Raw genomic sequence first — 56,750 nt, 5'->3', positions numbered from 1 at the left:
CCGACCGTGACGAGATCTGGGCCCACCTGCTCGTCACGCGAGCCTGGGTGGCGCGCCAGCGCGGCGACCACTGGCTGGGCCGGCGGCTGCTCGACATCGCGCACGACCTGGCGAGCAGGCTCGGCAGCGAGCTGCTCTTGGGCCGGGTGCTCGGTGGCCTGGCGGCGAACGCGCTCGTGACCGATCAGGCTCGGCGAGCGGTCGAGCTGACCGTGCAATCGGCCAGGATCGGCGCACGCCTGGACAACGGCGGCCTCCTGCGCGAGTCGGCGGTCACGCGGAGCCTCGCCCTGCTCGAGCTGGACGACCGGAGGGCAGCGGCCGAGGCTGCGGACATCGGCGCGCGGTACGCCACGACCCCCAGGGCGTTCGACGCTCTTTGCGCCCAGGGCCTGGTCGCCTATCGGCAACGGGACGATGCGAAGGCGGGGAACTGCTTCACCGAGGCGATGGATCTCCTGCCTCCCGGGGAAGAGCGGCCCCGCCGGGACTACCTCCTGCTCGACGCCAAGGGAGCCGTCCTCTGCGGGCTCGCGCTCCTGGGCCGCCGGCCGATCGCCGACGCGGTCGGCGCATTCCACCTGGCGCGCCGGATCACCGCCGAGCCCGGGGTGCTCGCCTACAACGACCTCGTCCTGCGCCAGTTCGGAGAACGGGCGGACAGCGAGATCCTGGCGCAGGCTCAGCTCGCCGCGTGCGGCGGCGGATACGGTGGTTTGGCCGCGTTGCGGCAGCTCAGACCTTGATCAACGCCCAGCGCGGCACCGTGCGGGTCTCTCCGCCGTCCCAGCGAAGGTCGGCGTGGATATCCCCGTCGACCACAAGGAACTGCTGGATACGCGCGATCGGCTGGCGGCTGAATGCGGCACGATCGCGGTAGTTGATGCGTACTACCTGCCCCACCTGCAGTTCTCCGGCATAGGGATTGTGTTCGCACCCGCTCCACTCGCGGTGGTCCCGCCACCGCGAATCCGGCATTCCCAGGCCTTCGTTGACCATTTCCACCACCCCTGCCGGACATTACGGCGGGCACCGCGCGCACGTCCATGACGACTTCACGGGCAGGAAGCTGCCGTTTCGGCGGCCCTGTCCGACACGTTCCCGACAACGAATCCGGCCCCTCCGGCGCTGGCATGTCGCGCTCGTGCTCACCGGTGGCCGGGCGGAAGATCTATGGCCCAGTACCCGCCCGGAAGGCCCGCCGACCCCATGAAGATCCGTGCCGCCGTGGTCGATCCCCTCCCGCTGTACCGGTACGGCGTCGCGGCCGGCCTGGAGGCAGCGGGCTGGCGGGTCGACCTGCCCGACGACTTGTGGGCGTGGATCACCGAGGGGCCGGGACAGGTGGTTCTGCTCGGCGTCTGCGGGACTGTCGACTGGCAGCTGCTCGCGGACCTGCGTGCCGCCGGGCCGGAGATCCGCTTGCTGGCGATGATCGACGAGCCGGACGTGCCCGCCTACCTCCGCGCCATCCGCGCCGGGGCCTCGGGCGTGGTCGAACGGGCCTGCTCGCCGGCCACGCTGCAAGCCTCCTTCAGGGCGGTCGCCAACGGCCAAGCCATCCTGCCTGCGGAAGTGGTGCAGGTGCTGGCGGCCGCGCACCGGACGGTCGACGGACCGGACCCGTCGGAAGAGGAACGCGGCTGGCTCCGGCAGCTCGCGGCCGGCACAACCGTCGCAGAACTGGCTACAAGTGCGGGCTATTCGGAGCGAATGATGTTCAGGCGGTTGCGGGCGCTCTACAGCCGGCTGTCGGTCAGCAACCGAACCGAGGCCCTCATCCACGCACACAGAAGCGGCTGGCTCTGAGAACGAGCGTCACGAGCGCCGGCCTGCTGCTGACCGGCGAGTCAGGTTCGCGTACCGGCGACGTTTCTGCGGCGTTGTGTTCCGTCCCGCGGTCGACGCAGCGACGCGTCCGGGGCGAAGGCGGGCTGTGCGGCGGTGCGGCTGAGGTGGACCTCCCATGGGCTGCGGCACAGTCACAAGACGTGGCTGATCGCGGGCGGCGCACCGGAGATCACGCAGGCTCGGTCATCGCTTGGACAACCGTGTTATCGATACCTATTTCCACGTCGCTCCGGTCGTCGAGCAGCGGCTGCTCGACGATCTTGAGTGCCGCTGGCACACCGCAGCACCACCACCGCCAACGCCGTCACCGGGTGTGGTCGACAGGGGGCGAGTGGCGCCGGTTGTCCCCCTCTCGCCACGGTGGGGGTCACCCGCCGGGCGAGCCGGGGAGCAGCGGGAACACCGCGCCGACGCCGGGCCGGGGCTGGGGCAGTGCTCCAGTTCTGCCCCACCAGGAGCACAAGATCTCGCGGAACAACGATCACCGAAGATCGAACCAGGAACGCAGAAAACCCCTCCGACCAGCCAATGAGGCTGAAACGAAGGGGTTCGTTGCGATGTGGAGCTAAGGGGACTCGAACCCCTGACCCCCTCACTGCCAGTGAGGTGCGCTACCAGCTGCGCCATAGCCCCGGAGCGAAGCTCTGCTCCGCATCTCGTGTGTCCATACATTACACCCCGCCCGACCACCCTCCACGCGGGGGTCCCCACAGTCACTCCATGCCACTGACCTGCGTCTTTACACCTTATTTTTAGTCGTGTATTGACTCCTAGATGTGGCCGCCGTTACATTTTGCGCGGTTGTGACGCCGAGGTCCCCGCCCGTTACGCCGCGTCTACCCAGACCGGGCACGCCTCTGCCGTTTCCTGCTCTACGAACGCCGCTCACGCGGCAGAGGAGGTTTCGCATGAAGAGGACGCTGGTGCTGCTGTCCGCGGCATTATCCCTGGTCGCGGGCGCCGCGGCCGTTCCGAGAGCCCAAGCCGCCGTCACCCCGGACGGCTGGTACACCGTCACCGCCGCCAACAGCGGGAAGTGCGTCGATGCCCGGGGCGCCGGGACCGCCGACGGCACCGTCGTTCAGCAGTACTCCTGCAACCAGACCGCTTCCCAGCAGTGGCAGTTCCAGTCCACCGGTGACGGCTACTTCCGGGTGAACGCGCGCGCCAACCCGGCCGCCGCCTGGGATGTCACGAACGTCTCGACCGCCGATGGTGGCCTCGTGCAGCTCTGGACCTACGGAGGCGGCGCCAACCAGCAGTGGCAGGCCGTCGACGAGGGGAACGGCCGCTACCACTTCGTCAGCCGCAACAGCGGGAAGTGCCTCGACGTGCCCGGTGCTTCCACCGGCGATGTGCAACTCCAGCAGTACGCCTGCAACGGCACCGCCGCCCAGTCCTTCACCCTGAACCCCGTGAACACGACCCAGCCCGGCCAGCCCGACTTCGGCCCGAACGTCGTCGTCTTCGACCCCTCCATGTCGAGCTCGGCCATCCAGAGCCGGCTGAACAGCATCTTCAGCCAGCAGGAGCGCAACCAGTTCGGCAGCCAGCGCTACGCCGTCATGTTCAAGCCGGGCACCTACGCCAACGACGTCAACGTCGGCTTCTACACACAGGTCCTCGGCCTCGGCCTGAGCCCGGACGCCGTCACGATCAACGGCGCCGTGCACGTCGAGGCCGACTGGTTCCCGCCGCAGAACGCCACGCAGAACTTCTGGCGCGGTGCCGAGAACCTGTCCGTGAACCCGAACGGGGGCGCCGACCGCTGGGCCGTCAGCCAGGCCGCGCCGTACCGCCGCATGCACGTCCGCGGCGACCTGCAGCTCGACGACGGCGGCTGGGCCAGCGGCGGCTGGATCTCCGACACCAAGATCGACGGCCAGGTCCGCTCCGGCTCGCAGCAGCAGTGGATCTCCCGCAACTCGCAGTTCGGCAGCTGGAACGGCTCGAACTGGAACATGGTCTTCGCGGGCGTCCAGGGCGCCCCGGCGAACACCTTCCCGAGCCCGCCCTACACCACCGTCGGCCAGACGCCGGTCGTGCGCGAAAAGCCGTTCCTCTACATCGACGGCGCCGGCAATTACCAGGTCTTCGTCCCGAGCGTGAAGACCAACGCGGCCGGCACGACCTGGGCGAACGGCACCGCGCCGGGCACCTCGCTGCCGATCGACCAGTTCTACATCGCCAAGCCCGGCGCCACCGCCGCCGACATGAACGCCGCGCTCGCCGCCGGGAAGAACCTGCTGGTCACGCCGGGTGTCTACCACCTGAACCAGGCGCTGCACGTCACCCGGCCGGACACCGTCGTGCTCGGCCTCGGCATCGCCACGCTGGTGCCGGACGGCGGCGTCACCGCGATGAACGTCGACGACGTCGACGGCGTCAAGGTCGCCGGCCTGCTGATCGACGCCGGCACGACCAGCTCGACCACCCTCATGCAGGTCGGCGCGGCCGGCTCGGCCGCAGACCACACGGCGAACCCGACGTCGCTGCACGACGTCTTCTTCCGGATCGGCGGCGCCGCCGTCGGTAAGGCGACGAACAGCCTGGTGGTCAACAGCAACAACGTCATCGGCGACCACATGTGGATCTGGCGCGCCGACCACGCCGACGACAACGCCTACGTCGGCTGGACCACGAACACCGCCGACAACGGCCTCACGGTCAACGGCAACAACGTGACGATGTACGGCCTGTTCGTCGAGCACTACCAGAAGACGCAGGTCGTCTGGAACGGCAACGGCGGCCGGACGTACTTCTTCCAGAACGAAATGCCCTACGACGTGCCGAACCAGGCCGGCTGGATGAACGGGTCGAGCAAGGGCTACTCCGCCTACAAGGTGGGCCCGAACGTCACCAGCCACGAGGCGTGGGGGCTGGGCAGCTACTGCTACTTCAGCACCAACCCGTCCGTGGCCAGCGCGCACGCGTTCGAGGCGCCGAACACCGCGGGTGTCCGGTTCCACGACATGGTGACCGTGTCGCTCAACTACCAGGGCACGATCACGCACGTCATCAACACCACGGGTGACACGACCCCGGCCGGCACCAAGCCGGTCAACCTGGTCGGCTACCCCTGAGCAACCGGCGTGCGCCGTGGTGGCGGCCGCGGCGCACGCCGGTCCTAAGTGTCCGGACACAGTGGACGCGTGGCCCAAACGGGTGGTGAACCGAGCCGGCCAGGCCTTTTGCCGCGATACTGGGTGCCCCGACACCCGAGGAGCGACTCATGACCTCCTTCGCAGCCTTCTCCGTCGTCGAACCCCGCCAAGCCTGGCCGATCGCCGCCGTCCGCGGCGTGTTCGCCCTGGTCTTCGGGCTCTTCGCGCTGATCTGGCCGGGCGAGACGGTGCTCGTCCTGGCGATCCTTTACGGCGTGTACGCGATCGTCGACGGCATCGGCGCCCTCATGCAGGCCTTCCGCGGAGGTGACACCGGGCACCGCGCCGCCTACGGAATCCTCGGCGCGCTCGGCATCATCGCCGGAATTCTCGTTCTCGTCTGGCCCGGAATCACGGTTCTGCTGCTGGCCCTGCTGGTCGGCGTGTGGGCGATCGTCACCGGCGTCGCGGAGATCGCCGCGGCGATCCGGCTGCGCAAGCAGATCCAGGGCGAGGCGTTCCTCATCGCCGCCGGTGCGCTCTCCGTGATCGCCGGCATCCTCATCGTGATCAACCCGATCGCCGGCGCGTTCGGCATCGCGCTGCTCGTCGGCATCTACGCGCTGATCTACGGCATCATGCTGCTGGTGCTGGCCTTCCGGCTGCGCAAACTGGGGGACACCACCCCCGCCGCGTGAGTAGCGTGCGGGGGTGTCGACCCGCGAACTGGTGGTGCTGGGCACCGCGAGCCAGGTGCCCACGCGCCACCGCAACCAGAACGGCTACCTCCTGCGCTGGGACGGCGAGGGCATCCTCTTCGACCCCGGCGAGGGCACCCAGCGCCAGATGCTGCGGGCGGGCGTGGCCGCCACGGACGTCACGCGCCTCTGCGTCACGCACTTCCACGGCGACCACAGCCTCGGCCTGCCCGGCGTGATCCAGCGGCTGTCCCTCGACAAGGTCCAGCACCCGGTCCACGCCCACTTCCCGGCGTCCGGCGCGCACTACTTCGAGCGGTTGCGGCACGCGACGTCGTTCTACGAGACGGCTGACCTGCGCGAACACCCGATCGCCGAGGACGGGCCGATCGCCGACGGGACCAAGTTCACCCTCGAAGCCCGGCGCCTGAGCCACCCCGTCGAGGCCTTCGGCTACCGGCTGACCGAGCCCGACGGCCGCACGATGCTGCCCGGCAAACTGACGGAACACGGCATCAGCGGCCCGGACGTCGGCAAGCTCCAGCGCGAAGGGCGGCTGGGGACCACCGAGCTGGAAGACGTCAGCACGCCCCGGCCGGGCCAGCGCTTCGCGTTCGTCATGGACACTCGCCTCTGCGACGCGGTGTACGCCCTCAGCGAAAACGCCGACATGCTCGTCATCGAGGCGACGTTCCTCGCCGACGACACCCGGCTGGCGAAGGACTTCGGCCACCTGACCGCGCGGCAGGCGGCCCGCGTCGCCGCCGAATGCGGTGTCCGGCAACTGGTCCTGACGCACTTCTCGCAGCGCTACCCCGACCCGGCGCGCTTCCTGGAGGAGGCGAAAGCCGAGTTCGACGGCGAAATCGTGGTGGCCGAGGACCTGGAGCGGGTCCAGGTGCCGAAACGCCGGTCCTCCCCAGCGGACCACCGGGCGCCGTAGGCTGCACCTCGTGAGCCAGCCGATCCTGATGACCGTCGACGACGATCCCGCCGTGTCCCGCTCGGTCGCCCGCGACCTGCGGCGCCGGTACGGGAAGGACTACCGCGTCATCCGTGCCGACTCCGGCATGGACGCGCTCGAAGCGCTGCGCGAGATCAAGCTGCGCGGCGACGCCGTCGCGGCCATCCTCGCCGACTACCGGATGCCGCAGATGGACGGCATCGCCTTCCTCGAGAAGGCGATGGACCTGTTCCCGCACGCCCGCCGCGCCCTGCTGACCGCCTACGCCGACACCGACGCCGCGATCCAGGCGATCAACGTCGTCGACGTCGACCACTACCTGCTCAAGCCGTGGGACCCGCCGGAGGAGAAGCTCTACCCGGTGATCGACGCGCTGGTCGAGACCTGGAAGGCGGTCGGCGACCGGCCGGTCGAGGAGGTCAAGCTCATCGGCCACCGGTACAACTCGCCGTCGTTCCAGATGCGCGACTTCCTCGCCCGCAACGCCGTGCCGTACCGCTGGTTCTCCGTCGACGACGACGAAGGCCGCCGGATCCTGCAGGCCGCCGACGCCACCGAGCAGGACATCCCGGTGGTCGTCACCCCGGACGGCACCGTCCTCAAGAACCCCAGCGGCGGCGAGATCGCGGACGCGGTCGGCCTGTCGACCCGCCCGGCGCAGGAGTTCTACGACCTCGTCGTGATCGGCGGCGGACCGGCCGGCCTCGGCGCGGCTGTCTACGGCGCGTCCGAGGGCCTGCGCACGGTGCTCGTCGAGAAGAAGGCCACCGGCGGCCAGGCCGGCACCAGCTCCCGCATCGAGAACTACCTCGGCTTCCCCGACGGCGTCTCCGGCGCGCAGCTGACCGACCGCGCGCGGCGCCAGGCGCAGAAGTTCGGCGCCGAGGTGCTGACCGCGCGCGACGTCGTGGGCCTCGAAGCGCGCGGCTCGTCCCGGGTCGTCACCTTCGGCGACGGCAGCGAGATCGCCGCGCACTCGGTGATCCTGGCCAGCGGCGTCACCTACCGCGCGCTGGACGCCGAGGGCATCGAGGAGCTCACCGGCCGCGGCGTCTACTACGGCTCGGCCGCGACCGAGGCGCCCGAGTGCAAGGGCGAGCACGTCTACATCGTCGGCGGCGCCAACTCCGCCGGCCAGGCCGCGGTGTTCTTCTCCCGGCACGCCAGCGACGTCACGATCCTCGTCCGCGGCGAGTCGCTCGAGTCGTCGATGTCGCACTACCTGATCGAGCAGATCGCCGGGATCGAGAACATCCACGTCCGTACGCACACCACGGTCAAGCAGGCCCACGGCGACGAGCACCTCGAGCGGCTCACGCTGTGCGAGAACGGCGTCACCGAGACGGTCGACAGCGGCCACCTGTTCATCTTCATCGGTGCCGCCCCGCGCACCGACTGGCTCGGCGAGGGTATCCACCGCGACGAGCACGGCTTCGTGTGCACGGGTCCGGACCTGACGGCGAACGCGCAGCGGCCGGCCGGCTGGCCGCTCGACCGTGATCCGTACTACCTCGAGTCGTCGATCCCCGGCGTGTTCGTGGCCGGTGACGTGCGGTCCCAGTCGGTCAAGCGGGTGGCGTCCGCGGTCGGCGAGGGCGCGATGGCCGTGACGCTGGTACACCGGTACCTGGAGGAACAATGAGCGCACTGCCGCGGGAAGAGCTTCGCGGGCTCTTCCTTTTCGAACACCTTTCCGAGGCGCAGCTCGACTGGGTCGCCGACAACGCCGTGCTCGAGGAGTACGAGGGCGACTCGACGATCATCAGCGAGGGCGGCGAGGCGACCTGCTTCTACGTCCTGCTCGGCGGCGCCATCCGGATGACGCGCCTGGTCAGCGGCACCGAGGTGGAGACCAACCGGTCCGACCAGCGCGGCGCCTACTTCGGCGCGACGCAGTTCTTCGTGCACCAGGACGACGACCACCGCTACGGCGCGACCGTGCGGGCGCTGTCCGACGTGACGCTGCTCGCGCTGCCGTCGAAGGAGTTCTCCGTCGAGTTCCGCAGGTGGTTCCCGATGGCGACGCACCTGCTGGAGGGCATGTACCTGGGGTGGCGCAACAGCGACACCGTGATCGGGTCGCGGCGCCGGCTGCTCGCCCTCGGTGAGCTCTCGGCCGGCCTGACCCACGAGCTTAACAACCCGGCTGCGGCCGCCGTCCGGGCGACGTCCGCCCTGCGCGAACGCGTCGCCGGCATGCGCCACAAGCTCGCCTTCCTGGCCAAGAAGGACATCGAGCCCGAGCTGCTCTACCAGCTCATCGACGTCCAGGAACGCCTGGTCAAGCAGGTCGCGCAGGCCGAGAAGCTGACCGCGATGCAGCAGGCCGACCGCGAAGACGAGATCGGCGACTGGTTCGACGACCGCGGCATCGACGGCGGCTGGGACCTCGCCGACATCTACGTCCGCGCCGGCCTGACCACGGTCGACCTGGACAACGTCCTCGAGCAGGTGGGCGACACCTTCATCGACGGCGCCGTCCGCTGGCTCGCCTACGCGCTCGAGACCGAGATGCTGATGGGCGAGATCGAGGACTCCACCACGCGCATCTCCGCGCTGGTCGGCAAGGCCAAGCAGTACTCGCAGATGGACCGGGCGCCGCACCAGTGGGTCGACGTCCACGACGGCCTCGACTCCACGCTCGTGATGCTGTCCGGCAAGATCGGCGGCGGGATCCGCGTCGTCAAGGAGTACGACCGCAGCCTGCCCAAGATCCCGGCGTACCCGGCCGAGCTGAACCAGGTCTGGACGAACATCATCGACAACGCCCTGGGCGCGATGAAGGGCGACGGCACGCTGACGTTGCGCACCTGGCGCGTCGACGACCAGATCCGCGTCGAGATCGGCGACACCGGCCCCGGCATCCCGGCGGACATCAAGCCGCGGATCTTCGAGCCGTTCTTCACGACGAAGCCGGTCGGCGAGGGCACCGGGCTCGGCCTGGACATCTCGTGGAAGATCGTCGTCGAACGCCACCAGGGCGACCTGCGCGTCGAGTCCGAGCCCGGGAACACCCGGTTCGAGGTCTGCCTGCCGACGGTCGAGCAGGCCTCGCTCTGATGGCATCCGTCCCGACGGTCACGACCGAACTCGGGGCGCTGGTGGGGCTGGCGGGTGACGGCGTCCGCGTCTGGCGCGGGATCCCGTACGCCCGGCCGCCGGTCGGTGAGCTGCGGTGGAAGGCACCGCAGCCGCCGTCGCTGTCCGGCGGTGTGCACGTCGCGACGGAGTATGGGCCGCACGCGATGCAGTCGCCGGACCCGATGAACCCGGCCGCCGTGTGCGACGAGGACTGCCTGTACCTCAACGTCTGCGCGCCCGAGGGGCCCGCGCCCGCCGGCGGGTGGCCGGTGCTGTTCTGGCTGCACGGCGGCGGCTACCGCGTCGGGCACGGCGAGCAGCTGGGCGACGGCGAAGAGTTCGCGCGCGCCGGGATCGTCGTCGTCACGATCAACTACCGGCTCGGCTCGCTCGGCTTCCTGCACCTCGCCGGGATCTTCGGCGAGTCCGAAGCGGACGCCGGGGTGTGCGGGTTCCTCGACCAGGTCGAGGCCCTGAAGTGGGTGCGGCGCAACATTTCCGCGTTCGGCGGCGACCCGGCGCGGATCACCGTCTACGGCGTCTCGGCGGGCGCGAAGAGCGTCGGGAACCTGATGGGCAGCCCGCTGGGCACGGGGTTGTTCGCGCAGGCGATCAGCAGTTCCGGCGGCGCGGACCACGTGGCGACGCCTGAAGCCGGGACCGCGCTGGCCCGGCGGCTGCTGGACGAAGTCGGCTGCCACGACGTGGCCGCGCTCAGGGCGTTGCCCGCCAAGGAGTTCGTCGAGGCGCAGGAGCGGATCCTGGCCGGACTGCAGGCGTTGTGGCTGTGGCGCCCGACGCTGCACCCGCGCGTGCTGCCGGAGGTGCCGATCGAGCCGATCCGCCGGGGGAGCGCGGCCGGGATCCCGTTGCTGGTCGGCTGCAACAGCAACGAGGGCAGCACGTACGCGCTGATGCTCGGCGACGACGTCGCGACGGCGCCGGCTTCCGGTGTGCTCGAAGGCATCCTCGGCCGCGAAGGCACTTCGCACCTTCTCGAGACGTACCTTCGCCGCGTCCCCGACCTGAAGTCCGCGAAGATCGCCGCGATGGGCGACGAGCGCTACGGCATCCCGACGCAGCGCCTGGCCGACGCGCAGTCCGCGCACGCGCCCGTCCACCGCTACCGCATCGACATCGCCGCGCCCGGCGTCCCCGAACAGCTCGACGGCGGCCACGGCACCGAGACGACGATGGCGTGGAAGACACCGCTGCCGTTGTTCGCGGAAGCGACGCAGGTGAACCCGAAGCGCGAGCGGGCGGCGCTGCTCATCCACCGCGCCTGGGTGCGGTTCATCCGCGACGGCGTCGCGGACGCCGACGGTCCCGAATGGCCGCCCTACGGCCCCGAACTCCGGCCGGTGCTGGTTTTCCGGGAAGACACCGATCTGGTGCTCGATCCACGCTTCGACGAGCGGAAAGCCTGGGGCGACACGGAATGGGCGTCCGGGACCTGGTTCCCGGTGACCTGAGACCGTTCCTTCACCCGCCGTTCACTTCGAACCGGCTCGCTCCCGCGTCCAATGAGCGAAAGCCCGTCGAGGGGAGTGGCTGAGTGAAACGCCGGGTGTCGATCGGACTGGCCGTGGTGCTGCTGCTGGCCGTCGTGGGGGTGATCATCTGGGGCCGCGGTGACGACAGCGCCGCGGGCTCCACGACCACGGTGCGCGGGGTGATCGGTTCGGAGAAGCAGGCCTTCTTCACCGACCAGCGCGTCGTCGACGCCTTCGCCCGCCACGGCCTGAAGGTCGAGGTCGACACGGCCGGGTCGCGGCAGATCGCGACGACCGTCGACCTCGGGAAGTACGCGTTCGCGTTCCCCTCGTCGTCGCCCGCGGCGCAGAAGATCCAGCGCGACCGCAAGGTGACCACGGTGTACACGCCGTTCCAGTCGCCGATGGCCGTCGCCTCCTTCGAGCCGATCGTTTCCTTGCTGCGGGCCAACGGGGTCGTGCACAAGGGCGCCGGCGACTACGACGTCCTCGACATCGCGAAGTACCTCGACCTGGCGAAGGCCGGCACGCGCTGGGACCAGCTGCCCGGCAACACCGCCTACCCGGCGCGCAAGAACGTCCTGGTCACGACGACCGACCCGCGCGAGTCGAACTCCGCGGCGATGTACCTGTCGATCGTTTCCTTCGTGGCCAACGGGAACGCCGTCGTGAGCACGCCGGAGCAAGAGGCGAAGGTGCTGCCGACGGTGGCGAAGCTGTTCCTCGACCAGGGGTACACGCAGAACAGCACCGAAGGGCCGTTCGAGGACTACCTCTCGGCCGGCATGGGCAACACGCCGCTGGCGCTGATCTACGAGTCGCAGTTCGTCGGCCGCGTGGTGAGCGGCGACGGCTCGATCCGGCCCGACATGCGGATGCTCTACACCGCGCCGACGGTCTACTCGAAGCACACGCTGGTGCCGTTGACCGGCGACGGCGACAAGGTCGGGCAGCTCCTCGCGACCGATCCCGAGCTGGGCAAGCTCGCCGCGACCTTCGGGTTCCGCACCACGAACCCGCAGCTGTTCGCCGAGGTCGCCGCGCCGGCGCATGCGCCCGCCGATCTGGTGGACGCCGTCGAACCGCCGTCGTTCGAAACGCTCGAGCGGCTGCTCGACGCCGTCGGCAAGCAGTACTGACATGGACTTCTCGCTCACCCCGCCCGAGCCGGTCGCGGCGATCCCCGCGGAGCGTGCGGCCGGACTGATCACGCTCAGCGAGGACACGCGGTCGGAAGTCACCGTTCGCGCTTCGGAGTTCGCGTCCCGGCTCGAAGCCCTCGACGTCCGTTCGCCGGAGTTCACCGACCTCCTCGACGAGCTGCTGACCGTCGGCGAGGCCGACATGCGCGCGGCGGCCGGCGTCGCGGGAACGATGCTCGACCGGTCGTTGCGCAGCGCGGCGTCGCCGCAGGACGGCGTCACGACGAGCCTCGCGAGCCTGCGCCGGACCGTCGCCGAGCTCGACCCGGCGAAGCTGCCGCTGACCGGCCGGAAGCTGCTGGGGGTGTTCCCGGCCGCGGCCGGCGCGAAGCGGGCGCTGGACCGCTACCGCGCGGCGAACGAGCCGGTCAACGCCCTGGTCGTCGACCTGCGCGGCCGCCAGGACGTCCTGCGCCGCGACAACGCCGCGATCAAGGGCGAGCGCGAGCGGCTGTGGAAGGTGATGGGGAAGCTCGCCGAAGCGGCCGCCCTCGCCGAGGCCGTCGACAGCGCGATCGAAGCGCAAGCCGGTGTCTTCGACCTGACGGATCCGGGGCGCGCCAACGCGTTGCGCGCGGACGTGCTGTACCCGATCCGGCAACGGCACCAGGACCTGCTGACGCAGCTGGCGGTCAGCGCGCAGGGCTACCTAGCGCTGGACCTGGTGCGCAAGAACAACGACGAGCTGATCCGCGGCGTCGAACGGGCGGTGTCGACGACGGTGTCCGCGCTGCGGGTCGCGTTGCTGGTCAGCGGGGCCCTGGCGAGCCAGCGGGACGTCCTCGACGAGGTCGCGGCGCTGCAGGCGACCACCGACGGGCTGATCCGCGCCAACACCGAACTGCTGGACCTGCAGTCCGCGGAGATCCGCAAGGCGAGCAGCGACCCGGCCGTCGCGACCGGGACGATCCGCGCGTCGTTCGACCGGATCTACGCCTCGATCGACGCGATCGACGGGTTCCGCGCCGACGCTGTCGCCGCGATGGCCGTGACCGTCGAGTCGCTGTCCGGCGAGATCCGCCGCGCCGAAGACCACTTGCGGCGTTCGCACGAGGGGGAAGCATGAGGAAGGTCTGGGCGCTCGCCTTGAGCGTTTTGTTGCTGGCGGGGTGTTCCGACTCGTCGTCCGCGCCGCTGGGCGAGCCCGAGCCGGGGACGTTGCGGGTCCTCGCGGGCAGCGAGCTGGCGGACATGCAGCCGGTGCTCGACGCGGCCGCGCAGGCCACCGGCGTCAAGGTGAAGTTCACCTTCACCGGTACGTTGGAAGGTGCCGAGGCGCTGGCGAACGGCAGCGTCGACGGCAAGTACGACGCCGTGTGGTTCTCCTCGAACCGTTATCTCGCAGGCATTCCCGAGGCGGCGAAGCGGCTCGGGAACCAGGTCAAGATCATGAGCTCGCCGGTGGTGCTCGGGCTGGCGTCGTCGGTGGTGCAGCGGCTGGGCTGGGCGGGCAAGCCGGTCAGCTGGGGCGAGATCGCCGCACAGGCCGGGAAGAAGGCGTTCAGCTACGGGATGACGGACCCGTCGGCGTCGAACTCCGGGTTCTCGGCGCTGGTCGGCGTCGCTTCGGCGCTGGCCGGCGCGGGTAACGCCATCGACGCCCAGCAGATCGCTTCGGTGACTCCGCAGCTGACGCAGTTCTTCAGCGCCCAGGCGCTTTCGGCCGGCTCGTCGGGCTGGCTGTCGGACGCGTACACGCGGCGCGCGACCGGCCAGGACCCGGGGCAGAAGGTCGACGGGCTGATCAACTACGAGTCCGTGCTGCTCTCGGCGAACGCGTCCGGGAAGCTGCCCGAGCCGTTGACGCTGGTCTACCCGAGCGACGGCGTCGTCACGGCGGACTACCCGCTGTCCCTGCTGGCTTCCGTCGGTGACGACGCGCGGTCGGCGCACCAGCGGCTTTCGGACTACCTGCGCACGCCCGACGTCCAGAAGCGGATCATGGACACGACGCAACGGCGCCCGGTCGTGCCGGGGGTCGCGCTGGGGCCCCAGTTCACCGCGCGCGACCTCGTCGAGCTGCCGTTCCCGGCGACGCAGCAGGCCGTGGACGCGCTGCTCCAGGCGTACTTCGACAAGATCCGGCGGCCGTCGCGGACGCTGTACTTGCTGGACACGTCCGGGTCGATGAAGGGCGACCGGATCGATTCGCTGCGGAGCGCGCTCGTCGGGCTGACGGGCGCGGACACGTCGTTGACCGGCCGGTACCGGCGGTTCCGCAGCCGGGAGGAGGTGACGATGCTGCCGTTCAACACGGTTCCTTCGCGGGCTTCGACGTTCACCGTGCCGGAGCAGAATCCCGCGGCCGAGCTGGCGCGCATCAAGGCGTTCGCCGAGGGGTTGACGGCCAACGGCGGGACGGCGATCTACGACAGCCTTTCCGAGGCCTACCGGGTGCTGGAACCCTTGGTGTCGCGCGATCCGGACCGGTTCACCTCGATCGTCCTGATGACCGACGGCGAGAACGCGAACGGCTCGTCACTGTCCGATTTCCAGGCGTCGTTCGGGTCGCTGCCGCCGGCGATGAAGCAGGTGCCGGTGTTCACCGTGCTGTTCGGGGAAGGCAGCGGCGACGAGCTGGCCCAGGTCGCCGGGGCCGCCGGCGGGAAGGTGTTCGACGCGCGCAAGGTCCAGCTGTCCGACGTGTTCCAGGAGATCCGCGGGTACCAATGATGCTGCGCTATCTGGGGTCGACGAAGAACCTGCTCGGCTGCGTCGGTGGCCTGGCCGGCGTCGTGCTGTACCTGACCGGGGTGGTCGGGTGGTTCTGGCCGTTCGTCGTCGTGGCGTTGTACTTGGCGGGGGCTTTGCTGGCGCCGTCGGAGAAGGTGCGGTTGGTTCCGGACACTTCGGCCGAGCTGCGTTCTTCGTTGGAAACCTTGCTTTCGCGGGTCTCTTCGCAGGCGCCGCGGATGCCTGTGTCTACTGTGGACACGGTGGGTCGGATCGCGGCGATCTTGCGGGACCTGCTGTCGGATCCCGCGCGGCTGGCCGCTGATCCCGATCTCCAGCACGCTGTCGTTCGTCTTGTGCGGACGGATTTGCCGCTGTCACTGGAGACTTACCTGAATCTGCCGTGGTGGTTCGCTTCCCGGCGAGCCGGTGCGGGCGAGGAACTGGTGGCCCAGCTGGGTTTGCTCGAGGCGGAGGCGCACCGGGTGGCCGAGCGGTTCTACGCCTCCGAAGTCGACCGGCAGGCCGATCACACGCGGTATCTGCGCGACCGGGACGTGTGAGTTTCCGGCCCTACCCTTGTGAGTGATGACGTTCGAACGCGCGTTCGAGTAGCTTCGAGTTCATGGACGCGAACCGAGTTTCGGCAAGGTCAGGGTCACCGCTGCGGTGGTCAACCAGCTCAGCAGATCGGCGAGAGGAATGCGGGAAAGCCGTTCCGGCCACTCTTCCGCGACGGCGTGCAGCACGAGTTCGTCGTGCCGGGGTTCCACCCTGGTCAGCTTTGTGCCGGGTGGGAGTTCCGGCAGGGGAAGCACGATGGGGTGAAAGCGCTTCGGTGGGCGGAGCTGTCGCTGTCCGATGTGGAGAGTTCTCGGTACGAGCACGACGGCGTCGTCTTCCACCTGGGCTTCCAGCGTCAGGTGGCCCCAGTGGGGCTTCTTGGCCCAGTGGATCTGGAGCAGGCCGCTGTCCGCCGGGGCGGCCACGATCCCGGGCCGGACCTTCGCCACCCTTTCGCGGAGCACGTCCGCGGAGACGGCGATCCGCAGGTCCACGCGGGCCGGCTTGGCGGCGGGCGTGGGAAGTGAGCGGAGGCGGACGTCTTCGGCGAGCACGGTGACCCGGCGCAGCGGAATGCTGCCCCCTTCGGGTTCGGGCCAGTCGACGTCTTCGGCGACGATGCGCACGTCGCCGACGCGTCCGGTGGCCAGCCGCAGGCTGTCGGCGGGGTAGTCGAGCTCGGCGAGGGTCAGGCCGACTTCGCGATCCCCGACCTTGGCGGTCAGCCGCCGCCCGACGAGCTGCTCGGTGACGGTCCGCACCAGCGCGGCGGGGGTGACGGGAACGTTCGGGAGCAGCGAACGCCCAGCGGCGGCCAGCCCGGCCAGCTCAGGCCAGGGCGACCAGCCATCGAACCACCTGCCGTCAGTCATCAGTCCAGTGTCGCTGACGGCGGGGAAGGGCGCCGAGGGCAGGTAACGCAAAAGGAGGTTTCTCACCCGGCGGTTATCCGCGGGGCAGGTGCGGTCCACGGCGGGCCGAGGGGGGCGCGGCCGTTCTTCCACAAGCGCGGCTCGCCCTCACGCGGCGCCCGGTGTTCCATGGCGGGCGGCCGGAGCGGGTGTCCCTGCGCGGCCCGTGGTGTCACAGCGGCGACCCCTTTGCGGCATGTGTGCCCGTACGGCGGCAGCTGCTCCCGGTTGCGGCCGGGAAGCGGGTGTGTCCGCACCAGCCGTTGTGCCACGCCAGCCGCGCGGTATCTCGCACCCGCGTCCCGCCTTCTGTGCCGCGTCAGGACAAGGTCAGCCGAGTCGCGTCAGGACATGGCCGACCGGCAGGTGGCAGATCGTGAGCCACCTGCCGCCACCGGAGGGGCAGTGACGGCAGGTGGCAGCTCGAAGGGCGACGTCGCTCGCCGGTCACCGGCCCGCGAAGCGGGCGATGATGCCGGTGACGACCAGCCAGAACACCGCGGCCAAGCCGAAGTCGAGGATGACCTGCAGGCTGCCGTTGTCCACGTTGAACAGCCCCGGCCAGAACAACGCGAGAGGGACAGCCAACGACTTGATGAAGATGAAGAAGGCGTTGCCGGCATTGGCACCGGCGAGCACCATGATCATGTAGAGAACTTCGATCCCCGCGAAGATCGCGCCGATCGCCGTGATGACCCGCACGGCCGTGTTCCGTCTGGTGGTGGTTCGCCAAGGAGACATGTCCGGAAAATTCCCGGAACGGGTGACCGATCAAACGCTCAATCCCCAAGATTGCGCCGTTCGGCCGCTCCCCGTCGCTCTCCGCCGCTCCATTCGGACGCTCCGTGAGCCCTCAGCGAGTCCCAGCGCGGCCCAGCAACCCAGTCTCGCCTCGCGAAGTGCGCGTCTGGTCGCCGGCGGTGTGCGCAGTGCGTCGCCGAGTTGGACTGGCTCGGCGTCCGTCACCGCGTCCGTGTGTCGCCCGGCAACGGCGCGGTGGCGCGGTCTTGCATCGTGAGGCGCGCGTCTGGTCGCCGGCGGTGTGCGCGGTGCGTCGCCGAGTTCGAGCGGGCCGGCGTCCGTCACAGCGTCCGGGCGTCACCGAGCAACCGCGCGATGGCCCAGTCCTGCACCGCGAGGCCCACCGACTTGAACACCGTCCGCCCACCCACCGCCGGCGGCCTACGCAACGCATCTCCGAGCTCGACCAACGAAGACCGCGCCACCAACCCGCTGTCCACCGCGTGGATCACCTCACCGGCCTCCTCGAGCACCGCCTCGACCTGATCCACCACCACGCACTCCGCACCCCCGAGCAACTCGGCCGGAAGCTCCCGCATGGAAGGCAGGTACGACCCGATCGCATTGACGTGAACCCGCGGCGGCAAGTCGTCCACATCGAACAAGGGAGTCGACGATGACGTAGCACAGCAAACGATCTCCGCGTCGGAGACGGCGTCCGCGGCCGACGAGGCCACTCGCGTCGTCACGGCCGGGAACTCGGCGCTCATCCGCTCCGCGAAGGCGTACGCGCGCGGCTGCGAGCGGCCGAACACCGCCAGCCGGCTCAGGGGGCGGACCGCGGCCACCGCGCGTACCTGGTCGGCGGCCTGTGCGCCCGTGCCCAGGAGTGCCAGACGGCCGGCGGACGGCGGGGCCAGCAGGTCCGTCGCCACACCCGACGCCGCGCCCGTGCGGAGCGTTGTCACCTCGATCGCGTCCGCGACCACCTGGCCCGCGGCCGTGTTCCACACGAGCGTTCCGAGGATCATCGGGGTTCGGCCGGCGACCAGGCTGAGCGTCTTCACCACCGTCGTCGACGTCGGTGTGTGGCACGCGCTCATCACCAGCGTCGTGCCGTCGCCGAAGGACAACCGTTGCGGTACCACGAAATGGCCGGCGGCGAGGTCGAGGAAGGCCTCGCGCACCGCGTCGATCGCTGCGGTCATCGGCACGGCGGCCCGGACGGCGTCGGCATCGAGCATGTGCGGACCCTTCGACATCGGCGACCCGGCTAGCCTGACGGGGTGTCCGATGCCGCGCAAGATCCGCCCGTGGAAGAACAGCGGTTCGTCCGCGACGACTGGTACGGAGAGGAGATCACCGGACGGCACTACGTGCGCTGCGAATTCCTCGAGGTCGACCTCTCGGAGGCGCAGACGCGGAACGCGGTCTTCACCGACTGCGTGTTCGGGAACGTACGGTTCAACGCGTCCCGGCACACGGACTCCGCCTTCACCGGCTGCGCCTTCAAGCGGTGCAACTTCTTCGACGCCGAGTTCACCGGGTGCAAGCTCGTCGGCGCGACGTTCAGCGAATGCGAGCTGCGGCCGCTGCGGGTCACCGGCGGCGACTGGTCGTTCGCCGGGCTGGCGGGGGCCGACCTGCGGTCGGTCGCCTTCCACGGGGTGCGGATGCGCGAGACCGACCTCACCGGGGCGAACTGCGGCGACGCCGTGTTCGCCGACGTCGACCTCTCGGGCGCGATGCTGCACGCCGTCAAGCTGCCGCGCGCGGAGCTGCGGGGCAGCGACCTCTCGGCGCTCGACCCGGTGAACGCCGAGCTGGCCGGGGCGATCGTGTCACCCGAACAGGCTGCGGTGCTCGTCACGTCGCTCGGGCTGCGCGTCCGGGCGTAGGCTCGGGCCGACCGCGAAGGGAGGGCCGCATGGGCGTCGTAACCCCGGGGTTCCATGGCCGGGCTCGCAGCGGCAACCCGCGCCTGCCACCCGGGCAGTACCTCGCCGAGGACTTCCCCGTGCTGTCGGCCGGGCCGACTCCGCGCGTGCGCACCGAGACGTGGGAATTCACCGTCACCACCGAGACCGGCGAGAAGCACGCCTGGAACTGGGCCGAACTGATGGCGCTCCCCAGCGAGAAGCCCACGGTCGACATCCACTGCGTCACCCAGTGGTCCAAACTGGACACCCGCTGGCGCGGCGTCGCGGTGGACACGCTCGTCGGCGGGCTCGACACGGCCGCCGACTACGTCATGGTGCACTCCTACGGTGGCTACACGACGAACCTGCCGCTGGCCGACCTGCTCGACGGCCAGGCCTGGATCGTCTACGAGTACGGCGGCCAGCCGCTGACCCCCGAGCACGGCGGCCCGGCGCGGCTGCTGGTGCCGCACCTGTACTTCTGGAAGTCCGCGAAGTGGGTGCGCGGCCTGGAGCTGAAGACCCGGGACGAGCCCGGCTTCTGGGAGAACGTCGGCTACCACGACTACGGGGATCCATGGCGCGAACAGCGGTATCAGGGCGACTAGCCTGGCGGGTCGCCCGCCTGGCCGAAATCCGCGACGAGACGCCGACGGCCCGCACGCTCGTCTTCGACCTGCCCGGCTGGCCGGGTCACCTGGCGGGGCAGCACGTCGACGTCCGGCTGACCGCCGCCGACGGCTACCGCGCGCAGCGCAGCTACTCGCTCGCCGCGCCCGCCGATGGTGACCGGGTCGAGCTGACGGTCCAGCGCGTCGCCGACGGCGAGGTGTCCGAGCACCTGACCGGGCCGTACGCGGTCGGCGACCCCGTCGAGATCCGCGGCCCCGTCGGCGGCTGGTTCGTCTGGCGGCCGACGGACCCCGAGCCGGTCCTGCTCGTCGCGGGCGGGTCGGGCATCGTGCCGCTGATGGCGATGGTCCGGGCGCGCCGGGCGGCCGGTGTGCGGACGCCGTTCAAGCTGATCTACTCACTGCGCACCCCGGCCGAGCAGTACTACGCCGACGAGCTGCGCACGCCGGTGGCGGGCCTGGACATCACCTACGTCTACACGCGGGAGTTGCCCGAGGGCCGCCCCGGCATCCCGCGGCGCATCGACGTCGCCACGCTCAACACGGCGGGCTGGCCCGCGGAATTCGGCGCGGCGTGCTTCGTCTGCGGCCCGACGGGCTTCGTCGAGACGGTCGCGGACATCTTGGTCGCCCTCGGCCACGACCCGCACCGCATCCGCACCGAGCGGTTCGGCCCCAGCCGTGACTAGCGGGCCACCCATCTGATGAATAGGTGACAAGACGCCCCGCTGAGCGGGAACTTGTCGACATCGGCCGTCAGAGATCCTATGTTTCGTCTCATGCTGACGAAGTGGGGCTCAATGCGGTGCCGCACCGTGGTGACCGTTCTCCTGGGGGCGGGCGCGCTGCTCGCCGCGACCGGCCCGGCCGCCGCCGCGGATCCGGACTCCGCCGATCTCGATGTCTACGTCTCGCCTGCCGGCTCCGACCACGCTCCGGGCACCGCGCAGCGGCCCGTGCGGACCGTCGGCAAGGCACGCGACCTCGTGCGCCAACGCGCGCCGCACCTGACGCGCGACCTCAACGTGCACCTCGCTCCCGGCGTCTTCCGGCTGACGGAGCCGCTGCGCCTGGACGCCCGGGACTCGGGCGGCAACGGCCACCGCGTCATCTGGCAGGGCAGCGGCGACACCGAGCTGAACGGCGGCGTGCGCGTCACCGGGTGGCGGCCGGTCCCGGGCCGTCCCGGGCTGTTCGCCGCGGCCGCGCCCGCGGGGCTCGACAACAGCCGGCAGCTCTACGTCGACGGCGTCCGCGAACAACGCGCCCGCGGCCCGCTGCCGGTGACCGTGAAGGCCACCGCCACCGGCTACACCGCGAGCGCCGACACCCTCGCGCACTGGCGCAACCCGAAGGACATCGAGTTCGTCTACACCGCCGGCGAGGCGCTCTGGAACATCCAGCGCGACGGCCTCGGCCAGTGGACCGAGCCGCGTTGCCCGCTCGCCGCGGCGGACGGCACGACCATCACCATGGCCCAGCCCTGCTGGGACAACTCGACCAAACGCGTGCTCTTCCCGGACATCCCCGGCCGCAGCGTCAACATGGTCGGCCCGGCCGACCTCACCAACGGCCGGCACCCGACCTACGCGGAAAACGCCTTCGAGCTGCTCGACACCCCGGGCGAGTGGTACCTCGACCGGTCCGCCCACGTCGTCTACTACCTGCCGAAGCCGGGTCAGGACCTGCGCCGCGCCGACGTCGAGGTGCCGGTGCTGGAAAAGCTCGTCGACGCGCGGGGAATCCACGACGTCGCGTTCCGCGGGCTGCGCTACTCCTACGCGACGTGGCTGACGCCGTCGTCGCCGGAAGGCTTCTCCGAAATCCAGGCGGGCTACACGATCACCGGCGCCGACGGCTGGGCCACCCAAGGGCTCTGCCAGTTCGTGCCCGGCGGCACCTGCCCGTACGCGTCGTGGACGCGCGAGCCCGCGAACGTCGCCGTGTCGCACGGGCAACGCGTCGAGTTCAGCGACAGCGTGTTCGCGCACCTCGGGGGCGCCGGGCTGGACCTCATCGACGGCACCAAGGAATCGCAGGTCCGCGGCGACGTCTTCACCGACATCTCGGGCAACGGCGTGCAGCTCGGCGGAGTCGACAAGCCGACCACGGACACCGACGCCGACGTCGTGCGCGACATCGCGGTGACCGACAACCACCTCTACGGCCTGCCGCGCGAATTCCACGGCGGCGTGCCGATCGTCAACGGCTACACCGTGCGGAACACCCTGTCCCACAACCAGATCGACCACGTCGGCTACTCGGCGATCTCCGTCGGGTGGGGTGGCTGGCCGGACAAGATCAAGCAGCCGGCGACGCCGAACCTGTCGCACGACAACGCCGTCTCCGACAACCTGATCTTCGACTACATGCTGATGCTCGACGACGGTGGCGGCGTCTACACCCAAGGCATCACGGGCACTTCCCTCGACGACGGCGAGAAGGTCACCGGCAACGTGATCCACGACCAATGGGGGCTGGGCAAGGGCGTCTACACCGACAACGGAAACACCTACGAGACGATCCGCGGCAACGTCCTGTACCGCACGGCGTACTTCAACGTCGGCACGGTGCACGTCGACTACCGCGACGGCCTCGGCAACAACGACCCGACGCTGACCGAGGGCAACTACTGGGAGCAGGGCGACGGCGACAAGGTCGACAAGGGCGCGATCACCCGCGGCAACACGATCCTCGGCAACCCGTCCGAGGCACCGCCGGCGATCGTGGCGAACGCGGGCCTGGAACCGGCGTACCGCGGCCTCCTCACCCGCCGGGTCGGCGGGCCGGCCCCGGCCGAAGCCCCGTCGCGAGTGGGCACGTTCGCGGCCGTGGGGAAGCTCTACGCCACCTGGAACCCGACCTTCGCGTTCAACAACGCCCCGGTGACGGACTACGTCGTCACCGCCACGGGCGGCGGCCGCACCTTCTCGGCAACGATCTCGGCGGCCGACTTCGCGAAGCGCGCATACGCGGAGGTGCCCGGCCTGACGGACGGGACGGCGTACACGGTCACGGTCGCGGCCCGCAACGCTTACGGCACAAGCGAACCCTCGCTCGCTGCGGCCCCGGTGACCCCGGGCCCGAAGGCGGGAACGTTACCGGGAGCCCCGACGAGCGCCCGGGCCTTGCCGAGCGCGACGGCGGCGTCGATCCGCTGGAACCCGCCGGCGGCCACGGGGGACACCCCGGTGCTGGGCTACGCGATCACGGTCTCCGACGGCCGCACGATCACTGTGGAGGGCCGCGACGCCCTGGTGACCCAGCCGACGATCAAGGGCATGACGAGGGTCGTGGACAACCTGAAGCCGGCGACGGCGTACACGTTCACGGTGGCCGCGGTGACGGCGACCGGAACCGGCCCCGCCGCCTCCTTCACCGCGACGACCGCGACCGCCTGACGGGAAGCTACGGGGCGTCGGGCCGGGAAAGCAGCTCTCGCAGGGTCGCGAGCAGCTCGCGCCGGTCCGATGCCCCCAGCTTGCCGCGGATGCGGGCCATGTGGTGCTCGACCGTCTTGCCCGAGATGAACAGCTTCGACCCGGCCTGCTTGTACGTCAGTCCTTCGACGACCAGCCGCGCCACTTCGAGCTCGCGCTCGCTCAGCGCCGCGAGCCCCGTCCCCGCCGCCGCGGGCTCGGTCGTCCCCGGCTCGCGGCGGGCCGCCGTGCCCTGGAACTGGCGGGCCGCCTCCAGCAGCTGGACCATCGCCTTGCGGTCGGACGTGCGGATCGCCGCCTGGCCCGCCAGGCGGGCCGCGTCCCAGCGCAGGCCCAGGTCGTGCATCTCCGCCGCCGCGGCCGCGATGCCGTCCGGGGCGAACTGGCCGCCCAGCACCGACAGCCAGCACTGGGCCGCCGTCGCCAGCGCGCTCGGGTAGCGGCCGCAGTGGGCGTGCGTCGTCAACGTCGCCAGGTGCGCCTTCGCCGCCTCCGCGTCCTCCAGCGTGATCGCGGCGTGGAGCTCGTGCCACACCAGCGAGACCGTCCACAGTGGAGGCTCACCGAGGCGGGCCAGCAGCGCGTGGGCGCGTTCGAGCTGGCCCGAGATCTTCGCGAAGGCTCCGGTGCGGGCGGCCGCGATCGCCAGCTCGCCCAGGGGCAGCAGGCCGAACAGGTCCGTCTGCTGCCGCATCGACGCCTGGTACGCGCGGTTCCACGACCGCTGCAGCCCGACGAGGTCGCTCGCGCGCCGCGCCAAGCCGAGCTCCAGCGTCGCGAAGAACAGCTCGTCGCGCGCTTCCAGGGTCCGGCCGGCCACGGCGTCGCGGTGCTCGGCCGCCGTCGCGAGGTCGCCCGCCGTCATCGCCACCCAGCCCAGCAGCAGCCGGTGGCGGACGGCCAGCAGGTCGCCGCCGATGCCGCCGTCGAGGGCTCGCGTCAGCACCGACTCCGCCAGCGCCAGCTCGCCCGTGTGCAGCGCAGCCAGCGCGGCCAGCGCCGCCGGGCTGTCCGGCAGCAGCGTGCCGCCCAGCGCCGGCTCCAGCATCGCCGCCGCGCCGAGCAGCGTCGACAACGTCTCCGTCGCGCAGCCGGCCACCGAATCGGCGATCCCGCGGGCCATCCGGGTGGCCGCGCCGGCGAACAACGTCGGGGCCACACCGGGGGCGGGGGAGTCGAGGAGCCGCTGGGCGCCGGCCAGGTCGCCGGTGCCGACGAGCGCGATCGCCGCGAACGCGTCGGCCCCGGCCCAGGCGCCCGCGCCGTCGGGGGAGGTGCGGGACGCCCAGTGGTACAGCTCCGCGCTGCGGGCCAGCTCGCCGCGGTGCGCCAGCACGGTCGCCGCGATCGCCGCGCCGGCCGCGCGGGTGCCGGCGTCCGGGTCGCCGAGCATGCCGTCGCCGAGGCGCAATGCCGTGTCGAGATCGCCCGACAACGCCGTCGCGCGCGCCCAGCCTGTCGTGACGGCGGACGAGCGGTCGCCCGCTTCGGCGGCCGCTTCGAACAACCGCGTCGCCAGCCGGGCGTCCGCGGGCAGGGCTTCGGCGGCCGCGGCGGCGAACGCGGCCGCGGCGGACGCGCCCGCGCTGCCCGTGCCGAGCAGCGACCGCGCCAGGTCGAGCACCGGCAGGCCGTTCGCCAGCTGCAGCTCGACCAGCCGCTGCACGGTCGTCAGGCGGCGCGCGGGCGGCCCGAAGTCGCGGACGGCGGCCGCGGCCAGCGGCGGCAGCGTGTCGTCCGGGCCGAGCAGCCCGGTCGCGCGGGCGGCGTCGACGATCGCGGGCAGCCGGTCGGGCTCGCGGTCCAGCAGCGCGCACAGCAGGTCGAGGTTGCGCCCCGCCCCGGCTTCGGCCGCGATCAGGTAGCGCAGGACGTCGTCGTCGAGCTCGTCCAGCTCCGGCCGGAAGTCCTCGAGCCGGCCGAGCAGCTCCCGCTCGGCCAGCCTCGGCACGCCGCCGCTGCGCGCGTGCAGCTCGGCCGCCGCGGCGGGGTCGGCGGCCGCACCGGTCACGGCCGTCATCAGCCGCGCGACGTCCTCGACGCCGAGCGGGCCGAGCTGCAGCAGCGTCCAGCCGGCCGCGACCGCGGCCGGCCGGTGCGCGACGACGATCGGCCCGTCGGCGCCGGTGAGCAGCTCCTCGAGCTGGTCGGGGGCCAGCCGGTCGGCGTCGTCGACGAGCAGGGCTTCGACGCCGGCTTCGCGGTAGCAGCGGTCGAGCGCGGCGAGCAGCACGCTCTTGCCGTAGCCGCCGGGCGCGACGACGGCGAGCCGCAGCGGCGTGGCCGGGGCGGCCGCGACCTGGTCGAGCAGCTGCCGGGCGGCCGGGTGCACGGGGACGAGCGGGGGGACCTGCGTGAGCAGAGTGTTCAACAGTGACCTTCACCGGAGGGGGCGCCGGGGCGGGCGCAGTGGCTCGGGGCGGGGGACGGGTCGGGGCCGGCGGTGGCTTCGCGGGCGGTGAGGGTGATGACGACGGCTGAGAGCGCCGCTGCGAGGACGAGGACCGCGGCGGCGAGGGGGCGCCGCCGCCGGAACAGGTTCAGCGGGGTGGCGCGCTCGGGCAGTTCGAACGGCGTGATGTCGACCGGCGGCCGGGGTGGCCGCTCGCCGAGGTCACCGAGCGTGTCCACCTGGGGGAGCAGGGTGGTCTCGACGGCTGGGGGTTCGTGCGGGGCACCCCGGTGGTCCGCGCGCAGCGCCGCGAGGGCGGCCGCGCCGAGCGCGGTGGCCGCCGGCGGAACCGGTCCCGCGAACACCGGGCACGGCGGCCGGGCGGGCAGCGCGTGCGGCGGGACGTCGCCACAGAACACCACGCCGGCCAGCCCCTTGGGGGACGTCGAAGCCGCACCGGCGAGGGCGAACAGCGTGCTGAGCGCCGCGGCCGGGGCCACGCCTTCGGCGCTGGACGCGGGCTGCCACCCGCTCGCGCCGGTGGCCGCGGCCAGCGTGACGTTCACGCCGTCCGCGCCGAACTCGCACACCCCGGCGAACTGCGCGCCGGGCCCGGGGAGGGGCAGGTGCGCGCCGAGCGCGGCGATCGAGCCGGGGACCAGCGTGACCGCGGTGAACCCGGCGTCGGCCAGGGCGCGGCGCAGCACGTCACGGCGGTAGCCGCCCCAGTCGCCGGGGTGGGTCAGCACCAGGTGCCGCGGGGGTCCGCCGAACAGGTTCGCGGCGTGCTCGGCGATGCCTTCGACGAGCACGGTGGTCAGCGTTTCGGGCGGGAACGGCTCGCCTTCGACGAGCATCGGCACGTCGTCGCCGATCCGCCGGTGGAAGCCGGTGAGCAGCCGGGACGGGACCCGGGCGCCCGCCTGCGCGGCCGCGTCGCCGGTGAGCAGGTACCCCTCGTCGTCCAGGAACAGCGCGGACGCGGCGGCGGGGGTCCGTTCACCCAGCCAGAGGGGTTCGGGCTCACCCCAGCCGGGGCCTTGACGTCGGCAGGTCGCAGCGTGGGTCCGCCCCTGTGCCACATCGATCCCGAGGACGTAGGGCAACGGCGCTTCCTCCTCACCTCGCGGGGGCCGATCGGGGGTGCGGAATCCCCCTAGGGCTCCGGGCATCCTCACCCAAACGGGTTAGTCAAGCAAGTGGTTGGAGGGATTAAACCCAACTGAGTGCGTCTCGGATGAGCCCCTAACTCCCTAACGATGACATATCGATCCCCTATCGGCTGACTGGCCCGCGACTCGGAGTGATCCCCGATGTGCGTGGGGGGACCGGCTCCCTAACTTGATGTCGGAGCACCGGTCCCTGCGGCCGATGCTGTCCCCCGAACCACCGGACCAGGAGAAATCCCCATGGACTCCGTGCAGACGTTGCACGACTTCGCTCTGAACCTGCTCAACGACCCGACCGCGCTCGCCGCCTTCGGGACGGACCCGCAGGGCGCCCTCGCCGCCGCTGGTCTCGGTGACGTCAGCGCCGCCGACGTGCACGAGGTCATCCCGCTGGTGCTCGACTTCGTGCCGGTCGACAGCCTCCCGGCCGTCGGTGGCCTCCCGGTCGTCGGCGACCTGGCCCCGGTCGGCACCGACGCCCCCGGCATCCAGGGCGCGATCGACCAGCTCACCGCCCTCACCGCGGGCCTCGGCCTGCCGGCCGCCCCGGAGCTGCCGGGTGTCGGCGACCTCGGCGTCGGCGAGCTTCCGGCCGTGGGCCAGCTGCCCGCCGTCGGCGCCCTCCCGGGCGTGAACAGCGTCACGAACGCCGCCAACGTGACCGCGCTCGCGGGCAACGTGACCGGCGCCGTCCTCGGTGGCGACCTGGCGAACGGCCTCGACTCGGCCGCGCTGACCAACCTCACCGCCGCGCCGGCGTACCTGACCGACGCCAACCAGATCGCGCCGCTGACCACGCTGGCCGAGCAGCCGGTCGTCGGGGCCGTCGGCACCGCGCACACGATCGGCACCGAGGTGCTGAGCACCGCGTCCGGCCCGGCCAACGAGGTCGCTTCGCACGCCGGTGACCTCACCGGCACCGTGGGCCACCTCACCGGCTCGGTGACCCACGTCGGTGACTTCACCGGCATCCTCAAGGGCACCAGCGACCTCGACGTGAAGCACGTCACCGGCGAGGTCAGCCACGCGGTGCACGGTGTCACCGACGTCACCGGCGTCGTGAGCAACGCCACCGGCATCAACGTCGACCACAACGCCGTCGGCGGGGTCGGCGAGCTCGCCAGCGGCAACGCCTCCGCGGTCCACGACGTGGTCTCCGACGTGGCGGACGTCAGCCACAACGCGCTGGGCAACCTGCACATCGGTGACGTGGGGTCGCACAACGACATCCACATCGGGCACTGATCCCCGAACCGGTCACCGGTGCCCGTCCCGCGGTCTGGGTGCAGCCGCGGGACGGGCACCCGGTGTGCGCACGGGGAGTAAACCGGGGACACTCTTCCGCTGTGACCGCACCGGCTTGGCTCGAAGTGCTCAACGAGACGCTGGACGCGTGCCGCACGCACGGCCGCGCAGATCTCGCCGAGCGCCTTCGCAGACGTCGAGACGCCCCCGAGGGGCAGATCCGCCTCGGCGTGCTCGGCTTCCCCAAACAGGGCAAGGGATACCTGCTCAACGCGGTGCTGAACGCGCCCGTGTGCGCCGTCGGCGACGCCGCGACCCCGGAAGTCCCCACCGAAATCGGCTACGCCCCCGAACCCGCCGCCACCCTGGTCAGCCGCTCCCGCGAACGGACTCCCGTCGCGGTCGAACGGCTCAGCGGTGAGCTCGGCGCCCGGCCGGCCGGCACGCTCAGCCGCGTCGAGGTCGGCGTGCCGCGGGAGCTGCTTTCCGCTGGGCTCGTCCTGGTGGACACCCCGTCGGTCGGCGACCCGCGGTCGCCGCGCACCGCCGCCGCGCTCGACCTGCTCGCCGAAGCGGACGCCGTGATCCTCGTCTCCGACGCGACCGCGCCGCTCAGCGCGGCCGAGCTCGCGCTCGCCCGGCACGTGCGCACCTGGTGCCCGCACGTCGTGCTGGCGCTCACCAAGATCGACGCCTCGCCCGGGTGGCGGGCGGTCGCCGAACGCAACCGGGGGATGCTGGCCGAGGCCGGCGTCGACGCGGCGGTCCTGCCGGTTTCGGCCGTCGTGCGCCAAGCCGCCGCGAAGGCGGGTGACGCCGAGCTCAACGCGCGTTCGGGCTTCCCCGAGCTGCTCACGTGGATCGCCGAACAGGCCGCGCGGCCGCCGGAGCAGTCCCGCGCGCTGCTCGCCGCCGTCGGGGTCCGCGCCGCCGCGGCGGAGCTCGTCGAGTCGCTGCGCGACCGCATCGAGGCCGCCGGGCAGGACGCCGGGCTCGGCCAGGCCGCGCTGTTGCAGCGCGCGCAACGCCGGGCCGACGACCTGCGGCGGCAGAACACCCGGTGGCAGAACCTGCTTTCCGACGAGATCACCGACCTCATGGGTGACGTCGAGTACGACCTGCGCGAACGCACGCGCAAGATCGTCAACACCATCGACCAGACCTTCGACGAGGGCGACCCGGCGAAGGTGTGGGACGAGTTCGCGCCGTGGCTGGACAACGCGCTGGCCGAGGCGATCGAGACGAACTACGCGTGGCTGACCGAGCGGGCGCAGTGGATCGCGCAGGCGGTCGCGGCGTGCTTCGGCGCGCAGTACGACCACGCGCTGCCCGACCTGCCGCTCGACGGCTCGGGCGTGGAAAGCCTCGACGACGTCCGGCGCCCGAAGATCGAGAAGTTCAAGATCGGCCAGCAGGCCTTCACCGGCCTGCGCGGCTCGTACGGTGGCGTGCTGATGTTCGGCCTCGTGACGAGCCTGCCGTGGCTGGGCCTGCCGCTGATCAACCCGGTCTCGATCAGCGCCGGCGCGGCGTTCGCGGTGAAGACGATCCGCGACGAGGGCGGGATGCGGCTGCAGCGGCGCCAAGCCGTCGCCAAGCAGGCCGCGCAACGGCACGTCGACGACGTCTTCCTGCGGTTCAGCAAGGAAAGCCGCGACGCGATCCGCGTCGTGCAGCGGCGGCTGCGCGACCACTTCACCGGCCTGGCCGAGGACCTCGCGGACGAGCTGACGCGCGAACGCGAGACGATCATGGCCGGTTCGGCCGAGCGCGAACGCAAGACCGGGCACATCCGCCGGGAGATCGACCGCCTGGCCGCGCTGCACCAGCGCGCGGGCGAGCTCGGCACGATCGCCGGGCGGACGCGGCGGGAGCTTTCGGCGTGACCCAGGACGTCCGCGACCTGCTGCACGCCGCGGCCGGGCTCTACCGCGAAGACCCGCGTGCTTCGGCGCTCCTGCGCGACTGCCTCGACCGGCTCGAGCAGCCGCTGCGCGTCGCGTTCACCGGGGCGCCGTCTTCGGGCAAGTCGACGCTCGCCGCCGCGCTCGGCGAATGGCCGACGCGGGCGCTGCGCGACCTCGTGCTGCTCGACGACCCCGGCCCGGCCGACGACTTCCCGGACGCGACCGTCCGGCTCGTGCGGCACCTCGAGCCGGACGAGCTCGCGGCGGCGCACCCGCCGGGCGGCTCGGCCTTCGCGCGGCAGACCGCGGTCAACTCGGTGCTGGTGCTGTCCCGCGCCGACGAGGTCGGCGCGGGCCGGATCGACGCGTTGCTGACCGCGAAGCAGCTCGCGCGTCGAGCGTGGCGCGAAGACCCGCTGTGCACGGGGTTCCTGGGCGTGATCGCCGTCGCGGGCCAGCTGGCCTACGGCGGGCGGTCCCTGCGCGACGACGAGTTCGACCTGCTCGCCGCGTTCGCCGCGGTGCCGCGCGAAGAGCTGGAACGGCACGTGCTCTCGGTGGACTCGTTCACCGACCCGGCGTTCCCCGGCCCGATCCCGGTCGAGACGCGGCGGTCGCTGGTGGTCCGGTTCGGCATGTTCGGCGTCCGGCTGGCGCTGACGCTGATCCGCACCGGCTGCGACGACCGCCTCAAGCTGTCGGCGGAGCTGGTCCGCCGCAGCGGTCTCGGCGAGCTGCGGGACACCCTCGCCGGGTGTTTCGTCGCGCGCGCCGAAGCGTTGAAGGCGCGCACGGCGGTCATCCGGCTGGAGGCGTTGCTGGCGGCCCAGCCCCGCCCGGGCGGCGACCGGCTGGTGTCCCGGGTGGAGCGCTTCGCGGCGGCCGCGCACGACTTCCGCGAGCTGCGCCTGATCGCGGACATCACCGGCGGCCGCACGGCGTTGTCCGGCGAGCCCGCGGAAGAGGCGATCCGCTTGCTGGGCGCGCAGGGCACGGCGCCGGCGGACCGGCTGGGCCTGGAGCCGGACGCGGACCCGGCCGACATCTACGACGCGGGCCTGGACGCGCTGCGGCGGTGGCGCCACGAGGCCGAACGCCCGGACCGACCGCATGCCGAGCGAACCGCGGCGCACGTCGTGGTGCGGTCGACCGAGGGGCTCTTGGCGTTGTTCGCTTAGAGGACCGCGGTGGCTTCGATCTCGACCAGGTGCTCGGGGACGTCGAGCGCGGCCACCCCGATCAGCGTGGCCGGCGGTTTCGCGGTGGTGCCCAGTTTCTCGGCCGCGCGCGCGATTCCGTCCAGCAGCTCCGGCATCTTGTCCGGCGTCCAGCCGACGACGTAGTACGTCAGCTTCGCGACGTCGTCGAACGAACCGCCGGCCGCGGCTAACGCCGTGGCGACGTTGAGCGAGCACTGCTCGACCTGCGCCGCGAGGTCGCTTCCGGCCGCCCAGTCGACCTGCCCGGCGACGAAGACGAGCTTCGTGCCCGACGCGATCGCCACCTGGTGGTACACGTCGATCTCGGGCAGCTCCGGCGGATTCACCAGGGTGACAGGCACTTTTCCTCCGTGGTCTCTTGTGGTTACCCAGGAACCGTAGGAGAGTGTTGGACGAAACGGAAGAAGGCACTTTTCGGTGACGGGGGAACCAGATGGTGACCAAGCAGGACGCGGACCTCTCCCGCGCGGATTCCCTCGCCCGCGAGATCTTCTCCGACGTCGCCAACAAGTGGGCGTTCCTGATCATCGAGACCCTCGGCGACCACACCCTGCGTTTCAGCGAACTGCGCGACGCCGTCGAGGGCATCAGCCACAAGATGCTCACCCAGAACCTGCGGATGCTGGAGCGCAACGGCCTCGTCGAGCGCGAGGTGCACCCGACCGTGCCGCCGCGGGTCGAGTACACCCTCACCGAACCGGGGCAGGGGCTGCGCGCGACCGTCGACGCCATGTGCGGGTGGACGCAGCGGTTCCTCGGCGACATCGAGGCGGCGCGGCACCGGTTCGAAGCCTGACGCGGCAAGAAGAAACCGATCGCGTGGCCGCCTCGGCGGTCACTGTCCGGTGTTGACTCCCGGCCGGTCGCGACGCACCATAGACCGGTCTATGGTCAGCGCCGGCCGAAGGAGCACCGCCATGCCCGAAGACGTTCGCCCCCGGGTCCGGTTGTTCGGCGAGCTCCTGGCGCACTGGGCGCGCGAACGCTCCGGAGACACGGCACTGATCTTCGGCGACCGGCAGTGGACCTGGGCGGAGTTCGACGAGCGCGTCCGGCGGCTTTCGGGCGCGCTGACCGCCGCCGGGGTCGGCAAGGGCGACCGCGTCGCCTTCGTCGACAAGAACCACCCCGCCTGCCTGGAAACGACTTTCGCGGCCGCCGGGGTCGGTGCCGCCGACGCCGTGGTCAACTGGCGGCTCTCCGGCGACGAACTCGCCTACGTCCTCAAGGACGCCGGCGCGAAGGTCGTCTTCGTCGGCGCCGAACTGGTACCCGCGCTCGACGCCATCCGCGACCGGCTGCCCGCCTTGGAACGCGTGATCGTCGTCGGCGGGGAGCACGACGAGTACGAAGCCTTCCTGACCAGCGCGGCGCCGCACACCGCGTCCGACCTGGACGAAGACGACGGCGTCCTGATCATGTACACCAGCGGCACCACCGGGTTCCCCAAGGGCGCGGTGCTGACCCACCGCAGCGTCATCGCGCACGGCCTCGCCGCCGGCACGGCGTTCCCGATCGGGCCCGGCGACGTCAACCTCGTCGCGATGCCGCTGTTCCACGTCGGCGGCAGCTGCTACGCCGTTTCCGGGTTCCTCTACGGCGAACCGTCCTACCTGACGCGCGAGCCCGACGCGGCGTCATTGTTCGCCGCGCTCCAGGCCGGGATCACGCACGCTTTCCTCGTGCCCGCGGTGGTCGCCGGGATCGCGCAAGCCGGCGAGGCCGCGCTCAACGCGTTCTCACGGCTGAAGTACCTCTGCTACGGCGCCTCACCGATGCCGCTCCCGTTGCTGCGTACCGTGCTCGCGGCCTGGCCGGACGTCCGGTTCGCGCAGGTCTACGGCATGACCGAGCTGTCCGGCGCGGTCACCGCACTGGACCCGGAAGCCCACCGGGACACCACGCGCCCCGAACGGCTGGCGTCGGCGGGCACCGCACTGTCCGGTGTGGACATCCGGATCGTCGACCCCGTCACTCAGGAAGACGGCGAAATCGGTGAAGTCTGGATCCGCACCGAGCAGCGGATGGCCGGCTACCTCGGCAAGCCGGAGGCCACGGCGGAGACCATTGTGGACGGCTGGGTGCGCACCGGCGACGTCGGGCGCCTCGACGACGGAGGCTTCTTGTTCCTCGAAGACCGTGTCAAGGACATGATCATCACCGGCGGCGAGAACGTCTACTCGCCCGAGGTCGAGCGCGTCGTCGCGGAGTTCCCCGGCGTCACCGAGGTGGCCGTGATCGGCGTGCCGGACGACCGGTGGGGCGAGCAGGTCAAGGCCGTCGTCGCCGGCGACCAGCTCGACGCCGACAAGCTGATGGAGTTCTGCCGCCAGCGGCTGGCCCACTACAAGTGCCCGCGCAGCGTCGACGTCGTGGAAGCGTTGCCGCGCAACGCGACCGGCAAGATCCTCAAGCGTTCACTGCGCGAGCCGTACTGGCGGGACCGGGACCGGAACGTCTGATGCCGGCGGTGACGCGGCAGGCGTACTTCGAGGCCGCGCTGGAGTTGCTGGCGGAGCACGGGTTCACCGAGCTGAACGTTGGCCGGCTGTGCCGCGCCCTCGGCGTCACGAGCGGGTCGTTCTACCACCACTTCGGCGGCTGGCCGGGGTTCGTGGAGCGGCTCCTCGAGCACTGGGAGAACCGTCAGGTGCTCATCCTGCGGGAGCGGAACTTCGGCACGGGCGGCCCATCGGCGGACTTTGCCGCGCTGATGGACCTGACGCTCGGGCTGCCGCACGAGGCCGAGGCCGCCATCCGCGCGTGGGCGGCTAACGACGAAACCGTGCGGGCGGCACAGAAACGCGTCGACTCCGCACGGCTGCGGACGGTCGGGACGGCAGTCAAGGGCATCGTCGGCGACGGCGACCTCGCGCGGACGCTGACGTCGCTGGGCATGGCGATGCTGGTGGGCCACCAGCAGCTCGCGTCGGCGGGGGAGCACAGCGAACTGGCGACGCTGCTGGCGGAGTACACGCGGCTGGTGCACGCCCGCGCGTGCTAGGCGTTGCCGAGAATCCGCGTCACCGTGATCTCCAGGACCACGCGCTGCGGGTTCGGCTTGGGCTGCCGGTAGCGGGCGGCGTAGCGGTTTTCCGCGTCCCGGACGGACTCCGGGTCGTCGCGCAGCACCGCGCGTCCCTCCAAAGTGGACCACTTCGGGCCTTCGAGCTGGCAGACCGCGACGGGCACGCCCTCGGCGCCGGCGGAGCGGATCATCCGGGCCTTGACGGACGTGCCGAAGGTGATCACGCGCGCGAGTCCGGTCTCGAAGTCCACGGTCACGCCGACCGCGACGACGTGGGGGGTGCCGTCCGGCCGGACCGTGGTGAGGGTGGCCAGCCGGCGCTCGGTCCAGAACGCGCGGAAGCCGGGGCCGCGGTCGTCGATCTTCATGGGGTCCACGCTAGTCCGTCCGGGTGCCTCGGCGGGGTGCGGGACCACTCACGGTCATAGTAAAGAAAGTTTCCTAACAGTCTTGACCTCGTCTTGAACCTTCTGTCACGCTCACATCGCCGTCGCCGCAGCCAACGATGTCTTTACGGAGGAGCGATGAAGAAGATCGTCCGGGCGGTGGTGGCTTCGGTCGCGCTGGCCGCCGGGCTGCTGAGCGTGCCCACGACCGCCTCCGCGGCCGGCACGCCGTACGTGCCGGGGACCCTGCGGCCGTCCGTCTCGCAGGCCACGCAGGACGCCGCGCTCCAGAAGTACTACGACTTCTGGAAGAAGAACTTCCTGACGACCAAGTGCGGCAGCGGCACCTACGCCGTGCTGTCCAAGGACGCCGACCACTCCTTCGTCGCCGAGGGCGAGGGGTACGGCATGACGATCTCGGCGATGATGGCCGAGAAGGACCCGCAGGCCCGCGCGATCGTCGACGGGATCCTGAAGTTCGTGAAGGCGCACCCGTCGGTCAACAACAAGGACCTGCACGCGGCCGAGCAGGATTCGAACTGCAAGAGCGTCAACGGCAGCGACTCCGCCACCGACGGCGACCTCGAAATCGCCTACGGACTGCTCATCGCGGACAAGAAGTGGGGCAGCACCGGCTCGGTCAACTACCAGGCCGAGGCCGTCCGGATCATCAACGCGATCAAGAAGAGCGAGGTCAACGGCACCACGAAGTTCACGCTGCTCGGCGACTGGGGCAACGACGCGCAGTACAAGAACAGCTCGCGTTCGTCGGACTGGATGCCGGGCCACCTGCGCGCGTTCGCCGCGGCGACCGGCGACAGCTTCTGGGACCAGGTGCGGACCCGCTCGGAGACGGCGGTGAGCCAGCTGCAGTCGTCTTACGCGCCGAACACGGCCCTGCTGCCGGACTTCGTGGTGAACACGAACTCGACGCCCAAGCCGGCGCCGTCGAACTTCCTCGAGGGGCCGAACGACGGCAAGTACAGCTGGAACGCGTGCCGCGACCCGTGGCGCCTGGGCGTGGACGCGATCTCCGTTTCCGGCAGCGCGGCGACGGCGCAGGTCCGCAAGATGAACACGTGGATCAAGTCGGCGACGGGCGGCGACCCGGCCAAGATCCAGAGCGGCTATTCGCTGTCGGGGTCGAAGACGGAGAGCGGCCAGCACCCGTGCTTCACGGCGCCGTTCGCGGTGGCGGCGATGACGGACGCGGGCAGCCAGGCGTGGCTGGACAAGCTGTGGACGGCGATCTCGACCTGGTCCCCGGACGCGACGGACTACTACGGGACGGGCATCACGATCCAGGTGTTGCTGATCCTGAGCGGCAACTACGTGGCCGCGTAGTTCGCGAACCGGCCGCCTCGCACGGTATTTCGGGTGCGTGGCGGCCGGTCCGTGCGTGAGACTGGCAGCATGACCGGTCACCCGCGCAGCGTCGAGGAGCTGACCCGCGCGCTCGACGCGGGAAAGCGGTTCCGGCGCATGGGCCGCTGATCTGCGGCACGGAGGCTGAGCGCGGCACGATCCGATCGGCAGCAGCCCCCGTTTCCACGCTAGCGGAGACCACCGACAGTTCTCGAAGTTGCCGGGCGAGGTGACCTGACTTGTCCACAACGCCGAGGCTGATGTCGGGGTTGCCGAGGTGCGGTCGAGTGCGGGTTCGGCCAAAGGGAGTGGATTTCCCCTGTGCGGGGCTCGCCGAGAGGTCGGGGCGCACCGCCGGCCCCGAAGCTTGCGCGCTCGGGCGACGCCGCAAAACTGTCGGTGTCCCGCGCTAGCGTGGAAATGGGGGCTGCTCGCCCGGATCCCCGGCCAGTCGACCGGGCGCGGCGAACGATCCGCGGGCCGACAAGCCCCGCGCGTGGCGGGGCCTCAACCTCCTCGGCTTCGCGCTCGCCGACGTCCGGGCTCAGCTCGGTTCGCGTACCGGCAGCCCGGCGGCCCGGTAGATCTCGTCGATCACCGTCATCGTCTCCACCGCGTCCGCCGCCGACGTCTTCACCGGTGCTCCTTCCAACACCGCCGCCGCGAACGCGTCCAGCTGGTACTCATACGTTGCCCGGCGGGGGAACTTCTCCGTGCGCCGCGCGCCTTCGGTCCGGACCGTGAACCGGTGGTACGCCTGCGGCATCAACGGGTTGACCACCCGGATCGACCCGCGTGAACCGGTCACCGCGGCGCTGATCCGGAGCACCGACGACGACCACATCGAGCACGTCACCCGGCCCGTGTGACCCGACGGGTACGCCAGCTCCGCCGTCATCGCGCGGTCGACCCGGGGCGACCGCAGCTTCGCGGACGCCGAGACCACCGAAGGCGTCTCGCCGCCGAACAGCCGGGCCATGTGGACCGCGTAGCACCCGGCGTCCATCGTCGCGCCGCCCGCCAGGGCGTAGTCGTACCTGATGTCGGAGAACTTCGGCAGCGGGAAGCACACTGCCGTCTCCACCCGCTCCAGCTTTCCCAGCTCGCCCGACGCCACGATCTCCTCGACCCGCAGCGCCAGCGGGTGGTAGCGGTAGTGGAACGCCTCCATCACGACGCGGTCCGACGCGGAAGCCAGCGCCGCGATCTCGCGGGCTTCCGAGGCGTTCGCCGTGAACGGCTTCTCGCACAGCACGTGCTTGCCCGCCTCCAGCGCCGCCCGCGTCCACTTGCCGTGGAGGCCGTTCGGCAGCGGGTTGTACACCGCGTCGATCTCCGGATCCGCCAGCAACTCTTCGTAAGACCCGTAAGCAGCGGCGATGCCGTGCTTGGTCGCAAACGCTTGCGCTCGCTCGAGGGAGCGCGCCGCGACCGCCGTCACCGCGACGGAAGAGTGCGAAGATGCGGGCTTGACCAGGGCAGCGGGGGCGATGCGAGCCGCCCCCAGGACGCCGATCCGCAGGCTCATGCCGCGAAGCTAGCACCGAATTGGATTTCAACAGCCAGTTGACCTCTTCAACAACGAGTTGTAGCGTTCCGGCCAGCCGAACAGTGGAGGTCCGTTATGTCCCGTTGTCGTGCTGCACAGGCAGTGCTGCTCGCGAGCCTGGCCGTCCTCGTGACGGCCTGCGGTGGTGGTCCGGACGGCGCGGGCGGGACGTCGCAGGCCGCCGGCGCGCCCGCCTCCGGCATCCCGGACACCGCCGCCATCGTCCAGGGCGTGCAGAAGGACGCCCAGCTCAACGCGGCTCTGCCGGACAACGTCAAGCAGGCGGGGCTGCACCTGGCGTCGAACCTGCAGTCCGCGCCCAACAACTTCTACGCCGCCGACGGCAAGACCCCGATCGGCTACGAGGTCGACCTCGCCAAGGCCATCGCCGCCAAGCTCGGCGTCCCCGTGACCCACCAGGACATGGCGTTCGGCTCGCTCATCACCAGCCTCCAGTCCGGCCGCATCGACCTGACCATGGCCGGCATGAACGACACCAAGGCCCGCCAGGCGCAGATCGACTTCGTCGACTACTTCACCTCGGGCATCACGATCATGATCCGCAAGGGCAACCCGGACGGCATCACCGGCCCCGACACCCTCTGCGGCAAGAACGTCGCCGTCGTGCAGGGCACCAGCCACCAGAAGTTCGCCGAAGCGCAGAGCACCAAGTGCACGCAGGCCGGCAAGCCCGCGCTCACCGTCACCGCGACCGACAGCGACAACCAGAACCAGAACCAGCTGCGCACCGGCCGGGTCGCCGCGATCCTCAATGACCTGCCCAGCGCCGTCTACATCTCGCGGACGGCAGGCGACGGCAAGTTCTTCGAGGTCGTCCCGGGCGAGCCGATCGAGGGCGGGCCGTACGGCATCGGCGTCAACAAGCAGAACACGCCGCTGCGCGACGCCGTCCAGAAGGCGCTGCAGGCCCTGATCGCCGACGGCACCTACGGCAAGATCCTGCAGGCCTGGGGCGTCGAGCAGGGCGCGATCAAGGAGGCCGCGGTCAATGGCGGGTCCTGAACCGCTCCCGATCGTCCGGCTCCGCCACTGGGGCCGGTGGGTCGCCGCGGTGATCATCCTGGCCCTGCTCGTGCTGCTGGGCATCGCCCTCGGCAACGCGCAGATCGCGTGGAACCAGGTCCCGGACTTCGTCTTCTACAAGGTGATGGCGACCGGCCTGCTCAACACCGTCGTGCTGGCGGTGCTGTCCCAGGCCGTCGCGATCGTGCTCGGCATCGTCATCGCCCTGCTGCGCCGCAGCGCCAACCCGGTCGCGCGGTGGTTCGCCGCCGGCTACATCTGGATCTTCCGCGGGCTTCCGGTGCTGCTGCAGATCCTCCTCTGGTACAACCTGGCGCTCGTCTTCCCGGTGATCGACATCCCGTTCCTGGTCCACGAGCAGACGAACGTGCTGATCAGCGCGTTCACCGCCGCGTTCCTCGGCCTGGCGCTCAACGAAAGCGCGTACATGGCCGAAATCGTCCGGGCCGGGCTGAACAGTGTGGACAGCGGCCAGACCGAGGCGGCGAAGTCGATCGGCATGACGCCGGCCGCGACGCTGCGCCGGGTCGTCCTGCCGCAGGCCATGCGCGTGATCATCCCGCCGACCGGCAACGACTTCATCAACATGCTCAAGGGGACGTCGATGGCGTCGGTGATCGGCGTGACCGAGCTGATCCACGCGGCCAACAACATCTCGTCCAACAACCTGCTGGTGATGGAGACGCTGCTGGCCGCGGCCGTCTGGTACATGGTCGTGGTGACCGTCGCCGGCGTCGGCCAGCACTACCTGGAACGCTCGTTCGGGCAGGCCGACCGCGGCCCGCTTGCCCGCGCGGGCAAGGCGTTGCGCGGGGTGCCGCTGGTGAGGAGTGCCCGTGTCTGAGCCCCTGTTGCGCGCGGTCGGTGTCAAGAAGTCCTACGGCCACACCGAAGTCCTCGGCGGCATCGACCTGGACGTCCACAAGGGACAGGTCGTCTGCCTGCTCGGCCCGTCCGGCGCCGGGAAGAGCACGTTCCTGCGCTGCATCAACCACCTGGAGACGATCGACGCCGGCCAGATCTGGGTCGACGGCGAGCCGATCGGCTTCCGGCAGCGCGGCGGGAAGCTGTACGAGCTGCGCGAACGCGAGGTGGCGCGGCAGCGCCGGGACATCGGCATGGTGTTCCAGCGGTTCAACCTGTTCGCGCACCGCACCGCGCTGGAGAACGTCGTCGAGGGGCCGATCCGGGTGCTCGGGGTCAAACCGGACGAAGCCCGCAAGCAGGGGCTCGCGCTGCTCGACCGCGTCGGGCTCGCGCACCGCGCCGACGCCTACCCGGCACAGCTGTCCGGTGGGCAACAGCAGCGCGTGGCGATCGCGCGGTCGCTGGCGATGAAACCCAAGCTGATGCTGTTCGACGAGCCGACGTCGGCGCTCGACCCGGAGCTGGTCGGGGAGGTGCTGGAAGTGATGAGTACGTTGGCGGGGGAGGGGATGACGATGGTCGTCGTGACGCACGAGATGAGCTTCGCCGCGGAGGCCGCCGACGAGGTGGTGTTCCTGGCCGACGGCGCGGTTGTCGAGACGGGACCGCCGTCGGAGGTGCTGAGCACGCCGAAGCACGAGCGCACCCGGCAGTTCCTGGCGAGGATCCTCGCGTGACGCGGATTTCGCCCCGGTACCTGCTCCAGTTCGACGAGCCCGCCGGCTACCTCGACTTCGCCCGGTTCGGCCCACCGTCGCACGCGGTGCTCGACACCACGGCCGCCCTGCTCGACCAGGCCACCACCGCCGGGCCGTCCACTGTGGACGAACTGATGCGGCAGGAGATCCGGGCCAAGGCCGCCGCCGCGCGGCTGTCCGGTTCGGACACCGACCACACCGTGCTGCTGCCCAACACCAGCCTCGGGCTGTTCCAAGCCGCGTTCCACAGCTCCGGCGAGGTGCTGGTGTCGGCCGCGGAGTTCCCCGCCAACACCTACCCGTGGGCGCGCGCCGAACAGGCCGGACGCCTGCGCGTCCGCCGGCTGACCAGCGGTTACGTGACGCCCGAGCGCGTCGCCGAAGCGCTGACGCCGGAGATCACGACGGTCAGCGTCAGCGCGGTCGACTTCCGCACCGGCTTCCGCGCCGACCTCGCGGCCCTGCGCGAAGTCGTGGGCGACCGGCTGCTGGTCGTCGACGGCATCCAGGGCTTCGGCGTGGTCGAGGAGCCGTGGGAGGTCGCCGACGTCCTGGTCGTCGGCGGGCAGAAGTGGCTGCGCGCGGGCTGGGGAACCGGCTTCGCGGTGCTGTCCGACCGCGCCTTGGAGCGGATGGACCCGGTGCTGTCGGGCTGGACCGGCGCGCGCGACCCCGGACTGTTCGACGACGAGATCCACCCGCCGGACGCGACCGCGCAGGCCTGGTCGATCTCCAACCTGAGCCCGATCACGTCCGGCGCGTTCGCCGAGGCCCTCGAACTGGTCGAGGACGCCGGGGTCGGTGCCATCGCGGCGCGGATCGCCGAGCGGCTGGGCGCGTTCGAAGAGGTGCTCGCGTCCTGCGGCGCCGAGGTCGTCTCGGCTCGTGAACGGCGGGCGGGAATCCTGGCGTTCACGCTGCCCGGCCACCCGGCCGAGCAGGTCGGGGCGGCGCTGGCGAACGCGGGGATCGCGGCGACCGTGCGGCCCGAGCACGTCCGGCTGTCGCCGCACGCCTCTACCCCGGCGGCCGCCGCGGACCTGCTGCGGTCCGCGTTGGAAACCCTGACCGAGCCGCGCGAGCCGCTGGTCGTCCCGGCCGCGGGCGCGACGACGCACGAGGTGCTGACGGCGCTGGTGCCGGCGATCCCGGGTCTCGCGGCGATGCTCGGGCCGGGCAACGAGGTGCTGCTGCACGACCTGAGCCGGCTGCCGGACTCGATCGTCGCGATCGCGGGCGACCTGACCGGCCGCAGCGTCGGCGGCCCGATGACCGACCTGCTGCTGGGCCTGGTCCGCCGCGGCACGACCCAGGACCTGACGAACTACCGCACGCACGGCCCGGACGGCCGCGCGATCCGGTCGTCGACGCTGTTCCTGCGCGACGCCGACGGGGTCGCGGTCGGCTGCCTGTGCGTGAACAGCGTCGACGCGTCGGCTTCGGCAAGCGGCAACGGCGAGCCGGAGACTTTCCCACCGGACGTCGACAGCCTGCAACGGTTCCTCGTCGACCGCGCGGTGACGAAGGCGGGGATCCCGGTGGACCTGATGAAGAAGCGGCACAAGGCGGCCGTGGTCCGGGAGCTCGACGAAGCCGGTTATTTCCTGATCAAGGACGCGGTCGACCACCTGGCCGGCCGCCTCGACGTCACGCGGTACACGATCTACAACTACCTCAACGAAATCCGTGCCTGATCGGGCCTTGCCCACGATCGCCGGAGGAGCGCACCATGGCGCGCATGACCGAACCGGACACTCGGTGCGCGGTGCTCAGCATCGAGGCGCCGGACGCCGACGAGGAGGAGCTGGACCGCCTCGCCCGCCGGTTGCGCGCGGAGCTGGGCGAGCTGGACGTCGACTTGCGCGCGCTGCCGGCGGAGGCCCCGGCGGGCGCGAAGGCGGCGGACCCGGTGACGGTGGGTTCGCTGCTGGTGGCGTTCAGCGCGGCGGGTGGCGTGTTCCCGGGCTTGGTGGAGACGCTGAAGGAGTGGCTGGGCCGCCAGGCGGGCAAGCACAAGATCAAGGTCACGATCGACGGCGACACGGTGGAACTGGAACGCGCGACGACAGCGGAGCGGCAGCAGCTGATCGAGGCGTTCGTCCAGCGGCACGCTCAGGGAGCCGGGTAGACACCGATCGGGCACCGCCAGCCGGTCTTGGCGTCGGTCCAGCAGGCCGCACCGTGAAAGCGCCTTCCTCGACCTGCTCGGACGTCCGGTGCATCCGGTTTCCGCCTTTCGTAGGGCATTCGCGGCCGCCAGCCCGTTTGCCCTGCCCCCACGACCGGGACCGGGTCTAGGGTTCACCAGCCCGAAGTCGCAGGGGAAAGGGATGAAACAGTGAGACGTACCGTTCTCGCCGCGGTCGCCGCCGCCGCGGTGGCGTCCGCGCTCGTGGCCGCGCCGGCCGCGACCGCCGCACCGGCGCCCGCGCCGGCCGCCGGGACGATCGCCTGGGGGCCGTGCACCAATCCCACGCTCGTCGCCGCCGGTGCCGAATGCGGGTTCCTGAGCGTGCCGCTCGACTACTCGAAGCCGCGTGGCGGGCAGATCCAGCTCGCCGTCGACCGCGTCAAGCACAAGGTCCCCGACGCGCAGTACCAGGGCGTCATGCTGACGAACCCCGGTGGCCCCGGCGGTTCCGGCCTGCTGCTGGCCACCCGCGGACCGCGCGTGCCCAACCACGCCGGGGACGCCTACGACTGGATCGGCTTCGACCCGCGCGGCGTCGGCTCGAGCAAGCCCGCGCTGAGCTGCGACCCGAACTACATGGACTACAACCGGCCGGTGTACGCGCCGTTCACCCCGCAGCTGGAGAAGACCTGGCTCGCCCGCTCGAAGGGCTACGCCGAGGCCTGCGCGAAGAACAACCCGAAGGCCCTGCTGGAGAACATGAAGACGACCGACACGGTCAAGGACATGGACTCCATCCGCCAGGCGCTCGGGCAGAAGCAGCTGAACTTCTACGGCTACTCCTACGGCACCTACCTCGGCCAGGTCTACGGCACGCTCTACCCGAAGAACGTGCGCCGGATGGTCCTCGACTCGACCGTCGACCCGCGCGGTGTCTGGTACGGCGACAACCTCAACCAGGACGTCGCCTTCGACAAGAACATCCTCATCTGGTTCGGCTGGCTCGCCCAGCACGACGACGTCTACCACCTCGGCAAGACCCAGGCCGCGGTGCAGCGCGTCGTGAACGAGCAGCTGCTGAAGACGTCCTTCAACCCCGCGGGCGGCGTGATCGGCCCGGACGAGATCCTCGACGTCATCCAGCAGGCGAGCTACTACCAGCTGCGGTGGACGCTGCTGGGTGACGCGCTGTCCCGGTTCGTCAACAAGGGCGACTGGCAGAACTGGAAGACGCTGTTCGAGGCCTTCGGCGGCCGCGGCGACGACAACGGGTACGCCGTCTACCTCGCCGTCCAGTGCACCGACGTCCAGTGGCCGCAGAGCTGGAACCAGTGGAAGCGCGACAACTGGCGGACCTTCGCCAAGGCGCCGTACTTCACCTGGCAGAACGCCTGGTTCAACGCGCCGTGCCTCTACTGGCCCGCCAAGGCCGGCAAGCCGACCGACGTCGACGGCAAGGGTGTGCAGAGCGTCCTGATGATCGACGAGACGCTCGACGCGGCGACGCCGTACCCGGGCAGCCTCGAGATCCGCAGCCGCTTCCCGGGCGCTTCGCTGATCGCGGAGCCGGGCGGCACCAGCCACGCGATCACTCCGCGCGGCAACGCGTGCGTCGACAACAAGATCGCCGACTACCTGGCGACGGGCGCGCTGCCTGCCCGCAAGCCGGGCCGCACGGCCGACGTCGAGTGCGCCCCGCTGCCGCAGCCGACGCCCCCGGCGCCGACCGCGGCCAAGTCCGACATCGCGGCCACGCAGGGTCTCGTGTCCGGGCGGTTCACCGGCTGACCTGCGAAAACCACTCCTGGACGGGGTGTCGGGCCCAGTGCCCGGCACCCCGTCTTTTTCGCTTTCCCACGCCGGGGGCTTTGAACCTGCGCGGACTTTGTGTTACAAAGTGCGAGTCGAGTTTGCGGTTCAAAGTTGGAGAAGGGAGGGACGCCATGACTGGGGGACCGGCGTTCGCACTGCGGGGCCTGACCAAACGGTTCGGTGGGGTCACCGCCGTCGACGGGGTGTCCGTCGAAGTCGCCCGCGGGGAGGTCGTCGCGCTGCTCGGGCCGAACGGCGCGGGCAAGTCGACCACCGTCGACATGCTGCTCGGGCTGACCAAGCCGGACGCGGGAGCCGTCACCGTCGAGGGCGGCAGCCCGCGCGAGGCCGTCGACCGGGGGCTCGTCGGCGCCATGATGCAGAACGGCGCGCTGCTGGGCGACGCCACGGTCGGCGAGATCGTCGACCTGATCGTCTCGACGCATGCGAACCCGCTGCCGGCAAGCGAGGTGATCGCCCGCGCGGGCCTGGAGCACCTCGTGAAACGCCGCTGCGGCAAGCTGTCCGGCGGCGAACGCCAGCGCGTCCGGTTCGCCCTCGCGCTGGCCGGCGACCCGAAGCTGCTCGTGCTCGACGAGCCCACCGCGGCGATGGACGTCGACGGCCGGCGCGCGTTCTGGGCGGCCATCCGCGAGTTCGCCGCCGGCGGCCGGACGGTGCTGTTCGCGACGCACTACCTCGCCGAGGCCGAGGACTACGCCGACCGCGTCGTGCTGATGCGCCACGGCGTGGTCGTCGCCGACGGGCCGGTCGCCGAGGTCCGGGCCGCGGTGTCCGGGCGGGTGCTCAAGGCCGCCGTCCCGGGCGCCACCGAAGCCGACCTGGCGCGGCTCGCCGGCGTCACGAGCGTCCAGCTGCGCGCCGGCCGCGCCGAGCTGGCCTGCGCCGACTCCGACGCCGCCATCCGGGCGCTGCTGGCGGAGTTCCCGCGGGCGTCCGACATCGAAATCACCGCGCTCGGGCTCGAAGAGGCCTTCCTGGCGCTGACCGCCGAGGAGGCCGCCGCGTGAACACCACCTACCTGAGCCTGGAGATCAAGCGGATCGTCCGCAGTCCCCAGTTCACGATCTTCACCATCGGCATGCCGCTCGCGATGTTCCTGCTCTTCGGCTCGATCTTCGGCAAGTTCGTCACGCCGAACGGGCTGGCGTCGAACGTCCAGACCATGATCAACCTCGCCGCGTACGGCGCGAGCGGCGGCGCGCTGTTCACCGGCACCCGGGTGGCGCAGGAACGCACCGACGGCTGGCAGCGCCAGCTGCGCCTGACGCCGATGCGCGGCCCAGGCTACCTGGTCGTCAAGGTCATCTCGGCGATGGCCGTGGCGCTGCCGGTGCTCGTGGTGCTGTTCGTCGCGGGCTTGGCGATGGGCGTCGAGATGACGGCGGCCCAGTGGGGCCTGGTGCTGGTGTCGCTGTGGCTGGGCGTGCTCCCGTTCGCCGTGCTCGGCCTGGCCATCGGCCTGTTCGGCAAGGGCGACACGGTCGGCGCGGTCACCGGCGCGCTGATGATGCCGCTGGGCATGCTCGGCGGCCTGTGGATCCCGCTGTGGGCCCTGCCGGACTGGATGGCCACCCTGGCGCACTTCTTCCCGACGTTCTGGCTCGGGAGGCTCGGGGTCGAACCGCTGGTGCACGCGGGCGGGATGGCCCTCGCGGTGGTGGTGCTGGCGGGCTGGCTGGTCGTGCCGGCACTGGTGGTCGTGCGCCGGTTCCGGCTGGACACGGCCAGGTTGTGAGTGCTTGTTAACCTCCGTGCAGTACTGAGGGGTCTGCGCGGACGAAGGGCGGAGAGGGTGGACGACGAGCCGTTGTCGGCGGAGGAGTCGCTGAACCTGATCGCCCAGCAGAACCGGCGCAACCGCCGGGAACTGGGCGGAGGCCCCGCGCGCATGCTCGCCGCGTGGGCCTTCGCCTGGCTGCTCGGCTGGGGCTTCACCTACTTCGCGACGCAGACCGCGAGCGTGCCCGGCTGGATCGGCGGGGTGCTCGTCGCGGTGCTGTTCGTCCTCGCGATCACCTACACCGCCTACGTGAGCGCGCGGGCCGGCCGGGGGATCCGAGGCCCGTCGAAGACCGTCGGCGCGATGTACGGCTACAGCTGGGCGCTCTCCACGATCGGGCTGACCGTCGTCGACATCCGGGTCACGCAGTTCGGCGCGCTGTCCTCCGACCAGGTGTCGCTGTTCTGGTCGGGCACCTGGCTGCTGCTCACCGGCGTCCAGTACCTCGCCGGCGGCATGCTCTGGCAGGACAAGCTGATGTACGGCCTGGGCGCGTGGATGATCGTGTCGGCCGCGCTGAGCGTGCTGGTCGGGTTTCCGGCGAACTTCCTGGTGCTCGCGATCTGCGGCGGCGGCGGGTTCCTGCTCGGCGCGATCGTCTACTTCGTGCGCGAGAAGTCCGGGCGCCGATGAGCGAACTGCCGCAGCTCGACCCGGTCATCCACGCCCAGGCGCGGCTGCGGGTCACGGTCGCGCTCGCCGGGCTGCACACTGGCGACCAGATCACCTTCCCGCGCCTGCAGCAGCTCCTGGACATGACGGCCGGCAACCTTTCGACGCACCTGCGCAAGCTCGAGGACGCCGAGTACGTCGAGATCACCAAGGCCTACGAGCACCGCACGCCGGTCACGCTGGTCAAGCTGACCGCGGCCGGCCGGGCGGCGTTCGAGAGCTACACCAAGGCGCTGCACCAGCTGCTGGACGCCACCGGCGGGGACTGACGTGGCCCGCTGGGTGATCCACCTCGACCTGGACGCCTTCTACGCGTCGGCCGAGCAGCTCACCCGCCCGACGCTGGCCGGGCGCCCGGTGCTCGTCGGCGGCACCGGACCCCGCGGCGTCGTCGCGGGCGCGAGCTACGAGTCACGCGCGTTCGGCATCAAGTCGGCGATGCCGATGGCCCAGGCCCGGCGGCTGCTCCCGGCGAACGGCGTCATCGTGCCGCCGCGGTTCCGCGTCTACGAGCGGCTCAGCCAGGAGGTCTTCGCCGTCGTCACGTCGGTGGCGCCGCTGCTGGAGAAGATCTCCCTCGACGAGGCCTTCGCCGAGCCACCTTCGCTGGCCGGGGCCTCCTTCGACGACGTCACGGCGTTCTGCGGATCACTGCGGGCCCGGATCCGGGCGGAGACGGGGCTGGTGGCGTCGATCGGCGCGGGCAACGGCAAGCAGATCGCCAAGATCGCCTCCGACGAGGCCAAACCGGACGGCCTGCTGGTGGTGCCGCAGGGCACCGAACGCGAGTTCCTCGCGCCGCTGCCGGTGCGCGCGCTGTGGGGGATCGGGCCGGTGGCCGAGGGGAAGCTGCGGTTCATCGGCGTCCAGACGCTCGGGCAGCTGGCGGCACTGTCCGAACAGGACGCCGTCGCGACGCTGGGCGGGGTGGTCGGCCGCGACCTGCGCCGCCTGGCGACGGGCTTCGACGACCGCCCGGTGGCCGACCGCGGCGAGACCAAGCAGGTCAGCGCGGAAACGACGTTCGACACGGACATCATCGACCTGGCGACGCTGCGTGCCGAGGTGCGGCGGATCGCGGTGGGTGCGCACAAGCGGCTGGTCAAAGCCGAGCGGGTGGCCCGCACGGTGGTGATCAAGCTGCGGCACACGGACATGCACACGGTGACCCGGTCGGAGACGATCTCGGCCCCGACCGATGACCTGGCGGAACTGTCGGCGGTGGCGGAACGGCTGCTGCTCGACCCGGCGGAGTTCGGCGGGATCCGCTTGGCCGGCGTCGCGTACAGCGGATTGTCGGTGCCGCACCAGGACGCGCTCTTCACCCTGGCGGCGCCTTCGGTGCCTTCGACGTCGACGGTGGTGTCGTCCGCCCCGGCGCCGGCGGGGGCCCCGCCTTCGGAGTGGCGCCAGGGCGACGACGTGGTCCACGCCGAACACGGAACGGGCTGGGTGCAAGGCGCGGGCCACGGCCGGGTGACGGTCCGCTTCGAGCACCGGACGAGCGGTCCCGGTGTCGCGCGCACCTTCCTCCAGTCGGACCCGGCCCTGACCCGCGGTGACCCCGGGGATTGCCTGAAGTAGGCCCTACTCCGCCGAGCAGCCCTGCAGCTTCGCCACTTCCTGGCCGGCGAGAAGGAACGCGCCGACGCCGAACGCCGACGTGTCGGTCGCGTGAGCCGTCGCCGGGCGGTCGCCCACCGGCTGGACGTAACCCACCAAGCCGTTGGCCTGCAACGCCTTCGTCGACAGCGCCGTCCACGCCTTGTCCACCACCGGGCGGTAGCGCGACGCGTCCAGGACGCCCGCCGTGATGCCCCAGCCGATGCCGAACGTGAAGAACGCCGTGCCGCTCGTCTCCGGGCCGCCGTGGTCCCACGGGTTCAGCAGGTCGGCGTTCCAGAAGCCGTCCCGGCGCTGGACCAGGGCCAGCGTGGCCGCCATCTTCTTGAACACCCGCAGGTACTCCGGCCGCCGCGGGTCGTCCGCCGGGAGCACCTGCAGCACCTTCGTCAGGGCCGCGAACGCCCAGCCGTTGCCGCGCGACCAGAACACGCCCGAGCCCTTGAACCGCTCGTCGCGGTACCACAGGCCGGTGAACTCGTTGAACAGCTTGTGTTCCGCCGTCCGGTACAGCTTGTCCATTGCGTCCAAATAGGACGGATCGTGGTCGATCAGGCTCATCCGCGCGAACGACGGCATCGCCATGTTCAGCGCATCCACGTAGTTCCAGTAGTCGCGGTGCCCCGCCTGCACCGACGCGACCTCGTCCTTGACGCGCGTGCGGATCGAGTCGAGCGAGATCTCCGGGTGGAAGTAGGTGTAGAGGTCCAGGTACGCCTCGCCGGCGGCCTGGTTGTCCGGGAAGAACGGCCGCTTCGGGTCGAGCGGCAGCTGGTAGCCGTTGGCCTGCGCCCACGGCAGCGTCTTGTGGTTCGACTGGCCGGTGGTCCGGACCAGCGCCAGGTTGCCGACGTGGAACGTCGCGTTCTGCCAGTCCGGCGCCGCTAGGTTCGTCCCGTTGGTCACCCAGTAGTTGCCGGCGGCGACCATCTGACCGGTGATCGGGCAGGCCGGGGTGGTCTCCGCGGTGGCCGCCGGAGCGGAGAGCAGGCTGCCTGCCACCGCGGCGGCCGCGAGCACGCCAAAGCCACGAATACCCGGGAAACGCATGGAAGCGTCCTCCTCAGCACGTCATGGCGGCGGTCATCCGCAGCGAGTGAAGCGCTTCCCGCTGGACGTGTCAAGGTGCCGGTGAGCGGTACGGCGCAACGGTTTCCAGCAGCCGGCGGGCCGCGGACTCGGCGCCGTCGGCGTTCTTCGCGAGCACCAGCGTCAGCACCCGGGAATGCGCGACGAGCTCCAGCGGCTCGCCGTGCGCCCGCAGCGCCGCCACGACCGGGACTTGCAGTTGCGCGATCAACGCGTTCCCGGACGCGCGGATCAGCGCCGCGTGGAACCGCGAATCGGCCTCCCGGAACGCGGCCGGGTCGGCCCGCTCGACGGCGTCCGCCATCAGCTCGTAGGCCGCGGCCATCGCCGAAAGCTCGTCGGGGCGCCGGTGCTGCGCGGCCATCCGCGCCGCCTGCGGTTCGATCGCCAGCCGCAGCTCCGCCAGCTCACGCAGGTGCCGGGGCCGGTCGGGCCCGTTGACGCGCCAGGCGATGACGTCCGGGTCGATCGCGTCCCACGCGTCGGGCGGCAGCGTCCACGTGCCGACCCGCGGCCGCGCGGTGACCATGCCCTTGGACTCCAGCACGCGCAGCGCTTCGCGCACCACCGTCCGGGACGCGGCGAAGCGCCGGCCGAGCTCCTCGGGGACGAGCGGCTGCCCGTCCCCGAGGACGCCTTCGACGATGAGCCTGCCCAGTTCGTCCACGATCCGGGCGTGGAGGTTCCGCGGCGCGCCCACCGCTACTCGGGCAGGCCGACGCGACGCTCCCCGCTGCGCAGCTGCTGCAGCACGACCGCGATCACGAGCAGGGCGCCGTGGGCGACGTTCTGCCAGAACGGGTTGATGCCCAGCCCGGACATGCCGTTGTCGAGCACGCCCAGGATGACCACCGCGAGCACCGTCGAAATGATCGATCCTCGGCCGCCCTTGAGCATCGTGCCGCCGAGCGCGGCGCCGGTGACGGCCTGCAGCTCCAGGCCCTCGGACCCGGACACCGGCTGACCCGAGCCGGTGCGCGCGGTGATCAGGATGCCCGCGACCGCGGCGACCACGCCGGCCAGCGCGTACACGCCGATGATGTACCGGTTGATGTTGATGCCGGCCAGCCGCGCGGCGGTGTCGTTGCCGCCGATGGCGTAGACGTTGCGGCCGATGTCGGTGTACTTCAGCAGGAAGTGCAGCAGCGCCGCGACGATCAGGAACACCCACACCAGCGACGGCAGGCCCAGCACGGATCCCTTGGCCAGGAAGATGAACAGGTCGTCGCCGCCGGTGTAGCCCTGCGACTTGCCGTCCGAGATGACCTGCGCGACGCCCTTGTAGGTGGCGAGCATGGCCAGCGTCGCGACCACCGGGTTGACCCGGCCGAAGATGATGATCATGCCGTTGATCAGGCCGCAGACGATGCCGATGCCGATCGCGGCGAGGATGCCGACCTCGGCGTTGCCGGTCGAGGTGAACACCATCGCGGAGATGACCGAGGCGAGCCCGGCCATCGAGCCGACCGAGATGTCGAGCGCGCCCAGGATGATCACCAGCGTCTGGACCAGGGCGAGCAGCCCCATGATGGTGATCGCGCTGCCGATGAGCAGCAGGTTGTTGGTGCGCAGGAAGTTGTCGTTCAGGATGCTCAGCAGGACGATCAACGCGATCAGCGTGATGATCAGGCTGGAGTTCTGCACGCCGATGCCGGTCAGCACCCGGCGCGCGGCCGACGGCTGGGGCGGCGCGGCGGGGGCCGACGTTTCCTTGGTGGGGGTGCTCATGCGCCGATCTCCTGGGCTTCTTCCACGGCTGGTTCGGTTTCGGGGATGGCGAGGGTCAGCACGGCTTCCTCGGTCGCGTCCTCGCGGCCGAGCTCGCCGGCCAGCCGCCCGGCTCGCATGACGAGGATGCGGTCGGCGAGCGTCAGCACCTCGGGCAGGTCGGACGAGATGACCAGCAGCGCGATGCCTTCCGAGGCGAGGCCGTCGATGATCCGGTAGATCTCGGCCTTCGCGCCGACGTCGACCCCGCGGGTCGGTTCGTCGAGGATCAGCAGCTTCGGCCGCCGCGCGAGCCAGCGCGCGAGGACCGCCTTCTGCTGGTTGCCGCCGGACAGCTTGCGGACTTCCTGCTCCATCGACGGCGTCCGCACGCGAAGCTCGTTGATGTACTCCTGGACGAGCGCGCGTTCCTTCGCCCGCTTCACCACGCGGAAGCGGCGAAGGCGGTCGAGGACGGCGATGGAGACGTTGTCGCGTACGGACCGCTGCATGAGCAACGCGTCCGTCTTGCGCTCTTCGGGCGCGAAGCCGATGCCCGCCTTCACGGCGTCACCGGGGTTGTGCGCGCGCAGGCGCTTCCCGTCGAGCGTGACGGTCCCGGACCGGATCGGCAGGTCGCCGACGATCGCGCGGGCCAGCTCGGAGCGTCCCGCGCCGACCAGCCCGGCCACGCAGACGACCTCGCCCGCTCGGACCTGCAGCGAGATGCCGGTGACGTCGTCGGTCGTGACGTCGTCGAGCTTCAGCACGACGTCACCGGTGTCCTGCGTGACGCGGCGCTCGAGAGCCGAGAGGTCGCGGCCGATCATCATCCGGACCAGGCCGGGCTCGTCGGTCTCCGCGACCTGCTGGACGCCGACGAGCTTGCCGTCGCGCAGCACGGCGACGCGGTCCGCGAGCTGGAAGATCTCCTTCATCCGGTGCGAGACGTAGACGACCGCGACGCCGCTGTCGCGCAGCCGCCCGATCAGCCGGAACAGCGCCTCGACCTCGTGCTCCGACAGCGACGACGTCGGCTCGTCGAAGGCGATCACCTTCGGCGGGGTGGCCGCGGTGAGCACGCGCAGGATCTCGACGAGCTGGCGTTGCGCGGGGGAGAGGGCGACGCCGAGCGTGGCCGGGTTGAGGACGCCTTCGAAGCCGTACTCGACGAGCGCGTCGTGCGTGGCCTTCATGAGCGTGCGGCGGTTGAACACCCGCCCCTTCGCGGGGAGCTCGCCGACGAAGACGTTCTCCGCCACCGAAACGTGCGGGATGATCTCGGGTTCCTGGTAGATCACGCGGACCCCGGCGGCCATCGCCGCGCGCGGGGTTTCGAACGCGACTTCGGTGCCGTCCAGGAGGAGCCGGCCGTCGTCGGGGCCCTGGTCGCCGGAGAGGACGCGCAGCAGCGTCGACTTCCCGGCGCCGTTCTCGCCCATCAGCGCGAGCACCTCGCCGGAGCGGAACTCCAGCGAGACGTCGTCGAGGGCGGTGACGCCGGAGAAGCGCTTGCCGATGCCCTCGACGGCGAGCGCGGCAGGAGAGCTGGACATGATCGCCCTTCGAGCGGTGGAGCCCGCGGGCGGTGCGCTCGGCACCGCCCGCGGGAGTTCGGTCAGGTGCAGTTGACGCCGGCCTGCTTGTAGTTGTCCTTGTTGACGATCGTGGTCTTCGCAATCGTCTCCGCGGGCAGCGCCTTGCCGTTCTTCACCTTGTCGACCAGCACCTGGATCGCCGAGCGGCCGACCTCGGCGCCGGAGATGTAGAGCGCGGACTTGTTGCCGGTGTCCTTGCCCGCGGCCCAGTCCTTGCAGTCGAGGTACGCGCCGAGCCCGACACCGATGATGTTGTTCGCCTGCACGCCGGAGTTGGCCAGCGCGGTGACGACGCCGGTCTCGTTCTCGTCGTTGCAGCCCCAGACGACCCAGTGCTTGACGCCGGGGTTCGAGCCGATCACCGCGCCGGACTTGTTCTGCGCGTCGACCGGGGAGTTGTCGGTACCGACCTCGATGACCGGGACGTCGGCGCCCGCGGCCTTGGCGAAGGCCGACTTCGCGGCGGTGACGCGGTCGGTGCAGACGCTCAGGTCCTGCTTGTAGGCGCTGATGATCTTGGTGTCGGCGGCGGTCCAGCCGGCGGCCTTGAACAGCTTCCCGGCCTCGGTGCCGACCGAGTCGCCCATCTGGCTGCCGTTGAAGCCGACGAACGGGGCCTTCGCGCCGGTGCCGTCCTTGATGACGTCGTCGGAGGCGATCAGCGGGATGCCGGCGCTCTTGGCCTTGTCGATGACCTGCGGGCCGATGGCCTGGTCGGGGACGACGATGGCGACGCCGTTCGCGCCCTGCGCGACCGCGGCGTCCAGCTCGGTGATCGCCTTGTTGGCGTCCTGGCCGAGGTTGACGACCTTGAGCTCGACGCCGAGTTCCTTCGCCTTCTCCTGGGCCCCTTGCGCCTGCTCCACGAAGTACTGCTGGTCACCCTGTTTCTGCAGGTAGTAGAGGGTGATCTTGCCGTTGGCGGGCGCCGACTGCTGCGGGGCCGCGGTGTCTTTGCCCGAGGAGCACGAGGTCATCAGGACACCGGAAATCAAACAACAACCAACAGCGCTCCAGGCGCGCAGCCTGTGCGAGTGTGGGGACATCGTTGCTCCCAAGGAGGCCGGGGGTCGAGTGGCGCGCGCGGGCGCCGCGAGTGACTGGTATTACAAAACACCCGTTCGTGGAGCGTCAAGCCGCAGTTAGCGGAGCGATACCTACTCTGTGTAGTTGCATCGTGGCATGAACAAGGGCCATTTATCGTATTTTTTCCGCGCTGTCCTGCGCGTTGTCCGGTTTTGTCCTGTGCGAATGTTCTGATCGGTGTTGTCGACTGTGGTGGAAGTTTTTGGTGACCGGGATGCCGTCTCTGTCGGTTTCGCCTGGCTGGCAGGATGGCCGGACACCGTCCGCGAGGGGGACTGATGACCAAGCTCCGCGTCGCCGCGCTCGCCGGCGTCGCCGTCCTGATGGCCGGGTGCAGCAGCCCGGCGCAGTCCGGTCCGGCGCCGACGCCCTTCCCGGAAACGCCGTCGTCTTCGGCTGCTCCGGACGGCTCCTTCAGCGTCGTCGCGACCGGCGACGTCCTGATCCACCCGGCGCTGACCGAGCAGGCCGAGGCCGACGGCGGCGGCAAGATCGACTACCGGCCGCTGCTGGCGGGGATCAAGCCGCTGATCTCCGGCGCCGACCTCGGGATCTGCCACCTCGAGACGCCGTTGGCGCCGGAAGGCGGCCCGTACAGCGGGTACCCGTCGTTCAGCGCGCCGCCGGAGATCGCCGACGCGCTCAAGGAAACCGGCTACGACACCTGCTCAACGTCGTCCAACCACACGATCGACCAAGGTGCGGAAGGCGTTAAGCGGACCCTGGACAAGCTGGACGAGACCGGCGTCAAGCACACAGGTTCGGCGCGGTCGGCCGCGGAGGCGGCGAAACCGCTGGTGCTGGACGTCCACGGCGTGAAGGTCGCGCAGGTGTCGTACGCGTTCGGGTTCAACGGCATCAAGGTCCCGGCGGGCAAGCCGTGGCTGGCCAACCAGATCGACGTCGACGACATCCTGACGGCGGCCCGCAAGGCGCGCGAGGCGGGGGCGCAGGTGGTGATCGCGAGCCTGCACTGGGGCGTGGAGTACCAGCACGACCCGACGGCGGAGCAGCGGTCGCAGGCCAAGAAGATCCTGGCGTCGGAAGACATCGACCTGATCGTCGGCCACCACGCGCACGTGGTCCAGCCGTTCGAGAAGATCGGCGACAAGTGGGTGGCGTACGGGCTCGGCAACAGCGTGGCCCGCCATTCGGACCCACGCGGCGACACGGAAGAGGGCGCGGCGGCGCGGTTCCGGTTCGTGCGTGAGGGGGATCGGTGGAAGGTCGACAAGGCGGAGTACGTGCCGACGCTGATCAAGCTGGACGCGCCGATCCGTTTGGTGGACTTGTCGACATCGCCACCGTCGGCGCAGGTGACGAAGGCGCTGGGTGACACGGACAGGAACATTTTGAGCTTGAAGGCGGACAAGGACGGCTTGACCCGACCGGGGAAGTGAGGGACCGGCGGGGAAGCAGGCGCTGCCCCGCCGGCCCGGCGCGGTCGGGCGGGTTGCGACAACCCCGCCCGCCGGCCCGCCGATCCGGCGGAGTGGGTGGCGCTGCCCCGCCGACCCGCCCCGGCCGACCCCGCCCACGCACCCTCCCCGGTGCGAGAGTCGGGATCGGCCAAGCCAACGCGGCCGCTCCGCCGGCCCGCCCCGCCCAACCCGCCCGCCCGCCAACCCTCCCTAGTGCGTGCGGGTCGTGATCAGCCGCGCCAACGACGCCAGCTCCGCCGCCGGCCGGGCCACCGGGTTGACCGCCGCCAACTCTCGCAACCCCTTCGCCACCAAAGCCGCTGCCTGAGCCTGGCTCCACTGGCGGCCGCCCGCCTCGTCGACCAGCTCCGCCGCGCGGGACAGCTCCGCGTCGGTGAACGGGTCCGTCCCCACGTACAACTCCGCCAGCCCCGCGCCCGCCGCTGTTCCCGATGACAGCGCCGTCACCACCGGCAGCGACTTCTTGCGGTTCTGCAAATCCGAAAACACCGGCTTGCCCGTCTCCGCGGGGTCGCCCCAGATGCCGAGCAGGTCGTCCACGTGCTGGAACGCCAGTCCGACCGCGCGGCCGAACTCCCCGAACCGCGCCACCGCCTCCGGCCGCCCCGCGAGCAGCGCGCCCAGCTGGCACGCCGCTCCGATCAACGCCGCCGTCTTGCCGTTCGCCATCCGGATGCACTCCGCCGGCGTCACGTCGTCGCGCTGCTCGAAGTCCACGTCGGCCGCCTGGCCTTCCAGCAGGTCCAGCACCCCCTGCGACAACAGCTTCGCGCCCTCCGGCGAAAGCTGCTCGAACGCGACGCTCAGCAACGCGTCGCCGGCGAGCACCGCGGGTCCGGTGCCGAACACCGTCCAGGCCGTCGGCCGGTGGCGGCGGGTCGTGTCGCCGTCCATGACGTCGTCGTGCAGCAACGAAAAGTTGTGCACCAGCTCGACCGCGACGGCGGCGGGCACGGCGGCCGCGGGGTCGCCGCCCGCCGCTTCCGCGCACAGCAACACGAGCGCCGGCCGCAGCGCCTTGCCGCCGTCCGCGGCCGACGGCTCGCCGCGCGCGTCCTCCCACCCGAAGTGGTAGCCCGCGATCCGCCGCATCGCGTCGGGCAGCCGGTCGGCCGCCGTGCGCAACGCGGGATCGACCAGGCTCTTGCTCCACGCGAGGACGTCGGCGAGCGGCCGGGCGGCGGTCCGGGAGTCCATGGTCGTCATGAGCGGCCGACCTCGACGTCGTCCAGGACGCCGAGCGCGTCCGGCACCAGCACGGCGGCCGAGTGGTAGGCACTGACCAAATAGGACGTCACCGCGCGGTCGTTGATGCCCAGGAACCGGACGTTGAGCCCGGGCTGGTACTCGTCCGGCAGGGACTTCGGCCTGAGCCCGATCACGCCGGCGTCGTCCTCGCCCGTCCGCATCGCCAGGATCGACGTGGTGCCGGTGTCGGTGATCGGGATCTTGTCGCACGGCAGGATCGGCACGCCACGCCAGGCCAGGACGCGTTTGCCGTCGAGGAGGGTGGTGTCGGGGTAGACGCGGGTGCGGGTGCATTCGCGGCCGAACGCGGCGATCGCGCGGGGGTGGGCGAGGAA

The 56,750-nt window shown here is 71.0% G+C and carries 50 protein-coding genes, 1 tRNA gene and 1 pseudogene (1 of these 52 running past the window's edge); 35 read left to right on the top strand and 17 right to left on the bottom strand.

Features of this window, described 5'->3' with window-relative positions; translation table 11 throughout:
* A protein-coding gene (locus ACZ7OH_RS48230; protein ID WP_470287099.1) for a glycosyltransferase crosses the window boundary here: on the top strand, window positions 1-746 show its end. The gene continues 3,433 nt to the left of window position 1, outside the view; only the last 746 of its 4,179 coding nucleotides appear in the window; its start codon lies beyond the left edge, outside the window; its stop codon occupies window positions 744-746.
* On the opposite strand, the gene ACZ7OH_RS48225 is transcribed toward ACZ7OH_RS48230, so the two are convergent.
* Entirely contained in the window at window positions 736-999 is a 264-nt protein-coding gene (locus ACZ7OH_RS48225) for a hypothetical protein (protein ID WP_470287098.1), read from the bottom strand. The two genes, ACZ7OH_RS48230 and ACZ7OH_RS48225, sit on opposite strands and share 11 nt — an antisense overlap.
* 210 nt (window positions 1,000-1,209) lie before the next feature.
* On the opposite strand from ACZ7OH_RS48225, the gene ACZ7OH_RS48220 reads away from it, so the two are divergent.
* Window positions 1,210-1,809: a DNA-binding response regulator gene (locus ACZ7OH_RS48220; RefSeq protein ID WP_470287097.1), complete on the top strand. Its 600-nt coding sequence runs from the start codon at window positions 1,210-1,212 to the stop codon at window positions 1,807-1,809.
* A gap of 602 nt (window positions 1,810-2,411) precedes the next feature.
* Here the strand turns inward: ACZ7OH_RS48220 and ACZ7OH_RS48215 are convergent.
* Window positions 2,412-2,484 (bottom strand) — tRNA-Ala (locus ACZ7OH_RS48215).
* A gap of 275 nt (window positions 2,485-2,759) precedes the next feature.
* Between ACZ7OH_RS48215 and ACZ7OH_RS48210 the strand changes: the two genes are divergently transcribed.
* From ACZ7OH_RS48210 to ACZ7OH_RS48165, 10 genes are all read left to right on the top strand, one after another.
* Window positions 2,760-4,934 carry an RICIN domain-containing protein gene (locus tag ACZ7OH_RS48210; RefSeq protein ID WP_470287096.1) on the top strand — a complete coding sequence of 725 codons (2,175 nt, stop codon included), beginning with the start codon at window positions 2,760-2,762 and terminating at the stop codon, window positions 4,932-4,934.
* Between the two features lie 149 nt (window positions 4,935-5,083).
* Window positions 5,084-5,653, top strand: a complete 570-nt coding sequence (locus ACZ7OH_RS48205; RefSeq protein ID WP_470287095.1) for an HdeD family acid-resistance protein — start codon at window positions 5,084-5,086, stop codon at window positions 5,651-5,653.
* A 13-nt stretch (window positions 5,654-5,666) separates the two neighbouring features.
* The gene (locus ACZ7OH_RS48200; protein ID WP_470287094.1) at window positions 5,667-6,596 is read left to right on the top strand and encodes a ribonuclease Z; all 930 of its coding nucleotides are present in this window, start codon (window positions 5,667-5,669) and stop codon (window positions 6,594-6,596) included.
* 10 nt (window positions 6,597-6,606) lie between these two features.
* Window positions 6,607-8,259, top strand: a complete 1,653-nt coding sequence (locus ACZ7OH_RS48195; RefSeq protein ID WP_470287093.1) for an FAD-dependent oxidoreductase — start codon at window positions 6,607-6,609, stop codon at window positions 8,257-8,259.
* Window positions 8,256-9,677 (top strand): ATP-binding protein, encoded by a 1,422-nt coding sequence (locus ACZ7OH_RS48190; RefSeq protein WP_470287092.1) that lies wholly within the window; start codon window positions 8,256-8,258, stop codon window positions 9,675-9,677. Before ACZ7OH_RS48195 ends, ACZ7OH_RS48190 begins: the two co-directional genes overlap by 4 nt.
* The gene (locus ACZ7OH_RS48185) at window positions 9,677-11,170 is read left to right on the top strand and encodes a carboxylesterase/lipase family protein (protein WP_470287091.1); all 1,494 of its coding nucleotides are present in this window, start codon (window positions 9,677-9,679) and stop codon (window positions 11,168-11,170) included. Before ACZ7OH_RS48190 ends, ACZ7OH_RS48185 begins: the two co-directional genes overlap by 1 nt.
* A gap of 83 nt (window positions 11,171-11,253) precedes the next feature.
* Window positions 11,254-12,330 carry a hypothetical protein gene (locus ACZ7OH_RS48180; RefSeq protein WP_470287090.1) on the top strand — a complete coding sequence of 359 codons (1,077 nt, stop codon included), beginning with the start codon at window positions 11,254-11,256 and terminating at the stop codon, window positions 12,328-12,330.
* Window position 12,331: 1 nt separating this feature from the next.
* Entirely contained in the window at window positions 12,332-13,459 is a 1,128-nt protein-coding gene (locus ACZ7OH_RS48175; RefSeq protein WP_470287089.1) for a toxic anion resistance protein, read from the top strand.
* On the top strand, window positions 13,456-15,066 hold the full coding sequence (locus ACZ7OH_RS48170; protein ID WP_470287088.1) for a substrate-binding domain-containing protein: 1,611 nt from the start codon (window positions 13,456-13,458) through the stop codon (window positions 15,064-15,066). The genes ACZ7OH_RS48175 and ACZ7OH_RS48170 overlap by 4 nt, the downstream gene beginning before the upstream one ends.
* Complete coding sequence (locus ACZ7OH_RS48165) at window positions 15,063-15,629, top strand: hypothetical protein (RefSeq protein WP_470287087.1); 567 nt, start codon at window positions 15,063-15,065, stop codon at window positions 15,627-15,629. The genes ACZ7OH_RS48170 and ACZ7OH_RS48165 overlap by 4 nt, the downstream gene beginning before the upstream one ends.
* Before the next feature lie 60 nt (window positions 15,630-15,689).
* On the opposite strand, the gene ACZ7OH_RS48160 is transcribed toward ACZ7OH_RS48165, so the two are convergent.
* The 3 genes from ACZ7OH_RS48160 to ACZ7OH_RS48150 form a co-directional block, all read right to left on the bottom strand.
* Entirely contained in the window at window positions 15,690-16,502 is an 813-nt protein-coding gene (locus ACZ7OH_RS48160; RefSeq protein WP_470287086.1) for an LmeA family phospholipid-binding protein, read from the bottom strand.
* Between the two features lie 486 nt (window positions 16,503-16,988).
* On the bottom strand, window positions 16,989-17,243 hold the full coding sequence (locus tag ACZ7OH_RS48155) for a hypothetical protein (RefSeq protein ID WP_086675346.1): 255 nt from the start codon (window positions 17,241-17,243) through the stop codon (window positions 16,989-16,991).
* Window positions 17,244-17,623: 380 nt separating this feature from the next.
* The gene (locus ACZ7OH_RS48150; RefSeq protein WP_470287085.1) at window positions 17,624-18,526 is read right to left on the bottom strand and encodes an ornithine cyclodeaminase family protein; all 903 of its coding nucleotides are present in this window, start codon (window positions 18,524-18,526) and stop codon (window positions 17,624-17,626) included.
* A gap of 42 nt (window positions 18,527-18,568) precedes the next feature.
* Here ACZ7OH_RS48150 and ACZ7OH_RS48145 point away from each other — a divergent pair, with 42 nt between their 5' ends.
* From ACZ7OH_RS48145 to ACZ7OH_RS48130, 4 genes are all read left to right on the top strand, one after another.
* A complete protein-coding gene (locus tag ACZ7OH_RS48145) occupies window positions 18,569-19,180 on the top strand; it encodes a pentapeptide repeat-containing protein (protein WP_470287084.1) in 612 nt (203 codons plus the stop codon).
* Window positions 19,181-19,209: 29 nt separating this feature from the next.
* Complete coding sequence (locus ACZ7OH_RS48140; RefSeq protein WP_470287083.1) at window positions 19,210-19,809, top strand: sulfite oxidase-like oxidoreductase; 600 nt, start codon at window positions 19,210-19,212, stop codon at window positions 19,807-19,809.
* On the top strand, window positions 19,779-20,522 hold the full coding sequence (locus ACZ7OH_RS48135; protein WP_400902679.1) for a ferredoxin reductase: 744 nt from the start codon (window positions 19,779-19,781) through the stop codon (window positions 20,520-20,522). Before ACZ7OH_RS48140 ends, ACZ7OH_RS48135 begins: the two co-directional genes overlap by 31 nt.
* 90 nt (window positions 20,523-20,612) lie before the next feature.
* Window positions 20,613-23,234 (top strand): fibronectin type III domain-containing protein, encoded by a 2,622-nt coding sequence (locus ACZ7OH_RS48130; protein WP_470287082.1) that lies wholly within the window; start codon window positions 20,613-20,615, stop codon window positions 23,232-23,234.
* A gap of 7 nt (window positions 23,235-23,241) precedes the next feature.
* Here the strand turns inward: ACZ7OH_RS48130 and ACZ7OH_RS48125 are convergent, their stop codons facing one another.
* Together ACZ7OH_RS48125 and ACZ7OH_RS48120 are read right to left on the bottom strand one after the other, a co-directional pair.
* Window positions 23,242-25,644 carry a helix-turn-helix transcriptional regulator gene (locus ACZ7OH_RS48125; protein WP_470287081.1) on the bottom strand — a complete coding sequence of 801 codons (2,403 nt, stop codon included), beginning with the start codon at window positions 25,642-25,644 and terminating at the stop codon, window positions 23,242-23,244.
* On the bottom strand, window positions 25,641-26,771 hold the full coding sequence (locus ACZ7OH_RS48120) for an Hsp70 family protein (RefSeq protein WP_470287080.1): 1,131 nt from the start codon (window positions 26,769-26,771) through the stop codon (window positions 25,641-25,643). The genes ACZ7OH_RS48125 and ACZ7OH_RS48120 overlap by 4 nt, the downstream gene beginning before the upstream one ends.
* Window positions 26,772-27,074: 303 nt before the next feature.
* Between ACZ7OH_RS48120 and ACZ7OH_RS48115 the strand changes: the two genes are divergently transcribed.
* From ACZ7OH_RS48115 to ACZ7OH_RS48105, 3 genes are all read left to right on the top strand, one after another.
* The gene (locus tag ACZ7OH_RS48115) at window positions 27,075-28,079 is read left to right on the top strand and encodes an IniB N-terminal domain-containing protein (protein WP_470287079.1); all 1,005 of its coding nucleotides are present in this window, start codon (window positions 27,075-27,077) and stop codon (window positions 28,077-28,079) included.
* A gap of 101 nt (window positions 28,080-28,180) precedes the next feature.
* A complete protein-coding gene (locus ACZ7OH_RS48110; RefSeq protein WP_470287078.1) occupies window positions 28,181-29,965 on the top strand; it encodes a P-loop NTPase family protein in 1,785 nt (594 codons plus the stop codon).
* Window positions 29,962-31,164, top strand: a complete 1,203-nt coding sequence (locus ACZ7OH_RS48105) for a GTPase (RefSeq protein WP_470287077.1) — start codon at window positions 29,962-29,964, stop codon at window positions 31,162-31,164. The genes ACZ7OH_RS48110 and ACZ7OH_RS48105 overlap by 4 nt, the downstream gene beginning before the upstream one ends.
* Here the strand turns inward: ACZ7OH_RS48105 and ACZ7OH_RS48100 are convergent.
* Window positions 31,161-31,547, bottom strand: a complete 387-nt coding sequence (locus ACZ7OH_RS48100; protein WP_470287076.1) for a RidA family protein — start codon at window positions 31,545-31,547, stop codon at window positions 31,161-31,163. The genes ACZ7OH_RS48105 and ACZ7OH_RS48100 overlap by 4 nt on opposite strands.
* Before the next feature lie 92 nt (window positions 31,548-31,639).
* Between ACZ7OH_RS48100 and ACZ7OH_RS48095 the strand changes: the two genes are divergently transcribed.
* The 3 genes from ACZ7OH_RS48095 (at window position 31,640) to ACZ7OH_RS48085 (ending at window position 34,210) form a co-directional block, all read left to right on the top strand.
* Complete coding sequence (locus tag ACZ7OH_RS48095) at window positions 31,640-32,002, top strand: winged helix-turn-helix transcriptional regulator (protein ID WP_470287075.1); 363 nt, start codon at window positions 31,640-31,642, stop codon at window positions 32,000-32,002.
* 121 nt (window positions 32,003-32,123) lie between these two features.
* Complete coding sequence (locus ACZ7OH_RS48090; protein ID WP_470287074.1) at window positions 32,124-33,668, top strand: acyl-CoA synthetase; 1,545 nt, start codon at window positions 32,124-32,126, stop codon at window positions 33,666-33,668.
* Window positions 33,668-34,210 (top strand): TetR/AcrR family transcriptional regulator, encoded by a 543-nt coding sequence (locus ACZ7OH_RS48085; protein WP_470287073.1) that lies wholly within the window; start codon window positions 33,668-33,670, stop codon window positions 34,208-34,210. Before ACZ7OH_RS48090 ends, ACZ7OH_RS48085 begins: the two co-directional genes overlap by 1 nt.
* On the opposite strand, the gene ACZ7OH_RS48080 is transcribed toward ACZ7OH_RS48085, so the two are convergent.
* Window positions 34,207-34,602, bottom strand: coding sequence for a TIGR03618 family F420-dependent PPOX class oxidoreductase (locus ACZ7OH_RS48080; protein WP_470287072.1), 396 nt, complete (start codon window positions 34,600-34,602; stop codon window positions 34,207-34,209). The genes ACZ7OH_RS48085 and ACZ7OH_RS48080 overlap by 4 nt on opposite strands.
* A 156-nt stretch (window positions 34,603-34,758) precedes the next feature.
* Here ACZ7OH_RS48080 and ACZ7OH_RS48075 point away from each other — a divergent pair, with 156 nt between their 5' ends.
* A complete protein-coding gene (locus ACZ7OH_RS48075; protein WP_470287071.1) occupies window positions 34,759-35,964 on the top strand; it encodes a glycosyl hydrolase family 8 in 1,206 nt (401 codons plus the stop codon).
* Window positions 35,965-36,529: 565 nt separating this feature from the next.
* Here the strand turns inward: ACZ7OH_RS48075 and ACZ7OH_RS48070 are convergent.
* On the bottom strand, window positions 36,530-37,513 hold the full coding sequence (locus tag ACZ7OH_RS48070) for a Gfo/Idh/MocA family protein (protein ID WP_470287070.1): 984 nt from the start codon (window positions 37,511-37,513) through the stop codon (window positions 36,530-36,532).
* 96 nt (window positions 37,514-37,609) lie between these two features.
* On the opposite strand from ACZ7OH_RS48070, the gene ACZ7OH_RS48065 reads away from it, so the two are divergent.
* The 11 genes from ACZ7OH_RS48065 to ACZ7OH_RS48015 all read left to right on the top strand — a co-directional run bounded on the left by ACZ7OH_RS48065 (window position 37,610) and on the right by ACZ7OH_RS48015 (window position 48,206).
* Window positions 37,610-38,557 carry an ABC transporter substrate-binding protein gene (locus ACZ7OH_RS48065; RefSeq protein WP_470287069.1) on the top strand — a complete coding sequence of 316 codons (948 nt, stop codon included), beginning with the start codon at window positions 37,610-37,612 and terminating at the stop codon, window positions 38,555-38,557.
* A complete protein-coding gene (locus tag ACZ7OH_RS48060; protein ID WP_470287068.1) occupies window positions 38,544-39,422 on the top strand; it encodes an amino acid ABC transporter permease in 879 nt (292 codons plus the stop codon). The genes ACZ7OH_RS48065 and ACZ7OH_RS48060 overlap by 14 nt, the downstream gene beginning before the upstream one ends.
* A complete protein-coding gene (locus ACZ7OH_RS48055) occupies window positions 39,415-40,182 on the top strand; it encodes an amino acid ABC transporter ATP-binding protein (protein ID WP_470287067.1) in 768 nt (255 codons plus the stop codon). The genes ACZ7OH_RS48060 and ACZ7OH_RS48055 overlap by 8 nt, the downstream gene beginning before the upstream one ends.
* On the top strand, window positions 40,179-41,897 hold the full coding sequence (locus ACZ7OH_RS48050; protein WP_470287066.1) for an aminotransferase class V-fold PLP-dependent enzyme: 1,719 nt from the start codon (window positions 40,179-40,181) through the stop codon (window positions 41,895-41,897). The genes ACZ7OH_RS48055 and ACZ7OH_RS48050 overlap by 4 nt, the downstream gene beginning before the upstream one ends.
* A gap of 44 nt (window positions 41,898-41,941) precedes the next feature.
* Entirely contained in the window at window positions 41,942-42,331 is a 390-nt protein-coding gene (locus ACZ7OH_RS48045; RefSeq protein ID WP_470287065.1) for an effector-associated constant component EACC1, read from the top strand.
* A 210-nt stretch (window positions 42,332-42,541) separates the two neighbouring features.
* Entirely contained in the window at window positions 42,542-44,122 is a 1,581-nt protein-coding gene (locus ACZ7OH_RS48040) for an alpha/beta hydrolase (RefSeq protein WP_470287064.1), read from the top strand.
* 155 nt (window positions 44,123-44,277) lie between these two features.
* The gene (locus tag ACZ7OH_RS48035; RefSeq protein WP_470287063.1) at window positions 44,278-45,177 is read left to right on the top strand and encodes an ABC transporter ATP-binding protein; all 900 of its coding nucleotides are present in this window, start codon (window positions 44,278-44,280) and stop codon (window positions 45,175-45,177) included.
* The gene (locus tag ACZ7OH_RS48030; protein ID WP_470287062.1) at window positions 45,174-45,905 is read left to right on the top strand and encodes an ABC transporter permease; all 732 of its coding nucleotides are present in this window, start codon (window positions 45,174-45,176) and stop codon (window positions 45,903-45,905) included. The genes ACZ7OH_RS48035 and ACZ7OH_RS48030 overlap by 4 nt, the downstream gene beginning before the upstream one ends.
* Before the next feature lie 57 nt (window positions 45,906-45,962).
* Window positions 45,963-46,583, top strand: a complete 621-nt coding sequence (locus ACZ7OH_RS48025; RefSeq protein ID WP_470287061.1) for a hypothetical protein — start codon at window positions 45,963-45,965, stop codon at window positions 46,581-46,583.
* Window positions 46,580-46,891: a transcriptional regulator gene (locus tag ACZ7OH_RS48020; RefSeq protein ID WP_470287060.1), complete on the top strand. Its 312-nt coding sequence runs from the start codon at window positions 46,580-46,582 to the stop codon at window positions 46,889-46,891. Before ACZ7OH_RS48025 ends, ACZ7OH_RS48020 begins: the two co-directional genes overlap by 4 nt.
* A gap of 1 nt (window position 46,892) precedes the next feature.
* Window positions 46,893-48,206, top strand: coding sequence for a DNA polymerase IV (locus ACZ7OH_RS48015; RefSeq protein ID WP_470287059.1), 1,314 nt, complete (start codon window positions 46,893-46,895; stop codon window positions 48,204-48,206).
* A gap of 3 nt (window positions 48,207-48,209) precedes the next feature.
* Here the strand turns inward: ACZ7OH_RS48015 and ACZ7OH_RS48010 are convergent, their stop codons facing one another.
* The 5 genes from ACZ7OH_RS48010 to ACZ7OH_RS47990 all read right to left on the bottom strand — a co-directional run bounded on the left by ACZ7OH_RS48010 (window position 48,210) and on the right by ACZ7OH_RS47990 (window position 53,634).
* A complete protein-coding gene (locus ACZ7OH_RS48010; protein WP_470287058.1) occupies window positions 48,210-49,295 on the bottom strand; it encodes a glycoside hydrolase family 88 protein in 1,086 nt (361 codons plus the stop codon).
* A 70-nt stretch (window positions 49,296-49,365) separates the two neighbouring features.
* Complete coding sequence (locus ACZ7OH_RS48005; RefSeq protein ID WP_470287057.1) at window positions 49,366-50,034, bottom strand: FadR/GntR family transcriptional regulator; 669 nt, start codon at window positions 50,032-50,034, stop codon at window positions 49,366-49,368.
* Window positions 50,035-50,036: 2 nt separating this feature from the next.
* Window positions 50,037-51,062: an ABC transporter permease gene (locus ACZ7OH_RS48000; protein ID WP_470287056.1), complete on the bottom strand. Its 1,026-nt coding sequence runs from the start codon at window positions 51,060-51,062 to the stop codon at window positions 50,037-50,039.
* Window positions 51,059-52,597, bottom strand: coding sequence for a sugar ABC transporter ATP-binding protein (locus ACZ7OH_RS47995; RefSeq protein ID WP_470287055.1), 1,539 nt, complete (start codon window positions 52,595-52,597; stop codon window positions 51,059-51,061). The genes ACZ7OH_RS48000 and ACZ7OH_RS47995 overlap by 4 nt, the downstream gene beginning before the upstream one ends.
* A 62-nt stretch (window positions 52,598-52,659) precedes the next feature.
* Window positions 52,660-53,634: a substrate-binding domain-containing protein gene (locus tag ACZ7OH_RS47990; RefSeq protein ID WP_470287054.1), complete on the bottom strand. Its 975-nt coding sequence runs from the start codon at window positions 53,632-53,634 to the stop codon at window positions 52,660-52,662.
* A 369-nt stretch (window positions 53,635-54,003) separates the two neighbouring features.
* Here ACZ7OH_RS47990 and ACZ7OH_RS47985 point away from each other — a divergent pair, with 369 nt between their 5' ends.
* Window positions 54,004-55,125, top strand: coding sequence for a CapA family protein (locus ACZ7OH_RS47985; protein ID WP_470287053.1), 1,122 nt, complete (start codon window positions 54,004-54,006; stop codon window positions 55,123-55,125).
* Window positions 55,126-55,356: 231 nt separating this feature from the next.
* Here the strand turns inward: ACZ7OH_RS47985 and ACZ7OH_RS47980 are convergent, their stop codons facing one another.
* Both ACZ7OH_RS47980 and ACZ7OH_RS47975 read right to left on the bottom strand, forming a co-directional pair.
* Window positions 55,357-56,373: a family 2 encapsulin nanocompartment cargo protein polyprenyl transferase gene (locus ACZ7OH_RS47980; RefSeq protein ID WP_470287052.1), complete on the bottom strand. Its 1,017-nt coding sequence runs from the start codon at window positions 56,371-56,373 to the stop codon at window positions 55,357-55,359.
* A pseudogene (locus tag ACZ7OH_RS47975) lies at window positions 56,370-56,750 on the bottom strand (Crp/Fnr family transcriptional regulator); the annotation flags it as partial. The pseudogene ACZ7OH_RS47975 and the gene ACZ7OH_RS47980, both read right to left, overlap by 4 nt.

The organism is Amycolatopsis sp. NPDC114478, assembly GCF_055633805.1.
Note: the sequence above shows the minus strand (reverse complement) of the source record. Positions and strands in the feature narration are given on the sequence as shown.

What these genes read in the sequence shown, in the direction of transcription:
- ACZ7OH_RS48135 (WP_400902679.1), top strand. Translation starts at nt 19,779, where the DNA reads ATGGCGCGAACAGCGGTATCAGGGCGACTAGCCTGGCGGGTCGCCCGC.
- ACZ7OH_RS48175 (WP_470287089.1), top strand. Translation starts at nt 12,332, where the DNA reads ATGGACTTCTCGCTCACCCCGCCCGAGCCGGTCGCGGCGATCCCCGCG.
- ACZ7OH_RS48150 (WP_470287085.1), bottom strand. Translation starts at nt 18,526, where the DNA reads ATGCTCGATGCCGACGCCGTCCGGGCCGCCGTGCCGATGACCGCAGCG.
- ACZ7OH_RS48010 (WP_470287058.1), bottom strand. Translation starts at nt 49,295, where the DNA reads ATGCGTTTCCCGGGTATTCGTGGCTTTGGCGTGCTCGCGGCCGCCGCG.
- ACZ7OH_RS48095 (WP_470287075.1), top strand. Translation starts at nt 31,640, where the DNA reads ATGGTGACCAAGCAGGACGCGGACCTCTCCCGCGCGGATTCCCTCGCC.
- ACZ7OH_RS48225 (WP_470287098.1), bottom strand. Translation starts at nt 999, where the DNA reads ATGGTCAACGAAGGCCTGGGAATGCCGGATTCGCGGTGGCGGGACCAC.
- ACZ7OH_RS48060 (WP_470287068.1), top strand. Translation starts at nt 38,544, where the DNA reads ATGGCGGGTCCTGAACCGCTCCCGATCGTCCGGCTCCGCCACTGGGGC.
- ACZ7OH_RS48170 (WP_470287088.1), top strand. Translation starts at nt 13,456, where the DNA reads ATGAGGAAGGTCTGGGCGCTCGCCTTGAGCGTTTTGTTGCTGGCGGGG.
- ACZ7OH_RS48115 (WP_470287079.1), top strand. Translation starts at nt 27,075, where the DNA reads ATGGACTCCGTGCAGACGTTGCACGACTTCGCTCTGAACCTGCTCAAC.
- ACZ7OH_RS48165 (WP_470287087.1), top strand. Translation starts at nt 15,063, where the DNA reads ATGATGCTGCGCTATCTGGGGTCGACGAAGAACCTGCTCGGCTGCGTC.
- ACZ7OH_RS48090 (WP_470287074.1), top strand. Translation starts at nt 32,124, where the DNA reads ATGCCCGAAGACGTTCGCCCCCGGGTCCGGTTGTTCGGCGAGCTCCTG.
- ACZ7OH_RS48035 (WP_470287063.1), top strand. Translation starts at nt 44,278, where the DNA reads ATGACTGGGGGACCGGCGTTCGCACTGCGGGGCCTGACCAAACGGTTC.
- ACZ7OH_RS48185 (WP_470287091.1), top strand. Translation starts at nt 9,677, where the DNA reads ATGGCATCCGTCCCGACGGTCACGACCGAACTCGGGGCGCTGGTGGGG.
- ACZ7OH_RS48210 (WP_470287096.1), top strand. Translation starts at nt 2,760, where the DNA reads ATGAAGAGGACGCTGGTGCTGCTGTCCGCGGCATTATCCCTGGTCGCG.
- ACZ7OH_RS48020 (WP_470287060.1), top strand. Translation starts at nt 46,580, where the DNA reads ATGAGCGAACTGCCGCAGCTCGACCCGGTCATCCACGCCCAGGCGCGG.
- ACZ7OH_RS48140 (WP_470287083.1), top strand. Translation starts at nt 19,210, where the DNA reads ATGGGCGTCGTAACCCCGGGGTTCCATGGCCGGGCTCGCAGCGGCAAC.
- ACZ7OH_RS48080 (WP_470287072.1), bottom strand. Translation starts at nt 34,602, where the DNA reads ATGAAGATCGACGACCGCGGCCCCGGCTTCCGCGCGTTCTGGACCGAG.
- ACZ7OH_RS48045 (WP_470287065.1), top strand. Translation starts at nt 41,942, where the DNA reads ATGACCGAACCGGACACTCGGTGCGCGGTGCTCAGCATCGAGGCGCCG.
- ACZ7OH_RS48070 (WP_470287070.1), bottom strand. Translation starts at nt 37,513, where the DNA reads ATGAGCCTGCGGATCGGCGTCCTGGGGGCGGCTCGCATCGCCCCCGCT.
- ACZ7OH_RS48205 (WP_470287095.1), top strand. Translation starts at nt 5,084, where the DNA reads ATGACCTCCTTCGCAGCCTTCTCCGTCGTCGAACCCCGCCAAGCCTGG.
- ACZ7OH_RS48220 (WP_470287097.1), top strand. Translation starts at nt 1,210, where the DNA reads ATGAAGATCCGTGCCGCCGTGGTCGATCCCCTCCCGCTGTACCGGTAC.
- ACZ7OH_RS48130 (WP_470287082.1), top strand. Translation starts at nt 20,613, where the DNA reads ATGCTGACGAAGTGGGGCTCAATGCGGTGCCGCACCGTGGTGACCGTT.
- ACZ7OH_RS48190 (WP_470287092.1), top strand. Translation starts at nt 8,256, where the DNA reads ATGAGCGCACTGCCGCGGGAAGAGCTTCGCGGGCTCTTCCTTTTCGAA.
- ACZ7OH_RS47980 (WP_470287052.1), bottom strand. Translation starts at nt 56,373, where the DNA reads ATGACGACCATGGACTCCCGGACCGCCGCCCGGCCGCTCGCCGACGTC.
- ACZ7OH_RS48085 (WP_470287073.1), top strand. Translation starts at nt 33,668, where the DNA reads ATGCCGGCGGTGACGCGGCAGGCGTACTTCGAGGCCGCGCTGGAGTTG.
- ACZ7OH_RS48000 (WP_470287056.1), bottom strand. Translation starts at nt 51,062, where the DNA reads ATGAGCACCCCCACCAAGGAAACGTCGGCCCCCGCCGCGCCGCCCCAG.
- ACZ7OH_RS48075 (WP_470287071.1), top strand. Translation starts at nt 34,759, where the DNA reads ATGAAGAAGATCGTCCGGGCGGTGGTGGCTTCGGTCGCGCTGGCCGCC.
- ACZ7OH_RS48160 (WP_470287086.1), bottom strand. Translation starts at nt 16,502, where the DNA reads ATGACTGACGGCAGGTGGTTCGATGGCTGGTCGCCCTGGCCTGAGCTG.
- ACZ7OH_RS47985 (WP_470287053.1), top strand. Translation starts at nt 54,004, where the DNA reads ATGACCAAGCTCCGCGTCGCCGCGCTCGCCGGCGTCGCCGTCCTGATG.
- ACZ7OH_RS47995 (WP_470287055.1), bottom strand. Translation starts at nt 52,597, where the DNA reads ATGTCCAGCTCTCCTGCCGCGCTCGCCGTCGAGGGCATCGGCAAGCGC.
- ACZ7OH_RS48065 (WP_470287069.1), top strand. Translation starts at nt 37,610, where the DNA reads ATGTCCCGTTGTCGTGCTGCACAGGCAGTGCTGCTCGCGAGCCTGGCC.